General features: G+C 64.4%; 50 protein-coding genes (1 of these 50 running past the window's edge). 25 read left to right on the top strand and 25 right to left on the bottom strand.

The window, feature by feature from the left end:
- The 8 genes from J5M58_RS02805 to J5M58_RS02770 all read left to right on the top strand — a co-directional run.
- Nucleotides 1-3636: the 3' portion of a bifunctional nitrate reductase/sulfite reductase flavoprotein subunit alpha gene (locus J5M58_RS02805; protein ID WP_207877099.1), read on the top strand. The gene continues 390 nt to the left of window position 1, outside the view; the window shows 3636 of its 4026 coding nt (coding positions 391-4026); the start codon falls outside the window, past its left edge; the stop codon is at nucleotides 3634-3636.
- A gap of 304 nt (nucleotides 3637-3940) precedes the next feature.
- Nucleotides 3941-6493, top strand: a complete 2553-nt coding sequence (gene nirB / locus J5M58_RS02800) for a nitrite reductase large subunit NirB (protein ID WP_207877096.1) — start codon at nucleotides 3941-3943, stop codon at nucleotides 6491-6493.
- Nucleotides 6493-6855, top strand: coding sequence for a nitrite reductase small subunit NirD (gene nirD, locus J5M58_RS02795; RefSeq protein WP_112249355.1), 363 nt, complete (start codon nucleotides 6493-6495; stop codon nucleotides 6853-6855). Before nirB ends, nirD begins: the two co-directional genes overlap by 1 nt.
- A 149-nt stretch (nucleotides 6856-7004) precedes the next feature.
- Complete coding sequence (gene pcaQ, locus J5M58_RS02790) at nucleotides 7005-7937, top strand: pca operon transcription factor PcaQ (protein WP_112249354.1); 933 nt, start codon at nucleotides 7005-7007, stop codon at nucleotides 7935-7937.
- 333 nt (nucleotides 7938-8270) lie between these two features.
- Nucleotides 8271-9035: an FKBP-type peptidyl-prolyl cis-trans isomerase gene (locus J5M58_RS02785; RefSeq protein WP_112249353.1), complete on the top strand. Its 765-nt coding sequence runs from the start codon at nucleotides 8271-8273 to the stop codon at nucleotides 9033-9035.
- Nucleotides 9036-9328: 293 nt separating this feature from the next.
- Nucleotides 9329-9769: a YkvA family protein gene (locus tag J5M58_RS02780; RefSeq protein WP_112249352.1), complete on the top strand. Its 441-nt coding sequence runs from the start codon at nucleotides 9329-9331 to the stop codon at nucleotides 9767-9769.
- Between the two features lie 112 nt (nucleotides 9770-9881).
- Nucleotides 9882-10220, top strand: a complete 339-nt coding sequence (locus J5M58_RS02775) for a helix-turn-helix transcriptional regulator (protein ID WP_112249351.1) — start codon at nucleotides 9882-9884, stop codon at nucleotides 10218-10220.
- A complete protein-coding gene (locus tag J5M58_RS02770; RefSeq protein ID WP_013971408.1) occupies nucleotides 10217-10585 on the top strand; it encodes a hypothetical protein in 369 nt (122 codons plus the stop codon). Before J5M58_RS02775 ends, J5M58_RS02770 begins: the two co-directional genes overlap by 4 nt.
- Nucleotides 10586-10632: 47 nt before the next feature.
- Here J5M58_RS02770 and J5M58_RS02765 read toward each other — a convergent pair whose 3' ends face one another.
- Both J5M58_RS02765 and J5M58_RS02760 read right to left on the bottom strand, forming a co-directional pair.
- Complete coding sequence (locus J5M58_RS02765) at nucleotides 10633-11613, bottom strand: EAL domain-containing protein (RefSeq protein WP_207877094.1); 981 nt, start codon at nucleotides 11611-11613, stop codon at nucleotides 10633-10635.
- A gap of 118 nt (nucleotides 11614-11731) precedes the next feature.
- Nucleotides 11732-13813 (bottom strand): carboxy terminal-processing peptidase, encoded by a 2082-nt coding sequence (locus J5M58_RS02760; RefSeq protein WP_181457283.1) that lies wholly within the window; start codon nucleotides 13811-13813, stop codon nucleotides 11732-11734.
- Between the two features lie 144 nt (nucleotides 13814-13957).
- On the opposite strand from J5M58_RS02760, the gene J5M58_RS02755 reads away from it, so the two are divergent.
- Nucleotides 13958-14920 carry an NAD(P)H-quinone oxidoreductase gene (locus J5M58_RS02755; RefSeq protein WP_112249348.1) on the top strand — a complete coding sequence of 321 codons (963 nt, stop codon included), beginning with the start codon at nucleotides 13958-13960 and terminating at the stop codon, nucleotides 14918-14920.
- A gap of 123 nt (nucleotides 14921-15043) precedes the next feature.
- On the opposite strand, the gene J5M58_RS02750 is transcribed toward J5M58_RS02755, so the two are convergent.
- The 6 genes from J5M58_RS02750 to J5M58_RS02725 all read right to left on the bottom strand — a co-directional run bounded on the left by J5M58_RS02750 (nucleotide 15044) and on the right by J5M58_RS02725 (nucleotide 20353).
- Nucleotides 15044-15697 (bottom strand): HAD family phosphatase, encoded by a 654-nt coding sequence (locus J5M58_RS02750; protein WP_207877092.1) that lies wholly within the window; start codon nucleotides 15695-15697, stop codon nucleotides 15044-15046.
- A 14-nt stretch (nucleotides 15698-15711) separates the two neighbouring features.
- Nucleotides 15712-16701, bottom strand: coding sequence for an ABC transporter ATP-binding protein (locus tag J5M58_RS02745; protein WP_207877090.1), 990 nt, complete (start codon nucleotides 16699-16701; stop codon nucleotides 15712-15714).
- A gap of 1 nt (nucleotide 16702) precedes the next feature.
- Complete coding sequence (locus J5M58_RS02740; protein WP_013971414.1) at nucleotides 16703-17497, bottom strand: ABC transporter permease; 795 nt, start codon at nucleotides 17495-17497, stop codon at nucleotides 16703-16705.
- On the bottom strand, nucleotides 17487-18338 hold the full coding sequence (locus J5M58_RS02735; protein WP_112249343.1) for an ABC transporter permease subunit: 852 nt from the start codon (nucleotides 18336-18338) through the stop codon (nucleotides 17487-17489). The genes J5M58_RS02740 and J5M58_RS02735 overlap by 11 nt, the downstream gene beginning before the upstream one ends.
- Entirely contained in the window at nucleotides 18335-19141 is an 807-nt protein-coding gene (locus J5M58_RS02730; RefSeq protein WP_207877088.1) for an alkaline phosphatase family protein, read from the bottom strand. Before J5M58_RS02730 ends, J5M58_RS02735 begins: the two co-directional genes overlap by 4 nt.
- 147 nt (nucleotides 19142-19288) lie before the next feature.
- Nucleotides 19289-20353: an ABC transporter substrate-binding protein gene (locus J5M58_RS02725; RefSeq protein WP_207877086.1), complete on the bottom strand. Its 1065-nt coding sequence runs from the start codon at nucleotides 20351-20353 to the stop codon at nucleotides 19289-19291.
- Nucleotides 20354-20670: 317 nt separating this feature from the next.
- On the opposite strand from J5M58_RS02725, the gene J5M58_RS02720 reads away from it, so the two are divergent.
- Complete coding sequence (locus tag J5M58_RS02720; protein ID WP_112249341.1) at nucleotides 20671-21384, top strand: UTRA domain-containing protein; 714 nt, start codon at nucleotides 20671-20673, stop codon at nucleotides 21382-21384.
- 98 nt (nucleotides 21385-21482) lie between these two features.
- Here J5M58_RS02720 and J5M58_RS02715 read toward each other — a convergent pair whose 3' ends face one another.
- From J5M58_RS02715 to minC, 7 genes are all read right to left on the bottom strand, one after another.
- Nucleotides 21483-23612 (bottom strand): mechanosensitive ion channel family protein, encoded by a 2130-nt coding sequence (locus J5M58_RS02715; protein ID WP_112249340.1) that lies wholly within the window; start codon nucleotides 23610-23612, stop codon nucleotides 21483-21485.
- 44 nt (nucleotides 23613-23656) lie between these two features.
- Nucleotides 23657-23824 carry a hypothetical protein gene (locus J5M58_RS02710; protein WP_166674223.1) on the bottom strand — a complete coding sequence of 56 codons (168 nt, stop codon included), beginning with the start codon at nucleotides 23822-23824 and terminating at the stop codon, nucleotides 23657-23659.
- 194 nt (nucleotides 23825-24018) lie between these two features.
- Nucleotides 24019-25308, bottom strand: a complete 1290-nt coding sequence (locus tag J5M58_RS02705) for a M18 family aminopeptidase (RefSeq protein WP_207877084.1) — start codon at nucleotides 25306-25308, stop codon at nucleotides 24019-24021.
- Between the two features lie 169 nt (nucleotides 25309-25477).
- Nucleotides 25478-26113, bottom strand: a complete 636-nt coding sequence (locus J5M58_RS02700; protein WP_112249338.1) for an RluA family pseudouridine synthase — start codon at nucleotides 26111-26113, stop codon at nucleotides 25478-25480.
- Between the two features lie 75 nt (nucleotides 26114-26188).
- Entirely contained in the window at nucleotides 26189-26443 is a 255-nt protein-coding gene (minE, locus tag J5M58_RS02695; RefSeq protein WP_003252572.1) for a cell division topological specificity factor MinE, read from the bottom strand.
- A 3-nt stretch (nucleotides 26444-26446) separates the two neighbouring features.
- The gene (gene minD / locus J5M58_RS02690) at nucleotides 26447-27259 is read right to left on the bottom strand and encodes a septum site-determining protein MinD (RefSeq protein ID WP_133970635.1); all 813 of its coding nucleotides are present in this window, start codon (nucleotides 27257-27259) and stop codon (nucleotides 26447-26449) included.
- A 99-nt stretch (nucleotides 27260-27358) separates the two neighbouring features.
- Entirely contained in the window at nucleotides 27359-28117 is a 759-nt protein-coding gene (minC, locus tag J5M58_RS02685; RefSeq protein ID WP_112249336.1) for a septum site-determining protein MinC, read from the bottom strand.
- Nucleotides 28118-28228: 111 nt separating this feature from the next.
- Between minC and J5M58_RS02680 the strand changes: the two genes are divergently transcribed.
- Nucleotides 28229-29164 (top strand): lipid A biosynthesis lauroyl acyltransferase, encoded by a 936-nt coding sequence (locus J5M58_RS02680; protein ID WP_133970636.1) that lies wholly within the window; start codon nucleotides 28229-28231, stop codon nucleotides 29162-29164.
- Nucleotides 29165-29313: 149 nt separating this feature from the next.
- On the top strand, nucleotides 29314-30462 hold the full coding sequence (locus tag J5M58_RS02675) for a patatin-like phospholipase family protein (RefSeq protein ID WP_112249334.1): 1149 nt from the start codon (nucleotides 29314-29316) through the stop codon (nucleotides 30460-30462).
- A gap of 115 nt (nucleotides 30463-30577) precedes the next feature.
- Here J5M58_RS02675 and J5M58_RS02670 read toward each other — a convergent pair whose 3' ends face one another.
- Together J5M58_RS02670 and J5M58_RS02665 are read right to left on the bottom strand one after the other, a co-directional pair.
- On the bottom strand, nucleotides 30578-31402 hold the full coding sequence (locus tag J5M58_RS02670; RefSeq protein WP_112249333.1) for a VacJ family lipoprotein: 825 nt from the start codon (nucleotides 31400-31402) through the stop codon (nucleotides 30578-30580).
- Nucleotides 31395-32693: a serine/threonine protein kinase gene (locus J5M58_RS02665; protein WP_112249332.1), complete on the bottom strand. Its 1299-nt coding sequence runs from the start codon at nucleotides 32691-32693 to the stop codon at nucleotides 31395-31397. Before J5M58_RS02665 ends, J5M58_RS02670 begins: the two co-directional genes overlap by 8 nt.
- A gap of 190 nt (nucleotides 32694-32883) precedes the next feature.
- Here J5M58_RS02665 and J5M58_RS02660 point away from each other — a divergent pair, with 190 nt between their 5' ends.
- On the top strand, nucleotides 32884-33249 hold the full coding sequence (locus J5M58_RS02660) for a hypothetical protein (RefSeq protein ID WP_207877082.1): 366 nt from the start codon (nucleotides 32884-32886) through the stop codon (nucleotides 33247-33249).
- Nucleotides 33250-33309: 60 nt separating this feature from the next.
- Here J5M58_RS02660 and J5M58_RS02655 read toward each other — a convergent pair whose 3' ends face one another.
- Nucleotides 33310-34875 carry a beta (1-6) glucans synthase gene (locus J5M58_RS02655; protein WP_207877080.1) on the bottom strand — a complete coding sequence of 522 codons (1566 nt, stop codon included), beginning with the start codon at nucleotides 34873-34875 and terminating at the stop codon, nucleotides 33310-33312.
- 197 nt (nucleotides 34876-35072) lie between these two features.
- On the opposite strand from J5M58_RS02655, the gene J5M58_RS02650 reads away from it, so the two are divergent.
- The 3 genes from J5M58_RS02650 to J5M58_RS02640 all read left to right on the top strand — a co-directional run bounded on the left by J5M58_RS02650 (nucleotide 35073) and on the right by J5M58_RS02640 (nucleotide 38150).
- The gene (locus J5M58_RS02650) at nucleotides 35073-35933 is read left to right on the top strand and encodes a glycine betaine ABC transporter substrate-binding protein (RefSeq protein ID WP_112249330.1); all 861 of its coding nucleotides are present in this window, start codon (nucleotides 35073-35075) and stop codon (nucleotides 35931-35933) included.
- Nucleotides 35934-36177: 244 nt separating this feature from the next.
- A complete protein-coding gene (locus tag J5M58_RS02645) occupies nucleotides 36178-36489 on the top strand; it encodes a DUF485 domain-containing protein (protein ID WP_112249329.1) in 312 nt (103 codons plus the stop codon).
- Nucleotides 36486-38150 carry a cation acetate symporter gene (locus J5M58_RS02640; RefSeq protein ID WP_112249328.1) on the top strand — a complete coding sequence of 555 codons (1665 nt, stop codon included), beginning with the start codon at nucleotides 36486-36488 and terminating at the stop codon, nucleotides 38148-38150. The genes J5M58_RS02645 and J5M58_RS02640 overlap by 4 nt, the downstream gene beginning before the upstream one ends.
- Before the next feature lie 55 nt (nucleotides 38151-38205).
- Here J5M58_RS02640 and J5M58_RS02635 read toward each other — a convergent pair whose 3' ends face one another.
- Nucleotides 38206-38358 carry a DUF3309 family protein gene (locus tag J5M58_RS02635; protein ID WP_003252624.1) on the bottom strand — a complete coding sequence of 51 codons (153 nt, stop codon included), beginning with the start codon at nucleotides 38356-38358 and terminating at the stop codon, nucleotides 38206-38208.
- A gap of 314 nt (nucleotides 38359-38672) precedes the next feature.
- Here J5M58_RS02635 and J5M58_RS02630 point away from each other — a divergent pair, with 314 nt between their 5' ends.
- Both J5M58_RS02630 and csrA read left to right on the top strand, forming a co-directional pair.
- Nucleotides 38673-39482, top strand: coding sequence for an SDR family oxidoreductase (locus tag J5M58_RS02630; protein ID WP_112249327.1), 810 nt, complete (start codon nucleotides 38673-38675; stop codon nucleotides 39480-39482).
- 120 nt (nucleotides 39483-39602) lie between these two features.
- The gene (gene csrA / locus J5M58_RS02625) at nucleotides 39603-39791 is read left to right on the top strand and encodes a carbon storage regulator CsrA (protein WP_085589970.1); all 189 of its coding nucleotides are present in this window, start codon (nucleotides 39603-39605) and stop codon (nucleotides 39789-39791) included.
- 114 nt (nucleotides 39792-39905) lie between these two features.
- On the opposite strand, the gene J5M58_RS02620 is transcribed toward csrA, so the two are convergent.
- The 5 genes from J5M58_RS02620 to mnmC all read right to left on the bottom strand — a co-directional run bounded on the left by J5M58_RS02620 (nucleotide 39906) and on the right by mnmC (nucleotide 47475).
- Nucleotides 39906-40133: a YheU family protein gene (locus tag J5M58_RS02620; RefSeq protein WP_004575803.1), complete on the bottom strand. Its 228-nt coding sequence runs from the start codon at nucleotides 40131-40133 to the stop codon at nucleotides 39906-39908.
- Nucleotides 40134-40216: 83 nt separating this feature from the next.
- On the bottom strand, nucleotides 40217-41401 hold the full coding sequence (locus J5M58_RS02615; RefSeq protein ID WP_025338084.1) for an osmoprotectant NAGGN system M42 family peptidase: 1185 nt from the start codon (nucleotides 41399-41401) through the stop codon (nucleotides 40217-40219).
- A gap of 130 nt (nucleotides 41402-41531) precedes the next feature.
- A complete protein-coding gene (ngg, locus tag J5M58_RS02610) occupies nucleotides 41532-43277 on the bottom strand; it encodes an N-acetylglutaminylglutamine synthetase (RefSeq protein ID WP_207877078.1) in 1746 nt (581 codons plus the stop codon).
- 3 nt (nucleotides 43278-43280) lie between these two features.
- A complete protein-coding gene (locus J5M58_RS02605; protein WP_112249325.1) occupies nucleotides 43281-45068 on the bottom strand; it encodes an N-acetylglutaminylglutamine amidotransferase in 1788 nt (595 codons plus the stop codon).
- Nucleotides 45069-45510: 442 nt separating this feature from the next.
- On the bottom strand, nucleotides 45511-47475 hold the full coding sequence (mnmC, locus tag J5M58_RS02600) for a bifunctional tRNA (5-methylaminomethyl-2-thiouridine)(34)-methyltransferase MnmD/FAD-dependent 5-carboxymethylaminomethyl-2-thiouridine(34) oxidoreductase MnmC (RefSeq protein WP_207877076.1): 1965 nt from the start codon (nucleotides 47473-47475) through the stop codon (nucleotides 45511-45513).
- A gap of 153 nt (nucleotides 47476-47628) precedes the next feature.
- Here mnmC and pap point away from each other — a divergent pair, with 153 nt between their 5' ends.
- Nucleotides 47629-49122: a polyphosphate:AMP phosphotransferase gene (gene pap, locus J5M58_RS02595; protein ID WP_207877073.1), complete on the top strand. Its 1494-nt coding sequence runs from the start codon at nucleotides 47629-47631 to the stop codon at nucleotides 49120-49122.
- A gap of 255 nt (nucleotides 49123-49377) precedes the next feature.
- Nucleotides 49378-50340 (top strand): DMT family transporter, encoded by a 963-nt coding sequence (locus J5M58_RS02590; RefSeq protein WP_112249322.1) that lies wholly within the window; start codon nucleotides 49378-49380, stop codon nucleotides 50338-50340.
- A 123-nt stretch (nucleotides 50341-50463) separates the two neighbouring features.
- On the opposite strand, the gene J5M58_RS02585 is transcribed toward J5M58_RS02590, so the two are convergent.
- Nucleotides 50464-51858: a class II fumarate hydratase gene (locus tag J5M58_RS02585; protein WP_112249321.1), complete on the bottom strand. Its 1395-nt coding sequence runs from the start codon at nucleotides 51856-51858 to the stop codon at nucleotides 50464-50466.
- A gap of 155 nt (nucleotides 51859-52013) precedes the next feature.
- Between J5M58_RS02585 and J5M58_RS02580 the strand changes: the two genes are divergently transcribed.
- The 5 genes from J5M58_RS02580 to J5M58_RS02560 all read left to right on the top strand — a co-directional run bounded on the left by J5M58_RS02580 (nucleotide 52014) and on the right by J5M58_RS02560 (nucleotide 56468).
- Nucleotides 52014-52538, top strand: a complete 525-nt coding sequence (locus J5M58_RS02580; RefSeq protein WP_087501528.1) for a DUF2059 domain-containing protein — start codon at nucleotides 52014-52016, stop codon at nucleotides 52536-52538.
- 10 nt (nucleotides 52539-52548) lie between these two features.
- The gene (locus J5M58_RS02575; protein ID WP_003252644.1) at nucleotides 52549-52845 is read left to right on the top strand and encodes a BolA family transcriptional regulator; all 297 of its coding nucleotides are present in this window, start codon (nucleotides 52549-52551) and stop codon (nucleotides 52843-52845) included.
- Between the two features lie 229 nt (nucleotides 52846-53074).
- A complete protein-coding gene (locus tag J5M58_RS02570; RefSeq protein WP_112249320.1) occupies nucleotides 53075-54007 on the top strand; it encodes a rhodanese-related sulfurtransferase in 933 nt (310 codons plus the stop codon).
- 3 nt (nucleotides 54008-54010) lie between these two features.
- A complete protein-coding gene (locus J5M58_RS02565) occupies nucleotides 54011-54643 on the top strand; it encodes a DsbA family protein (RefSeq protein WP_112249319.1) in 633 nt (210 codons plus the stop codon).
- Complete coding sequence (locus J5M58_RS02560; protein ID WP_112249318.1) at nucleotides 54636-56468, top strand: ABC transporter ATP-binding protein; 1833 nt, start codon at nucleotides 54636-54638, stop codon at nucleotides 56466-56468. The genes J5M58_RS02565 and J5M58_RS02560 overlap by 8 nt, the downstream gene beginning before the upstream one ends.
- Nucleotides 56469-56519 lie beyond the last annotated feature (51 nt).

Raw genomic sequence — 56519 nt, 5'->3', positions numbered from 1 at the left:
ATCGAGTCCAACTCGCGCCTGTGCATGGCCAGTGCCGGCAGCGGCTACAAGCTGTCGCTCGGTGCCGATGGCCCGCCCGGCAGCTATCAGGACTTCGAGCATGCCGACGTATTCCTGGTCATCGGCGCCAACATGGCCGACTGTCACCCGATCCTGTTCCTGCGCCTGCTCGACCGGGTCAAGGCGGGTGCCAAGCTGATCGTCGTCGATCCGCGGCGCAGCGCTACCGCCGACAAGGCCGACCTGTTCCTGCAGGTGCGCCCCGGCAGCGACATGGCCTTGCTCAACGGCCTGCTGCACCTGCTGCTGCGTAACGGCCACACCGACCCCGGCTTCATCGCCCGCCACACCGAAGGCTGGGACGAACTGCCGGCCTTTCTCGATGACTACACCCCTGACCGCGTGGCCGCCATTACCGGGTTGGCCGAGGCCGACATCGTCAAGGCCGCCGAATGGATCGGCAGCGCCAGCAACTGGATGAGCTGCTGGACCATGGGGCTGAACCAGAGCATCCACGGCACCTGGCACACCAATGCGGTCTGCAACCTGCATCTGGCCACGGGTGCCATCTGCCGCCCCGGCAGCGGGCCGTTCTCGCTGACTGGCCAACCCAATGCCATGGGCGGCCGCGAGATGGGCTACATGGGCCCCGGTCTGCCAGGCCAGCGCTCGGCGCTGGTAGCGCAAGACCGGGCCTTCGTCGAGCAGCAATGGCAACTGGCCCCAGGCAGCCTGCGCAGCGAAGGCGGCGAGGGCACGGTGGCGCTGTTCGAGCAGATGAAAAGCGGCGTGGTCAAAGCCTGTTGGGTCATCTGCAGCAACCCGGTGGCCAGTGTCGCCAACCGCCAGCAGGTGATCGACGGCCTGCGCCAGGCTGAGCTGGTGATTACCCAGGATGCCTTCCTCGACACCGAGACCAACCGCTACGCCGACATCCTGCTACCGGCTGCGCTGTGGGCCGAAGGCGAGGGCGTGATGATCAACAGCGAGCGCAACCTCACCCTCATGCCACGCGCCGTCGAACCGCCCGGGCAGAGCCTGCCAGACTGGCAGATCATCGCCCGGGTCGCTTGTGCCATGGGCTACGCCGACGCCTTCGACTACCCCGATGCCGAAGCGGTGTACGAAGAAATCCGCCGCTTCCACAACCCAACCACCGGCTACGACCTGCGGGGCATCGGCTATGCCGAACTGCGCGAGCAGCCGCACCAGTGGCCCTGCGCCCCGGGCCGCGACAACCCGCGCAGCCCATTGCGCTATCGCAACGACGGCAGCAGCCAGACGCAGCTGCGCGATGCCCAGGGCGAGTGCCCGACGTTGGCTTTCCCGACCGCCAGCGGCAAGGCTCGCTTCTTCGCCCGCCCCTGGTTGCCGGCAGCGGAGCTGCCAGATGCCGATTACCCCATGGTGCTGAATACCGGCCGCGTACAGCACCAGTGGCACACCCTGACCAAGACCGCCAAGGTACCGGCGCTGAACAAGCTGGAGCCCGGCCCCTACGTGGAAATCCATCGCGACGATGCTGCCCGGCTGGGCATCGCCGAAAAGGACCAGGTGGCCATTCGCTCGCGCCGTGGGCAGGCCGTGCTGCCCGTGCGAATCAGCGACCGGGTGATGCCGGGCAACTGCTTTGCCCCGTTCCACTGGAACGACCTGATCGGCGAGCAGCTGGCGATCAACGCCGTGACCTGCGATGCGGTCGACCCGCTGTCGCTGCAGCCAGCGTTCAAGCATTGTGCCGTGACCCTGGAGCGGGTTGCCGGTGAGCGCATCGAAGCCCTTGATCTGAACACTGCCAATCCGGAGCCTGCCCGCATGCCGACCGCCACCCTGTCCCGACTGCTTGGCCTGGACGCCCTGCCAGCCCCGGTGCTGGCCGAGGAAGAGCGCCATTACCTGCAAGGCTTCCTGCTGGGCCTGGACCAGGCCCGCGCCGAGGGCGTGCCCTGCCTGCCGGCCAGTGCGCCGCTGGCCGCCAACCGCCGGCTGTTCGTCGATGGTTTGCTGGCCGGGCTGTTCGCCCAGCCTGCGGCGCTGCCCGATGTGACGTTGAAAGCACCACGGCACCAGGTGCTGTGGGCTTCGCAAACCGGCAACGGCGAGCTGTTGGCCGAACGCTGTGCCGAGCGCCTGCGCGCTGCCGGCCTCGATGTGCAGCTCAGTTGCATGGAAGCGGTCAGCCCGCGCCAGCTGCAGGGCGCCGCCAGCGTGGTGCTGATCGCCAGCACCTTTGGCGATGGCGAAGCGCCCGACAGCGCAGCAGCATTCTGGCACGCCTTGCAGGGCGAGGAGGGCGCCCACTGCGCCGAACTGCCTTTTGCCGTGCTGGCCCTGGGCGACTCCAGTTACGACCAGTTCTGCGGCTTTGGCCGCCAGCTCGACCAGCGCCTGGCCGAGCTGGGGGGGCGGCGCCTGCTGCAGCGGGTGGACTGCGAGCCGGACTTCGACGACGCCTTCGCCGCCTGGCTGGATGCGCTGCTGCCCACGCTAGGCCGCGCCGCTGGACCGCAACCGGTCACCGAGCCTGCGCCCGTGTCGGCCTACGGCAAGCAGCAACCTTGGGCCGCCACCCTGCTGGAAAACCGCTTGCTCAACGGCCCGGGTGCCACCAAGGAAACCCGTCAACTGGTGTTCGACCTGAGCGGCAGCGGCTTCACCTATGCCGCTGGTGATGCCCTGGGCGTTTGGCCGCGCAACTGTCCGGCCCTGGTCGACGAGTTGCTGGCGCTGATGCAGCTCGATGGCCAGACCATGGTCGAGCTGAAAGGCCAGCCCGCCATGCCGTTGACCGAAGCCCTGCAAGCGCACCTGGAGATCGCCAAGGTCACCCCGCAGCAGCTGCAGGCTTTCGCTGGCAATGCCCCGGACCTGCAGCGCCTGCTGCAGCCCGAGTGCAAGGCCGAGCTGCAGGACTGGTTGTGGGGGCGGCAACTGGTCGATGTGCTGCGCGCCTTCCCCCAGCAGCTGCCGTTGGCCAGCTGGCTGGAGCTGCTCAAGCCGTTGCAGCCGCGCCTGTATTCGATCAGCTCCAGCCCGCTGGCGCACCCGCAGCAGGTGCACCTGACCGTTTCCACGGTGCGCTATGGCGCGCGCAAAGGCGTGTGCTCAAGCTTCCTTGCCGACCGTGCGCAGGCGCTGAAGGTAGCCATCTTCCCGCAAGTGTCGAAGCACTTTCGCCTGCCCGAGGACGGCAGCGTGCCGGTGATCATGGTTGGGCCTGGTACCGGCATTGCGCCGTTCAGGGCCTTCCTCGAAGAGCGAGAGGCACGTGGGGCGAAAGGGGCCAACTGGCTGTTCTTCGGCGAGCAGTACGCGGCCACCGATTTCTATTACCAGGAGCAGCTGCAGGCCTGGCAGGCTACAGGGCACTTGCGTCTGGACACGGCGTTTTCGCGTGACCATGCCGAGAAGGTCTACGTGCAGCAGCGCATGCTCGAACAGGGCGCGCAGCTGTGGCAGTGGCTGGAGGCGGGGGCGTACTTCTATGTGTGTGGCGACGCGCAGCGCATGGCCAGGGATGTGGATGCGGCGTTGCGGGCGATCGTGGCCGAGCATGGCGGCATGGATGCAGTGGCGGCTGCGGCTTATGTCGAGAATCTGAGCAAGGCCAAACGCTATCGGCGGGATGTGTACTGACGTGCCCCAGGATGGGGTGTAGTGCACTGTGAATGTGCATGAAGTGTGCCGGCCTCTTCGCGGGTAAACCCGCTCCCACAGGTACTGCACAGGTCTGAAAAATGTGGCGATCCCTGTGGGAGCGGGTTTACCCGCGAAGAGGCCGGTACAGGAAACAGGGTTGGCACACTCCCTGCTTTACCCTGGTTACAACAAAGCCCCCTGATCAACGGCGATCAACCCGGGCCCCCAACCGTGATGAATACAGGCAAAGGCGCCTGGAGCTTCGGCTCCAGGCGCTTTTTTTTTGATCGAGGATCGGCTTATGAAGGCAACAGCGAGCAGCGGGCAACGAGAGCGACTGGTCATCGTCGGCAACGGCATGGTCGGCCATCATTGCGTCGAACAACTGGTCAGCCGCGGCGCCCTGCAGCGCTTCGAAGTGCATGTGTTCGGCGAAGAGCGCCAACGTGCGTACGACCGCGTGCACTTGTCCGAGTACTTCGGCGGCAGCTGTGCCGAAACCCTGGCCCTGTGCGGGCAGGACTTCTACGGCGTCAGCGGTGTGCACCTGCACCTCGGCGAAGCGGTGCTGGAAATCGACCGTGAGCGCTTTGAGGTGGTCACCGCCGAGGGCCGCTATGGCTACGACCAGCTGGTGCTGGCCACAGGTTCCTACCCCTTCGTGCCGCCGATCGAAGGTTCCAGCGGCAATGCCCGCCTGGTCTACCGCACCCTCGACGACCTCGATGCCATCCGCGCTGCCGCAGCCAGTGCCCGCCGTGGCGTGGTAGTGGGTGGTGGCCTGCTTGGCCTGGAAGCAGCCAACGCCCTCAAGTCGCTGGGCCTGGAAGCCCACGTGGTGGAATTCGCCCCACGGCTGATGCCGGTACAGCTGGACGGCGAGGGCGGTGCCGCGCTCAAGGCGCAGATCGAAGCGCTGGGTGTTGGTGTGCACCTGTCGCGTGCCACCCAGTCGATCGGTGCGGGTGAAGACTACCGCTACCGCATGAACTTCGAGGGCGGCGAGCACCTGGAAACCGACCTGATCGTGTTCTCTGCGGGTATCCGCCCGCAGGATGCCCTGGCCCGTGCCTGTGGCCTGGACATTGCCGCGCGTGGTGGCGTGGTCATCGACAACCACTGCCGCAGCAGCGACCCATGCATTTTCGCCATTGGCGAGTGTGCTTCGTGGAACGGCAGCGTGTTCGGCCTGGTTGCCCCGGGCTACAGCATGGCGCGCAACCTGGCAGCATTGCTGATGGGTGAAGCCGCTGGCGAGTTCACCGGTGCCGACATGTCGACCAAGCTCAAGTTGCTGGGCGTGGATGTCGGCTCCATCGGCGATGCCCATGGCGCCACCCCGGGCGCACGCAGCTACCGCTTCATCGACGAAGCCAACAGCGCCTACCGCCGGCTGGTGGTGGATGCCAGCGGCAAGCACGTGCTCGGTGCGGTGCTGGTCGGCGACAACAGTTACTACGACACCCTGCTGCAATACGCCCAGAACGGCATCGCCCTGCCGGCCGACCCGGCGGCACTGATCCTGCCGCAAGGCGACGGTGCACCGGCCCTGGGTGCTGATGCGCTGCCCGACAGCGCGACCATCTGCTCCTGCCACAACGTCAGCAAGGGCGCAGTCTGCGCCGCCATCGACAGCGGCTGCGGCGACCTTGCCGCAGTCAAGGGCTGCACCAAGGCCGCTACCGGTTGCGGTGGTTGCGCGGCACTGCTCAAGCAGGTGTTCGAGCACGAACTGACCGCCCGTGGCGTGGCGGTGGACAAGAGCCTGTGCGAGCACTTCGCCTACACCCGTCAGGAGCTGTACGGGCTGGTGCGGGTAGAGGGTATCCGTACTTTCAACGAACTGCTCGAGCGCCACGGCAAGGGCCACGTTGGCTGCGACATCTGCAAGCCGGCGGTGGGCAGTATCCTCGCCTCGTGCTGGAACCAGCCGATCATGGACCCGGCGCTGGTGCCGCTGCAGGACACCAACGACACCTTCATGGCCAACATGCAGAAGAACGGCACCTACTCGGTGGTGCCGCGCATCCCCGGCGGTGAAATCACCCCCGACAAGCTCATCGTGATCGGCCAGGTAGCGAAAAAGTACGACCTGTACACCAAGATCACCGGCGGCCAGCGCATCGACCTGTTCGGCGCCCAGTTGCACGAGCTGCCGCTGATCTGGGGCGAGCTGATCGAGGCCGGCTTCGAAACCGGCCATGCCTACGGCAAGTCGACCCGCACGGTGAAATCGTGTGTTGGCAGCACCTGGTGCCGTTACGGCGTGCAGGACAGCGTCGGCATGGCCCTGCGCCTGGAAGACCGCTACAAAGGCCTGCGCAGCCCGCACAAGCTCAAGTTCGCGGTGTCTGGCTGCACCCGCGAATGCGCCGAGGCACAGAGCAAAGACATCGGCGTGATCGCCACCGACAAGGGCTGGAACCTGTACGTGTGCGGCAACGGCGGCATGCGCCCGCGGCATGCCGAACTGTTTGCCACCGACCTCGACGACGAGACCCTCGTACGCCTGATCGACCGCGTGCTGATGTTCTACATCCGCACCGCCGACAAACTGCAGCGCACCTCGGTGTGGCGCGAGAACCTGGAAGGCGGGCTGGACTACCTGAAGCAGGTGATCATCGACGACAGCCTGGGCCTGGCCAGCGAGCTGGAAGCGCAGATGCAGCATGTGGTCGACCAGTATGAGTGCGAGTGGGCCAACGCCCTTGGCGACCCCGAGAAGCTCAAGCGCTTCCGTACTTTCGTCAACGACCGCCGCGCCGACCCGGACGTGCACTTCGTGCGCGAACGCGAACAGCGCCGGCCTGCTGTGCCACTGCACCTGATCCCAACCGTCGAGGAGGCTGTCTGATGAACCTGTCCAATGCTGCTGTGAAAACCCACGAGAACTGGCAGGCCGTGTGCCAGGCGGATGACCTGGTGGCCGATTCCGGGGTGGTGGTCTGGCTCGACGGGGCCCAGGTGGCGCTGTTCTACCTGCCGGGGCAGGCGCAGCCGCTGTATGCGGTGGACAACCGCGACCCGCGGTCCGGTGCCAACATCATCGGCCGCGGGCTGGTGGGCAGTGTGCAGGGCGAGCTGGTGGTGGCGGCGCCGTTGTACAAGCAGCACTTCAGCCTGCAGAGCGGGGAATGCCTGGAGGATAGCGGGCAGCGACTTCGCGTGTGGCCGGTGCGGTTGAATGGGGAGGCGGTGGAGTTGGCTGTGGCTTGATGCTGATTTGTCTCTACCGGCCCCTTCGCGGGTGAACCCGCTCCCACAGGTATCGCGTTAACCTGTAAGGGTGTGGGGCCCCCCTGTGGGAGCGGGTTCACCCGCGAAAGGGCCGGTACAGGTTATCTGCATGCGTTAAGCTTGAGCCCATGAACCTCGACACCCGCATCAAGTACCGCCACCTGCTGTGCTTCCTGGAGATTGCCCGGCAGGGCAGCCTGGCCAGGGCTGCCGACATCCTGGCAATCAGCCAGCCAGCCATCTCCAAGACCCTCAAGGAGCTCGAGGACCTGCTGGAAGCGCGGCTGTTCGCGCGCAGCCGCCAGGGCGTCGAGCTGACCCCGGCCGGCACGCGTTTCATGCGTTACGCCGGGCCCAGCGTGCAGGCCCTGCGCGATGGTGTCAGCAGCCTGCGTGGCGAGGCGCGGGCGCCGTCGCAAGTACGCATCGGAGTGCTGTCCACGGTCGAAGGCCTGCTCATGCCCGAAGTGCTGTGCCGCCTGCACCAGCGGCATGAGGCGCTGGTGATCAGCGTGGTCACCGGGGTCAGCGCGCAGTTGCTCGGCCAGTTGCGCCTGGGTGAACTGGAGCTGGTGGTCGGGCGCATGACCGACAGCCCGCAGATCCAGGGCCTGTCGTTCGAGCACCTGTACAGCGAGTCGATGAGCCTGGTGGTGCGACCGCGTCACCCGCTGCTGGCAACCACGCCAGTAGAGCGGGGGCAGGTGGAGCGTTACCCGCTGGTGCTGCCGCCAGCCGGCACCACCATCCGTCAGCATGCCGACAGCCTGTTCGTGCAATGTGGCATCCAGATGCCGGCACAGCGCCTGGAAACCCTGTCGCTGGCGCTGAGCCGGCGCTATCTGCTGGGCAGCGATGCCGTGTGGGTGGCGCCGCGCGATGCGGTGCTGCTCGACCTGCGCCGGGGCGAACTGGCCGAGCTCGACCTGGGGGTGCGCGAGCCGGGCGGCTCGGTCGGCATCTGTCGCAATGCCGCCTTGCCGCAGAGCCTGCCGGGGCAGTGGGTGTGCGAGGTGTTGCGCGAGGTGGCAGGGCAGTATCGAGAGGGCAGCTATCCCTGAACGCAGGTTCGGCCCTATCGCTGGCAAGCCAGCTCCCACAGGTTGACCACAGGCCCGAAGCAGGTGCCATCCCTTTGGGAGCTGGCTTGCCGGCGATAGGGCCAATGCAGGCTTCTCAGCATTCAGCTAAATAAATCCCCCGCAAAACCGGGCAAAGGCGTCGCAACCGATCAATACTGGCCACTGGCTGCACATCCTTTGATGAATAAGCGTTTAACTACTGAACTTCCTTACCAAAACCCGCTCCTATGCCGGTAGCCATTGGTCATGGCCGCCTGCTAAGCTCGCGGCTTTACCCTGATTGCCCTTTTGGCGCATGAACAAGGAAATAGCATGAAACAGCATCGTTTGGCGGCTGCGGTTGCCCTGGTAGGCCTGGTACTGGCTGGCTGTGATCAACAGACCAGCAGCCCCGAGCTGAAGACTCCGGCACAGAAAGCCTCCTACGGTATCGGCCTGAACATGGGCAAGAGCCTGGCTCAGGAAGGCATGGAAGACCTTGATTCCAAAGCAGTCGCCCTCGGTATCGAAGACGCCGTTGGCAAGAAAGAACAGCGCATCAAGGACGAAGAGCTGGTAGAGGCCTTCACCGCGCTGCAGAAGCGTGCCGAAGAGCGCCTGGCCAAGGCCAGCGAAGAAGCCGCTTCCGCCGGCAAGAAATTCCTCGAGGAAAACGCCAAGAAACCAGGCGTGGTCACCACTACCTCGGGCCTGCAGTACGAAGTGGTCAAGAAGGCCGACGGCCCGCAGCCCAAGGCGACCGACGTGGTCACCGTCCACTACGAAGGCAAGCTGATCGATGGCAAGGTGTTCGACAGCTCCGTCGAGCGTGGCAGCCCGATCGACCTGCCGGTCAGCGGCGTGATCCCGGGTTGGGTCGAAGGCCTGCAGCTGATGCACGTCGGCGAGAAGTACAAACTGTTCATCCCGGCTGAACTGGCCTACGGCGCGCAGAGCCCGAGCCCGCTGATCCCGGCCAACTCGGTACTGGTGTTCGACCTGGAACTGATCGCCATCAAGGATCCGGCCCAGCTGCAAGGTGCCGAGCCGGAAGCGGAAGCTCCTGCTGAGGCCCCGGCCGAAGCGCCTGCCAAGTAACACTGGCTGGCCCACGCAAAACGCCCCGTCCTGACGGGGCGTTTTCGTTTGTGCCGGGTGGTTGGACGAACCTGCAACTGCTGATACTGTCCGAGGAAATGCAGCGTGAAGAAGCAGGAGGCTTCTGACGCAAACTGTTTGCGGCGTACGCACCCACGGTGTGAAACGGCTGTGTAAAAAACGCCCGATCTGACCGGGGCCCTTGCCTGGCAGGCACCTGGGGTCGGAAACGTCGCCCTGTTCACAAGGTTATCCACAATAAATGTGGATAACCTTTCCCTCTTGGAGGCTCCATGAGCGCACCCTGGAATTTCGCCCGTTTCCTGCCCTTGGCCGAGCGCCTGCTCAGCCGTGGCCGGTTGCCGGCCTTGCTGTTTGCGGTAGCCCGCAAAGGCCCGCGCATCGGCCAGTTGCGTGAAGATGTGAAGCTGCTGCAGTCGTTGTGCCTGGCCTGGTGGCGCGGCGAGTACCGCGCCATCAGCCCCAGGGCGCTGGTCACCATCGTTGCCGGGCTGCTGTATTTCGTCAGCCCCATCGACGCCATCCCCGACTGGCTGCTGGGCGTGGGCTTTCTGGACGACATCGCGGTGCTGGGCTGGGTGCTGAAGACCGTGGCCGACGAACTGGCGCGCTTCAAGGCCTGGCGTGACAGCCAGGCACCCGAACGGCTGCGCGTGGTCGAGCGCCTGCCGGCCACCCCCGAAGCGCTGCGGTTGGAACGCAACACGCAGTGAAAACTGGCCGCAACCGCAGCGCAACTGCACAGACCCCAGAGTTGGTAATATAATTGGCATAAGGGTTATGCCTACGGATTACATGCTGTAATCCTTTTTAAAGGGGTTTGTAATGGGTATTCAGGTCATCAGCCGGGACGGTCAACCCGAGTACGCCGTCGTTCCCTGGGAGCAGTACCAGGCACTGCTCAAGGCCGCGGGGCAGGCACCTGCCGAGGTGGTTGCCAGTGCAGCGCAGGGCGATGCAGCCAGTGCGCCCTTGCCAGCCTTCAGCGAAGTGGCGCAGATTCGCCAGGCCAAGGGCATTGCGCCTGAGCAACTGGCGCGCAATGTCGGCGTAAGCCCGGCTTACCTGGCCATGATCGAATCGGGCGAGCGCCAGCCGGATGCTGCCATCCGCCGAGCCCTGGCTTGGCATCTGGGGGTGGCTGGCTGGAGCGAGCCATCATGAGCCAGGTCAGGATCAGCCGTCAGCACTGGGATAACCTGCTGGGCGAGCTTGACCTGGCCCGTCGTCAACGTCACCTGCTGACGTATCGAGCGCTGATCGAGCGCTTGCAGTTGCCCAGCCCGGCCATGCAGACGCTGACCGCCGCGCTGGAGTACCTGGCGGTGCTGGATGCCCGCGCCGAGCAGCCATTGCGCAGCTCGCTGGTGATCAGCCAGGGTGCCAGCCGTTTGCCGCGTACCGGCTTCTTTGAATGCGTGGAGCGCCTGGGGCGTTTCTCCGGGCCGGTGGATGGCATGGAGGCGGCGTCGTGGCATGCCTCCGAGGTAGTGCGGGTGTTCGAGTACAGCTACCCCGAAACAGCCTGATTTTTGCCTGTGCCGGCCTCTTCGCGGGTAAACCCGCTCCCACAGGTTCACCACAGGGGTTGAGCCTTGTGTTGTACCTGTGGGAGCTGGCTTGCCGGCGATAGGGCCGGAACAGGCAGTGCATCCCTGTGAATCAATCCACAAGCCCTGCCATCGGCATCTACCACCTCCAATGCATCCAGTTGCTGGTGCCGGCCAAACAACTCCAGCAACTGCCCAGTCGTCGCATTGAGCCGCACTGTCGGCTGTTCTACCCGCGGAGCATTCACCAGCGCCGGTAGCGGCCAGCTTGCGCGCGCCCCCAGCTCCTGCGGCCGTCCCAGCAGGTAGCCCTGCACCAGGTCCACACCCATCTCCACCAGCACCGCCAGCTCTTCCGCCAGCTCGATGCCTTCGGCAATTACCTGAGCCTTCGACGCCCTGGCAATCTGCAAGATCGAACCGACGAACTCGCGCTTGAGCGGGTCGCGGTGGATGCCGTCGATGAAATGGCGGTCGATCTTCACGTATTCGGGGCGCAGCTCCGACCACAGGCGCAGGCTCGAATAACCCGCCCCCAGATCGTCGATGGCAATCGAGAAGCCCATGTCGCGGTAGTGGTGCAGGGCGTTGGACAGCAACTGGAAGTCGTCGGTCGGGGTGTGTTCGGTCAGCTCGATCACCACCCGGCTGGGCGGCAGCCCGACCTGTTCGAGCAGCTTCAGGGTCTGACCGGAGGGATAGTGCGGCTCTAGCAGCGACTCCGGTGAGATGTTGAGAAACAGCTTGCCCTGCAACTGCTGTTCGCTGAAACGCCGGCAGGCGCTTTCCCGGCAAGTTGCCTCCAGCTCGGTCAGGCGGCCGGCCTGGCGGGCGATGGTGAAGAGGTTAAGTGGTGCGTGCAGCGGGCTGTTGGACGGCCCGCGGCTCAACGCCTCGTGGCCGAAGACCCGCTGCTCGCTCAGGCACATGATCGGCTGGAACAGACTGTGAATGTTGCGTTGAGCCAGGATGGCACTCAAGGCACTGAGCTGTTCGGCGACGGTCATGACGTTTTCCTGAAAATGAAAGGGCCGGGCGTTTTCACGCCCGGCCCCTCTATTTCACGACAGCGCCATGACTGTTTGATGACAGGTGAAGCTAATTTGCCATCATTGCCGCAGTGCCTTACTTCTTGGCTACCTTGGTGCTCGCACTCAGGTAATCGATCAGAATGCGACCGGTTTCCGACAGGTAGGCATCGTCTTCGGGCTTGGTGTTTTCATCTTCGGTCGGCAGCGCGTCCTCGTCCTCTTTCTTCAGCTCCTTCAGCGGCTCTTCACCCTTGGCCTTGCGGCGGATGTTCTCCAGTGCCAGCTGCTTGGCCTCGATTTCGTCGTGGCGTGCACGGCGGTCCTGCTCGTTGAGGCTGACGGTCTTCTCGTTCATCAGCTTCTGGGTCAGGGCCAGGCGATCACGGATGTAGGTGAACTCCGCGTCCTTGTCGCTGCGCGCTTCATGCTGCGCCTTGAGCTGGGCCAGGAACGGCTTGAACGGGTCGGCCGCCGGCTTGACCACCGGGCGAATGGTGTCCCATGGCATGGCCTCGGGCAGGGCGCTCTCGCCGATTTCCTTGGTGTCGATGATCGACGGGTAGTCGATGTCCGGCAGCACGCCCTGATGCTGGGTGCTCTGCCCGGAAACCCGATAGAACTTGGCCAGGGTAAGCTTCAGCTCGCCATGGTTGAGTGGCTGGATGGTCTGCACGGTGCCCTTGCCGAAGGTCTGGCCACCGATGATCAGCGCACGGTGGTAGTCCTGCATGGCACCGGCGAAGATCTCCGACGCCGAGGCCGACAGGCGGTTGACCAGCAGCGCCAGCGGGCCCTTGTAGAAGGCACCGGGGTTTTCGTCTTCCAGCACATCGACACGGCCGTCGCTGTTGCGCACCAGCACGGTCGGGCCTTTCTCGATGAACAGGCTGGTCAGCTCGGTGGCTTCCTGCAGCGAGCCGCCGCCGTTGTTGCGCAGGTCGATGACCACGCCGTCGACTTTTTCTTTCTGCAACTCGGTGAGCAGCTTCTTCACGTCACGCGTGGTGCTCTTGTACTCCGGGTCACCGGCGCGGTAGGCCTTGAAATCGAGGTAGAAGGCCGGGATCTCGATGATGCCCAGCTTGTAGTCACGCCCGTCCTGCTTGAGCTTGAGCACCGACTTCTTCGCAGCCTGCTCTTCGAGCTTCACCGCCTCGCGGGTGATCGACACGATCTTGCTGGTCTGGTCGCTGGGCGCGTTGCTGGCCGGGATGATCTCCAGGCGCACCACCGAGCCTTTCGGGCCGCGGATCAGCTTGACCACTTCGTCCAGGCGCCAGCCGACCACGTCGACCATTTCCTTGTTGCCCTGGGCCACACCGATGATCTTGTCGGCCGGTGCCACCTGCTTGGTCTTGGCCGCCGGGCCTGCCGGCACCAGGCGCACGATCTTGACCTGGTCGTTGTCGCTTTGCAGCACTGCGCCGATGCCTTCGAGCGACAGGCTCATGTTGATGTCGAAGTTTTCCGCGTTGTCCGGCGACAGGTAGTTGGTGTGTGGGTCGTAGGACTGGGCGAAGGTGTTGATGTAGGCCTGGAAGATGTCCTCGGCACGGGTCTGGTCCAGGCGCGACAGCTGGTTCTTGTAGCGCTTGGTCAGGGTTTCCTGGATCTGCTTGGGTTCCTTGCCGGCGATCTTCTGGCGCAGTACTTCGTCCTTGACGCGTTTGCGCCACAGGTCGTCGAGCTCGGCCTGGTTCTTCAGCCACGGGGCGTCCTTGCGGTCGATCAGCAAGGTTTCCTTGGCGTTGAAGTCGATCTTGTCCACGCCCTTGTTCAGCTCGGCCAGGGCGAAGTCCAGGCGTTGCTTGACGCGGTCCAGGTAGCGTTTGTAGATGGTGAAGCCAGGGTCCAGGTTACCGCTCTTGAGGAAATCGTCGAATTGCGTTTTCCATTTGTCGAATTCGGCGATGTCGGCGGCGGTGAAGTAGCTGCGTGCCGGGTCCAGCAGCTTGATGTAGCTGTCATAGATGATGACCGAGCGGGCGTCGTCCAGCGGCGGCTTGCTGTAGTGGTGGCGCTTGAGCAATTCCACCACGTTGAGGCTGGCGACGATCTCGTCGCGGTCCGGCTGCAGGCTGTCCCACTTGTTGGCGGCCGCCGCATTGCCGCCGAGCGTGAGGCTGCCCAGGCCGATCATCAGCGCCAGGGCGGTGCTTGGGAGGAAATGCTTCATGCTGATTCGACGTGGAGACAATTGATCACGCATAGTAGGCCGTCTTTTCTGTTCACCGGTTGCAAATAACCGGATGCATACTGCAAAAAGCCTGGGGACTTGGCGTTCCCAGGCTCGGTCATATGATTCAACTATGGAGGCACTGTGAAGGCATTGCAAGGCGTTGACGGACATGTGGCCTGGGTCGAGGCCGAACGCCCGACCTGCGACGCAGGCCAAGTGCGCATTCGCGTGGCTGCTGCGGGGCTGAACCGCGCCGATCTGCTGCAGATGAAAGGTTTGTACCCACCACCGCCAGGCGCCAGCCCATACATGGGCCTGGAGTGTTCCGGCGTGATCGAAGAAGTGGGTGCCGGTGCTGACTGGCGGGTAGGTGATCGGGTATGCGCACTGCTGGCCAGCGGTGCCATGGCCGAGGAAGTGGTGGTGGATGCCCGTCACGTGCTGCCGGTGCCCGAGGGCCTGAGCCTGCACGAGGCGGCGGCGTTGCCGGAAGTGTATGCCACTGCCTGGCTGAACATCTTCCAGCTGGGTGGCGTGAAAGCTGGCGAGAAGGTGCTGGTGCACGCTGGCGCCAGCGGCGTTGGCTCGGCTGCCATCCAGTTGTGCAAGGCGTTCGGCAGCCCGGTGTGGGTCAGCGTCGGTTCGCAGGACCGCCTGGCCTACTGCGAGGCGCTGGGCGCCGCCGGTGGTGTGGTACGTAACGAGAACCTGGACGCGCTGGAAGGTTTCGGCCCGTTCGATGTGATTCTTGACCCGGTGGGCGCCAGCTACGGTGAGCTCAACCTCAAGTTGCTGGCGCGTGACGGGCGCTGGGTGATCATCGGCCTGATGGGCGGGCGCAAGTTCGAGCTGGACCTGGCGCAGGTACTGGGCAAGCGCCTGGAGATTACCGGTTCCACACTGCGCAACCGCGATGACGGCTTCAAGGCCGAGTTGTTGCGCGAATTGCAGCAGCAGGTGTGGCCGCTGTTTGCCGAAGGGCGCCTGTCGCCGCAGCTGGTGGATACCTACCCGGTGGAGTTTGCCCAGGCGGCGTATGCCGAGCTTGAGACCAACCAGGTGTCGGGCAAGCTGGTGATGGTGATCGACCCTAGCCTGATGTAAACAGGCCAGGCCTCTTCGCGGGTGAACCCGCTCCCACAGGGATTACCACAGGCTTGAAAACTGTGTGTTCCCTGTGGGAGCGGGTTTACCCGCGAAAGGGCCGGTGCAGGCAATGCGATTACCTCAGACCCAGCTCAGGATCGGCCACTTGTTGATCTCGGCATGCTCGCGCAACACCGCATCCGGGTTCACCACATGCGGATGATCCACCTTCAGCAACAACGGCAAATCGTTGCGCGAGTCGGAATAGAAACTTGCCCCCTCCAGGTTCTCCTGCTCCTGGTCCAGCCACTCCAGCAACCGCGTGATCTTCCCTTCGCGATAGGTCAGTACCCCATGGGTCTTGCCGGTATAAACCCCATTCACCGCCTCCAGTTCGATCGCCAGGTACTCGTCCACGCCCAGCCGCGCCGCAATCGGCCCGACCAGGTGCGTACCCGACGCCGAAATGATCAGGATGCGATCCCCGCGCTTGCGGTGTTCGGCGATGCAGCGGCAGGCGTCGCCGTAGATGATCGGCTCGATCACCTCTTCGACCCACGGCTCCACCAGGTGCTCGACCTCTTCCAGGGTGCGCCCGGCGATCGGCTCCAGGCTGAAGGCCATGTAATCCTCCATCTGCAGGTGGCCCTTGCCATAGGCCTCCATCAACTCATGGTCGCGGCGCAGAAATTCCTTGCCGTCGACCCAGCCCAGCCGGGCCATCTGCTCGCTCCACAGCGATGCGCAGTCGCCGTGGATCAGGGTTTCGTCCAGATCGAAAATTGCCAGTGCCATGGTGTTTATTCTCCTTAGGCCACTTCCCGTAGCGCCGTGGGGTCGATCGACAAGCTTACCCGTTGCCCGTCCGCATGCAGGTCGGACGGTGAGCGGTTGAGCACATCGACCACCAGTTCCACCTCGCGCACCCGCACCTTGTAGCGGATCACATTGCCCAGCAGGCTGTGGCTGCGCACTTCGGCGTCCAGTTCGCCGTTGACGCCCAGGGTGATCGACTCGGGGCGGATCGCCAGGCGGCTGGCCACCGGGCGCTGCAGCAGGCGGCTGGCGCTGTCGGCGTCGAGCAGGTTGTAGTTGCCGATGAAGCCGGCGGCAAACAGGTCCACCGGCGCGGTGTAGAGGGTTTCGGCGTCGCCGCTCTGGACGATGCGCCCCTGGTTCATCAGGAAGATGCGGTCGGACATGGTCAGCGCCTCTTCCTGGTCGTGGGTGACGAAGATGGTGGTCAGCCCCAGCTCGCGCTGAATGGCGCGGATCTGCTCGCGCAGGTGCTTGCGGATGCGCGCATCCAGCGCCGACAGTGGCTCGTCGAGCAGCAGCAAACGCGGGCGGGTGACCAGCGAGCGGGCCAGGGCCACGCGCTGGCACTGGCCGCCGGACAACTGGTGCGGGTAGCGCCCGGCGAAGTTGCCCAGTTCCACCAGCTCCAGCGCCTCGCGCACCCGGGCCTGGCTCTCGTCGGCCTTGACCTTCTGCATGCGCAGGCCAAAGGCCACGTTCTGCTCCACAGTCATGTTGGGAAACAGCGCATAGCTCTGGAACACCATGCCGATGCCACGCTTTTGCGGGCTCAGCGGCACGATGTCATGGCCGTCGAGCAGGATCTGCCCTCTGTCCACCGGGGTCAGCCCGGCGATGCAGCGCAGCAGCGTGGACTTGCCGCAACCGGAAGGGCCGAGCAGGGTAACGAACTCGCCGCGTTCGATACGGCAGTCGATGTTTTCGAACACCGGGCTGCCGGCGTAGCTTTTTTGCAGTTTCTGTACGCTGACGAAGCTCATGTCAGGTCTTGTCCTTGTTCAGGCGGTTGGCGACCCAGGTCAGTACCAGCACGAAGGCGAAGTACGAGATCACCAGCGCGCTGTTGAAGTGGCCGCTGCTGTTGCGCATGTTGTTCAGGTACACCTGCAGGGTCTCGTAGCGGGTGCCGACCAGCAGGTTGGCGAACACGAACTCGCCGAACAGGAACGAGAACGACAGCAGCAACGCCACCATCAGGCCCTTGCGCAGGTTCGGCAGTACCACCAGCAGCGCTGCCTGCCAGGTGCTGGCGCCCAGCAGTTGGGCGGCGTCCATCAGGTCGCGCAGGTTGATCGCCTGCAGGTTGTTGGTAATGGCCCGGTACATGAACGGCAAGGCGATGGTGAAGTAGCAGCCGATCAGGATCCACGGTGTACCGACCATGGCCATGGGCCCGCTGCCATACAGCTGCAACAGCCCCACCGACGACACCACCGGCGGCACCGCGAACGGCAGCAGGATGAGGATGTTCATCAGCGCGTCGAGCCTCGGGAAGTGGTAGTGCACCACGAACAGCAGCGGCAGGATCAGCACCACCGACAGCAGCAGCGCGCCCACGCACACCAGAAGCGACTGGCCGAAGGCCGCCAGGAAGCGCGGCTCGCTCCACAGCGCGATGTACCATTTGAAGGTGAGGCCGCTGGGCAGCAGGCTGGCCGACCAGCTGGTGGCCAGCGAGTAGAGCAGGGTGCCGGCCAGCGGCAGCAGCAGGATGAGGAACAGCAGGTAGACCACGGCGCGGTGGTACCAGCCGCCGGAACGGGCGTCAGCGCGCATGGTAGCTCCTTTTCAGCAGCCATTGATGCACCACCGTGACCAGCGTCATCAGCCCCACCAGGACCATCGCCAGGGCGCTGGCCAGGTTGGGGTCGAGGCTGATGTCACCAGCCACCAGGCCGGCGATGCGGATCGGCAGTACGTTGAAGTTGCCGGTGGTCAGCGCGTACACGGTGGCATAGGCACCGAGGGCGTTGGCCAACAGGATGACGAAGGTGCCCAACAGTGCCGGAGCCAGCACCGGCAAGCCGATATGCCGCCAGAATTGCCAGTGGCTGGCGCCCAGCAGCGCGGCCGACTCGCGCCAGTCTTCGCGCAGGGCGTCGAACGCGGGGTACAGCAGCAACACGCCAAGCGGGATCTGGAAGTAGGTGTACACCAGGATCAGCCCGCTCTTGGAATAGATGCTGAAGTCTTCCAGCAGGCCGACCTGCTTCAGCAGCAGGGTCAGCGCGCCATTGAAACCGAGCAGGATGATGAAGGCGAAGGCCAGCGGCACCCCGGCGAAGTTGCTGGTCATGTTGGCGAAGGCGCTGACGAAGTCGCGCAGCTTCGAGTCCACCTGGCGCAGCGAGTAGGCGCCGAGGGTGGCGATGACGATGCCGAACAGGCTCGACCAGAAGCTGATCTCCAGGCTGCGTTGCAGAGCCTGCAAGTAGAACTTCGAGGCGAATACCTTGCTGAAGTTGTCCACGCCCCAGCCCGCTTCCGATTGCAGGCTGTTGATCGCCACCCAGGCCAGCGGGGCAATCTGGAAGATGACGAAGAACACGGCGAACGGTAGCAGGCACAGCAAGGCCAGGTAGCGGCTACGGGCGCTGCCGCGCTTGGGTGTGGTCACTTCAGCAGCTCCCGGCAGACGCTCTTGTCATGCGGCGCGCCAAGCAGCTCGCAGATGGTTCCGCACAGCTCGGTCTGCAGCGGTTTGGCCGCAGGGTCGAGGCTGAAGGCATCGCCGAAGACGAACAGTGGCACTTCGCGTTCCTCGGTCAGCAGGCCATTGTGCGAGCGGTCGTTGTTCATGCCGTGGTCGGCGGTAACCAGTACCTGGTAGCCCTCTTCGAGCCAGGCTGGCAGGTAGTCGGCCAGCAGGATGTCGGCGCTGCGCGCGGCGTTGCGATACTGGCTGCTGTCCAGGCCATGGTGGTGGCCGACATCGTCGATGCTCATCGGGTGCACCAGCAGGAAGTTGGGGGCGTGGCGGCGGCGCAGGTACTCGCCGTCGGCCAGCAGGTGCGAATCGGGGTAACGGTCGTCCCAGTAGAACAGCCCGTGCTGGATCGGCAGTTTCGGTGCGTGGGTATGGCGGTCGCGCTGCGGGTCGAAGGGCGAGCGGTTGTACAGTTCGCTCATCCAGTGATAGGCCGCTGCCGCGGTGCCGAGGTTGGCCTCGCGGGCGTAGTGGAACACGCTGCGCTGGTTGGACAGGCGGTTGACGTTGTTGTGCACGATGCCGCTGTCGATCGGAGGCACGCCGGTGAGGATGCACTCGTACAGCGGCCGCGACAGCGACGGCAATTCGCATTCCACGCGGTACAGCGCGGCACGGTCGGCCTCGACGTAGGCGTGCAGGTGGCCCATGGCGTGGTGGGCGACCTGGTAGTTGAGGCCGTCGAGCAGGACCAGGATGACGTTGTGTTGCATGGTGGCTCCAGTCATGAATCGCGTTGCCTTCTTCGCGGGTAAACCCGCTCCCACAGGGTTGTGCGCCAGCATTGAGGTGCACGCTGTCCCTGTGGGAGCGGGTTCACCCGCGAAAGGGCCGGATCAGGCACTACAAAAGCTAGCCCCTTACTCCATCTCGATGATCACTTGCTCCTGCCACATCTGCGGCAGTGCCTTGGAGGTCTTTTCCCAGGCCTCGGCATTCTTGATCGGCTGCGCCGCCTTGTACTGCTCATTCGGCAGCAGCTTGGCCTGCACGTCTGCCGGCAGCTTCAGGTGCTCGGCACGGATCGGCCGCGCATGCCCCTTGGCCAGGTTGATCTGCCCGGCGTCGCTGAAGATGTACTCACGCGTCAGCTTGGCCGCATTCGGGTGCTTGGCGTACTTGTTGATAACGGTGGTATAGCCGGAGATCACCGAGCCATCCGACGGGATCAGCACTTCGAAACGCTTGGGGTCGATCTGCTCGCGGTAGCTCAGGCCGTTGAAGTCCCACACCACGCCCACTTCCACCTCGCCCTTCTCCAGGGTCTGGATGGTCGGGTTGGCCAGCGACAGGCGCTTCTGCTGGGCCAGCTTGGTGAACAGCTGCAGGCCCGGTGCCAGGTTGGTCTCGTCACCCTTGTAGGCGATCGCCGCAGCCAGCACGCCGTTGGCGGCCTGGGCTGCGGTGCCGACGTCACCAATGGCGACCTTGTACTTGCCTTTTTCCAGGTCGTGCCAGGAGGTTGGCCGCTCGCCTTCCTTGACCAGGTCCTTGTTGATGATGAAGGCGATGGTGCCGGTATAGGCCAGTGCCCAGTGGCCGTCCTTGTCCTTGGCCCAGCTCGGCACCTGGTCCCAGGTGCTCGGTTTGTACGGTTGGCTCACGCCCCTGCTCACGGCAATCGGGCCGAAGGCAGCACCCACGTCGCCGATGTCGGCGCTGGCGTTGTCCTTCTCGGCTTCGAACTTGGCAATTTCCTGGGCCGAGCTCATGTCGGTGTCGCTGTGCTTGAGGCCGTACTTGCTGGCCAGGTCTTCCCAGGTGCCTTTCCAGTTGGCCCAGGCATCGGGCATGCCCACACTGTTGACGTTGCCTTCCTTGCGGGCGGCGTCTTCCAGGGCCTTGAGGTCGGTATCGGCGGCCATGGCCGTGGTACACAGGGCGATGGCCGAACCGAGCAGTGACGCCATGAACAACTTTTTCATCCGAAGCTCCTTGGGTGGGTGCCTTTAGCGATGGTTGTTATGAGTGAAGCCGTTGTCTGGTGACCGTTGGTCTAGGTCAGCAAACCTTGAGCCAAGGTAGGCTGCTTGCGTGACAGTTTGATGTAGGGAAGGGCCGATGACGGCCCTGAAGCTACAGCGTAGACCACGCAGCCGCCCCGGTTCTGCTGGCTTGGCGCGTTTCTGGCAGTGTCTGGCCAAAGCCTTTGTCACGGGATGTTCATCAGCCCTGCCTAGGCTTGCACTATTCTCCAAGTGCCCTGTTCTGGGGCTGGACTAGTCCAGATAGGTAACCTTTGATGCAGTCGATGCCACCGCGTGCGGTAACAGCCATCTGCCACGCCCTGCAGGAACAGATCGAGCACGGCCTGCTGGCGCCGGGCGGCAAGCTGCCGGCCGAGCGCAAGCTCAGCGAGGTGTTCGACACCACGCGCATTACCCTGCGTGAGGCGCTGGTGCAGCTGGAAGCCCAAGGGTTGATCTACCGCGAAGAGCGTCGCGGCTGGTTCGTCGCGCCCGAACGGCTGACCTACGACCTGATCGAGCGCAGCCACTTTCATGCGATGGTCCGCGACCAGGGGCGGGTGCCCAGTACCGGGCTGTTGTCGGCGCGGCTGCAGCCGGCTTCGGCGGCCATCTGTGCGCGCTTGCAGCTGCCGGCGTTGTCCAGCGTGGTGCGTATCTGCCGGTTGCGGCGGATCGATGGGCGAGCGGTGCTGTATGCCGAGCACTACCTCAACCCCCGGTACTTCCCGGAGATTCTCGAACAGGACCTGGCCCAGTCGCTGACCGAGATTTATGGGCGGGTGTATGGCATCCAGTATGGGCAGGTGTGCTTCGAGATCTTGCCGACGGCATTGCCAGTGGAGGCGGCCAGCGCCTTGAAGGTGTCGGCGGGAAGCCCCGGGTTGCATATCACCCGGGTCAACAGTGACCAGCATGGGCACCTGATCGACTGTGACCTGGAGTATTGGCGGCATGATGCCATCCGCATTCGAGCCCAGGCGGGATGAAGTGTTGGCTTCTTCGCGGGTAAACCCGCTCCCACAGGGACCGCACAGGTTTCAGCCTGCACAGTACTTGTGGGAGCGGGTTCACCCGCGAAGAGGCCCTAACTGGAGGAACCGGCAGTCACTACCTGCACTGACAACCTTGGCGTCGCCAAATCCAGCCCCGCCTCGTCCAGCTGCCGCTTCAACGCCAGGTTGAACGCCCGCGAAACCTCCCACTGCTTGATCGGCGCAGTCTTGAACCGCGCCCGCAGGATCGCCGACCCCGACTCGAAGCTCTCCACCCCCTGCAGCTCCAGCGGCGACCAGATGTTGCGGCGCATCAGCGGGTCGTTGCGCAGCTTCTGCCCCACTTCGCGAATCAGCGTGATTGCCTGGTCGATGTTCATGCTGTGCGGGATCGCCACGCGGAAGATCGCGTAGCCGAACTCGCGCGAGTAGTTCTTGATGCTCTTGATCTCGCTGAACGGGATGGTATGCACGATGCCGTCGATGTCGCGCAGGCGCACGGTACGGATGGTCAGCCCCTCCACCGTGCCCAGGTGCCCACCCACATCCACGTAGTCGTCTATTGCCAGCGAGTCCTCGATGATGATGAACAACCCGGTGATCAGGTCAGCCACCAGCGACTGCGCACCAAAGCCGATGGCCAGGCCGATCACACCGGCACCCGCCAGCAGCGGGGTGACGTTCATGCCCATGTTGGCCAGGGCGACGATTACCGCAATGATGAAAATGACCACGAACATCACGTTGCGGATCAACGGCATCATGGTTTGCGCGCGGGCGTTGGCCAGGCCCCGGCGCGAACGCACCAGGGCGTGGTGCACGGCGGTGTCGGCAAGGATCCACACCAGCCAGGCGACGATCAGCGTGCCGGCCAGGCCCAGCAGGCGCACGCTTATGTCGTGGCCGTCGCCTTCGGCGAAGCTGATCATCGACAGGCCCCACACGCGCAGCCCCAGCTCGATGAACACCAGCCAGATGAACAGGTGCACCAGCAGGTAGCCGAAGTTGCGCAGGCGCTCGGCGTACACCGCCTGGCGCTTGTTGGCGCGCTTGGGGTTGGCAGCGTGGCGGCGTACCAGGCCGTTGAGCACCATGCACACCACCACCAGCACCGTGCACATCAGTGACTGGCGCAAGGCAGTGCTGGTGTCACCGGCCGAGATGAACGTAGCGAACAGCGAAATCGCCACCAGGATCAGTGCCGGCACGAACCAGAAGCTGCCGAGGATTTCGATGGTGTCGCTGAGCGTGCGCCGGGTCAGGCGCCGTGACAGTGGCTGGTTGCGGATCAGGTGGGCGATCGGGCGGCGGAAACGCAGGATGAACAGCCCCGTGCACAGCGCCGCAATCACGTTGGCCAAGGTGGCCAGCGCGTGGGCCAGGTGGGTGCCGAGGGCGACCGTCAGGCGCGGGTCGCTCATCGCTTCGCCAAACGCGGCGAAGCTGCCGATCAGCCACAGCGGGCGAAACGCCTGGTGGCGCAGGATGTGCAGGGCGCGGTGGCGATGGGGGCCGTCGAGCAGCGAGAAGGCGATCACGCAGATGGCCGAGAAGCAGGTGCCGACCACCAGTGCGTAGGCCAGCACCATGGCCAGCGACTTGCCCAGCGACGGCGGCAGCACGAAGCTCAGGTACACGGTGAACACCAGCGCAACCAGCCATGGGCCCAGCTTGCGCAGGGCAAAGCGCACCAGGTCCCAGGTGCGCGGGTGCTGCGGCAGTTCCTCGCTCAGGCCAAAACGCAGGCGTACCCGGTGCCCGACCCAGTTGAAGGCATAGGCCAGCACGCTCCAGACGGCGATGACGGCGGCAAAGCCGAACAGGATGGCCGGCCACTGGTGCACCGGCACCACCAGCTCGGTCAGCTCGACCTGGGCCTGTTCGATTTCCGCTGCCCAGCGACGGAACGGGCTGGCATCGCCGCTGAACTGTTTTTCGAAGTCATGCAGGGCGCCGCCGATCAGGCCGAGCACGCCCTGTTCGACGGTAGGTTGCGATTGCCTGGTGGCGTCGCGCAGCTTTTTCAGGTCGGCCAGCAGCTTGGCCCGCTGCTGGTCGTTTTCCAGGTTCCTGATCACCTCGTCCAGCGACTTGCCCAGCGGTTCGCTGGCCTCAGGCTGCGCGGGCGTGCTGCCACCAAGCAGGCCGGGCAGGCCCGCAGCCTGTAGCGGGGTGACAAACAGGAACAGCAGCAGGAACAGGCAACGCAGAAGGGCAGGCACTGGCAAAACTACCTCAGGTCAAACGATTGGCCGAGTGTAGAGGTTCACGACGGCAGTTGCTCCAGGATTTTCCAGCAGGTGAGGCCGAAGATACCCAGGGTGCCGACCCACATCATCAGCACACCGATGTTGCGCTCGCGCAGGCTGAAGCCGATGGTCAGCAGCATGAGGAACAGGAACACCGGCACGAACAGGGAAAGGAACGGGGACATGGACAGCAATCCTTTTGCAGTAGGGCCATGTAACAAGCATAGCGGGTAGCAGGCGAAGCGGGATTGACCTTGGGCAGGTCTGGCCTCTTCGCGGGTAAACCCGCTCCCACAGGCATGGCACAACTGCTGAAAGTTGTGCGGTCGCTGTGGGAGCGGGTTTACCCGCGAAGAGGCCGAGCCTGCCTACATCAACATCAAGGCAACTCGCGGCAACGGTAGAAGGCGCTCAGCACCTTCACCAGGTGCGCCAGGTCATGGCTGCCGCACAGCTCGCGAATCGAATGCATGGCAAAGGTCGGCAAGCCGATATCCACCGTACGCACGCCCAGGTGGCTGGCAGCAATCGGCCCGATGGTCGAGCCACAGCCCATGTCGCTGCGTACCACGAAGCTCTGCACCGGCACTTCCTCGGCCATGCACAGGTGGCGGAAGAACCCGGCGGTTTCGCTGTTGGTAGCGTAGCGCTGGTTGTTGTTCACCTTGATGACCGGCCCGGCGTTGAGCTTGGGCCCGTGGTTGCCGTCGTGCTTGTCGGCGTAGTTGGGGTGCACGCCGTGGGCATTGTCGGCCGACACCATCAGCGAGCGCTGGATGGTACGCACATAGGCGTCGCCATCCGGCAGCAGGCGCTGCAGGGTCTGCTCCAGCATCGGGCCGTCGGCCCCGCAGGCCGAGCAGCTGCCCACTTCTTCGTGGTCATTGCACACCAACACACAGGTTTCATCGCTGTCGGCGGCCAGCAGGGCCTGCAGGCCGGCATAGCACGACAACAGGTTGTCCAGGCGCGCACCGGCGATGAAGTCGCCGTTCAGGCCCACCAGCGCGGCGTCCTGGGTGTCGTAGAAGCTCAGCTCGTAATCCAGCACCACATCGGCGATCAGCTCGTGCTCGCGGGCCAGTTGCTCGGTGAGCAGGGCGCGGAAGTCGATGCGCTCGTCACCCGCCACCTGGGCCAGGATTGGCGGCAGCTCGTTCTGCGGGTTGATCGCCCAGCCTTCGTTGGCGGTGCGGTTGAGATGGATTGCCAGGTTGGGGATGACTGCGATTGGCAGCTTGAAGTCGATCAGCTGGCTCTCGACCTTGCCGTCACGGCGGTAGGTGACCCGGCCGGCCAGCGACAGGTCGCGGTCGAACCATGGCGCCAGCAGGGCGCCGCCATACACTTCGACGCCCAGCTGCAGGAAGCCCTGGCGCTGCAGCTCGGGCTGCGGCTTGACCCGCAGGCACGGGCTGTCGGTGTGGGCGCCGACCATGCGGATGCCGTTCAGCAACGGTGCCTGCTTGCCCAGCTTGATGGCGATGATCGACGAGTCGTTACGGGTGACGTAGTAGCGGCCGCCAGGCGCTGTGGCCCAGCTGTCGCGCTCGTCCAGGCGTTGGTAGCCGGCAGCTTCCAGGCGCTGGGCCAGGCTGGCGGTGGCGTGGAAGGGCGTGGGGGAGGCCTTGAGGAAATCGACAAGGCCAGAATTCAGTGCGTCGCGCATGGCTCACTCCAGACAGCAGTGGCGCGAGTTTAGCGTATTGGGTCAGTAAATTGTGTCTGCCTCTTTGCGGCTAAAGCCGCTCCCACAGGGACCGCACCGCTCTTGAGGGCTGTGCAGTCCCTGTGGGAGCGGCTTTAGCCGCGAAGAGGCCAGTACAGGCAATACGAATTCAGAAAGGCGCAGGGCACTCGAACTTCAACCGCTCCCCGGTCACCGGGTGGGTAAAGCTCAGCATCGAGGCATGCAGGCACAGCCGCTCATGGGCCGCCAGCGCCTCGGGGTTGGCATACAACCGGTCGCCCAGCAGCGGGTGCCCGATCGACAGCATGTGCACGCGCAACTGGTGCGAACGCCCGGTAATCGGTGTCAGCTCTACCCGGCAGTAATCACCGCAGCGCTCGACGATGCGCCAGAAGGTCAGCGCATGCTTGCCCTGCTCGTGATCCACCACATGCCGTGGCTTGGTCGGCGGGTCGTAGCGCAGCGGCAGGTCGATGCTGCCGCTGTCCAGCGCCGGCTGGCCCCAGCACAACGCGGTGTAGGCCTTTTCGGTTTCGCGGTCGTGGAACTGGCGCGACAGCTCACGGTGGCTGTCGGCATCCCGGGCCAGCAGGATGATGCCGGAGGTTTCCCAGTCCAGGCGGTGCACGATCAACGCGTCGGGGTAGCCGTTTTCCTGCAGGCGGGTGATCAGGCAGTCCTTGTTGTCCTCGGCGCGGCCGGGTACCGACAGCAGCAGGGTCGGTTTGTTGATCACCAGGATAGCGGCGTCTTCGTGCAGGATCTGGATGTTGGACAGCGGCATTGCAGTATCTCTGTGATATCGGGGAAACCATTGGGGCCGCTTTGCAGCCCCAATGATCCAGGCCAGGTCGCGAAATCAGCGATCCGGCAAGGTGATGTTCAGTTCCAGAATCGAGCAGCTACCCTGGTTTTCCAGCTCGATATGCACGTCATCGTTGCCGATGTTCACATACTTGCGGATCACTTCCAGCAGTTCTTTCTGCAGCGCTGGCAGGTAGTCCGGTTCGCTGCGTTGGCCGCGCTCGTGCGCCACGATGATCTGTAGACGCTCTTTCGCTACCGACGCGCTGGTCTGTTTCTGTCTGCCACGAAAGAAGTCAAAAAGGTTCATGGTTTACTTGCCTCCAAACAGGCGCGCGAAGAATCCTTGCTTCGGCACTTCGATGAACCGCAGGGGCTTTTCTTTGCCCAGCAGACGGTCGACGGTATCGCTATAGGCCTGGCCGGCATCGCTCTGGTCGTCGAGGATCACCGGGATACCCTGGTTGGAAGCCTTGAGCACTGCCTGGCTCTCGGGGATCACACCCTTGAGCTTGATCGCCAGGATCTCTTCGACGTCGGCGATGCTCAGCATTTCGCCCTTTTCCACGCGCTCCGGGTGGTAGCGGGTGATCAGCAGGTGTTCCTTGATCGGCTCTTCGCCGTTCTCGGAGCGGCGCGACTTGCTCGACAGGATGCCCAGCATGCGGTCGGAGTCGCGTACCGAGGAAACCTCGGGGTTGGTCACCACGACGGCTTCGTCGGCGAAGTACATCGCCAGGTGCGCGCCTTTCTCGATACCGGCCGGCGAGTCGCAGATGACGTAATCGAAGGTTTCCTTCAACTCCATCAGCACCTTTTCCACGCCTTCCTGGGTCAGCGCGTCCTTGTCACGGGTCTGGCTGGCGGCCAGCACGAACAGGTTCTCGAGGCGCTTGTCCTTGATCAGGGCCTGTTGCAGGTTGGCCTCGCCGTTGACCACGTTGACGAAGTCGTACACCACGCGGCGTTCGCAGCCCATGATCAGGTCGAGGTTACGCAGGCCCACGTCGAAGTCGACGATGACGGTCTTGTGGCCGCGCAGTGCGAGGCCGGTACCAATGGCGGCGCTGGTGGTGGTCTTGCCCACACCCCCCTTGCCGGAAGTAACCACGATAATCTTGGCCAAGGTGTTTCACCCCTAAAATAATCGGGACACAAGTCCCTGCAAAAATACAAATAAATGGCAACGATAAAAAGTTGCACTAAAAATGCTGGCAAGTATCCGTTAAAGACGGGTGATGTTCAACACGTCGCCAGACAGGCTGATTTGCACGCCGGTGCCCCACAGCGGGTCGCGGCGCAAGTCTTCGCAGACCTTGTACTGGCCGGCGATGGAGACCATTTCGGCGGTCATCTGCTGGCAGAAGATACGCGCCTTGGTATTGCCTTTGATGCCGGCCAGGGCACGGCCGCGCATGGCGCCGTACACATGGATGTTGCCATCGGCCAGAAGTTCCGCCCCCGGGCTGACCGAACTGGTCACCACCAGGTCGCCACCCTGGGCGTAGATCTGCTGGCCGCCCCGTACTGGCGCAGTGATGATGCGGGTCGGGCGCACCTCGGGCTCGAGGATTGGCGGCGGGACGGGGGCCGGCTCGGGCTTCTTCACTTCGGGTTCAGGCTCCAGCGGCCGTTCGCGTGCTCCTGATGGCGGCAGCACCGGCAGGTCGATGGCGATGGCAGCGGCGATGTCCTCGATGCGGTTGGCACGGATGGCCAGGGTACGCAGGCCGTGGTGGCGGCAGATGCGCATCAAGCCGGGCAGGTCGATTGCCCCCTCGTCGGCCGGCAGCTTGTCCAGCGCCAGCACCAGCGGCGTGTTGCTGAAGAAGTTCGGTGCCTGGGCGACTTTGGCCGCCAGTTGGCGGTCGAGGGCTTCAAGGTCATTGCGCGCCAGTTCCAGCACTGTAATGGCGAGCATGCTGCCCTTGAGCTGGAACACGGAGGCGGTGTCGGGTGTGTGGTTTGGGCTCATGGTCTGCATAGACGGCTTGTTGCGAAAAAAGTGCCCTGACTTATAACGATAAGACCGGTTGCCCGCAACATGCGCTGATCCGTTGTAGAATGCGCGGCCTTTGTCTTTCCGGAAGCTTCAATGGAACGCCCGCGTTTTCGTCCCTATTTCCTTCACCCACGTTTCTGGGGCCTGTGGCTGGGCCTGGGCCTGCTGTGGCTGGTGGTCCAGTTGCCGTACCGGGTCCTGTTGAAAGTCGGTGCCGCGCTGGGAGCGGTGATGTACCGCTTTGCCGGTGAGCGGCGGCGCATTGCCGCGCGCAACCTGGAGCTGTGTTTCCCGGAGCTGTCGGTCGACGAACGGCAGCGCCTGCTCAAGGCCAACTTCGCCTCTACCGGTATCGCCTTCTTCGAAATGGCCATGAGCTGGTGGTGGCCCAAGGCCCGGCTGGCGCGCCTTGCCCATGTCGAGGGGCTGGAGCACCTGCAGGCCGCTCAGCAGGCGGGGCAGGGGGCCATCCTGATGGCCGTGCATTTCACCACCCTGGAAATCGGCGCCGCATTGCTGGGCCAGCAACACACCATCGACGGCATGTACCGCGAACACGGCAACCCGCTGTTCGACTTCATCCAGCGCAGCGGCCGCGAGCGGCATAACCTCGACTCGCTGGCGGTGGAGCGCGAGGACGTGCGCGGCATGCTCAAGCTGCTGCGTTCGGGCCGGGCGATCTGGTACGCACCCGACCAGGACTATGGCGCCAAGCAGAGCCTGTTTGTGCCGCTGTTCGGCATCCCGGCGGCGACGGTGACTGCCACCACCAAGTTTGCCCGGTTGGGCAAGGCGCAGGTGATTCCGTTCACCCAGAAGCGCCTGGAGGATGGCAGCGGCTATCGGCTGGTGATCCACCCGCCGCTGGCGGACTTCCCCGGGGAGAGCGAAGAGGCTGACTGCCTGCGCATCAACCAGTGGGTGGAAAGCGTGTTGCGCGAATGCCCCGAGCAGTACCTGTGGGCGCATCGCCGGTTCAAGTCGCGGCCCGAAGGGGCGCCGCGGCTGTATGAGAAGAAAAAGCGCTGAGCCGTGCTTTGCCTGTGCCGGCCTATTCGCGGGTGAACCCGCTCCCACAGGTATTGCATAGCCTTCAAGGCCTGTGGAGAACTTGTGGGAGCGGGTTCACCCGCGAATAGGTCGGCACTGACAGCACACCAACCCCAGGAAGGACTCCTATGGCCCCACCCCCGGTAACCGGTCTTATCCTTTCTGGCGGCGGCGCCCGCGCTGCCTACCAGGTCGGCGTGCTGGCCGGCATTGCCGAGCTGCTGCCGCCTGGCGCACACAACCCCTTCCCGGTCATCGTCGGCACCTCCGCCGGCGCCATCAACGCCGTCACCCTGGCCAGCGGCGCCACCCATTTCAGCGACGCCGTACAGCGGCTCACCGCCTTCTGGCAGAACTTTCGCAGCCATCTGGTGATCCGCAGCGACTGGCCCGGGGTGGTCCGCCAGGCCAGCCGCTTCGTCGCCCACAACCTGCTGGGCGTGGGTGGCCCGGCGCCAGTGGCGCTGCTGGACAGCAGCCCATTGCGCGGCTTGCTGCAGGCGCACTTGAACCTGGACGGTATCGCCCACTCCCTGGCTGCCGAACAACTGCGCGCCGTTGCGGTAACCGCCTTTGGCTACGAGTCCGGCCAGGCGGTGACCTTCTACCAGGGCCGCGACACCATCGAAGCCTGGTTGCGCCACCGCCGCATCGGCATGCCCACGCCGTTGACCATCGACCACCTGCTGGCCAGCGCGGCCATCCCGTTGCTGTTCGCCCCGGTGCGGCTGGGCGACGAATATTTCGGTGATGGCGCGGTACGCCAATCGGCGCCGATCAGCCCGGCCCTGCATCTGGGGGCCAGCCGAGTACTGGTAGTCGGGGTCAGCGGCAACCCGCAGCGGCCGGCGCCACCATTGCCGACCCAGCGGGTGTTCAGCGGGCAGCAGCCGAGCCTGGCGCAGATCGGCGGGCACATGCTCAACAGTACGTTCATTGACAGCCTGGAAGACGACATCGAGCTGCTTCAGCGCCTCAACCACTTGAGCCACCTGTTGCCGGCGCACCTCGACGCCCGGCGTCTGGGCCTGGCGCCAATCGATGTGCTGGTGGTAGCGCCCAGCCAGCCGCTGGACGAGATTGCCGCGCGGCACCGGCGCGAGTTGCCGGCGGCGTTGCGCATGTTCCTGCGCGGGCCGGGGGCGACGCGTACCAGCGGGGCGGGGGTGTTGAGCTATTTGCTGTTCGAGGCCAGTTATTGCAGCGAGCTGATCGAACTGGGGCGAAAGGATGCCTTGGCCAAGAAGCGCGAGCTTTGCCAGTTCCTGGGGATTTGATGTTGCCTGTGCCGGCCTCTTCGCGGGTAAACCCGCTCCCACAGGGATCGCACGATACCTGTGGGTGGTGCAGTCCCTGTGGGAGCGGGTTTACCCGCGAAGAGGCCTGGCCTGCTTACTCGGCTATCTGCAGTTTGCGCGCCTGGGTATACACATACCGCACCTTCTCGTACTCGAACGGCGAGTTGAGCTGGCCATAGCGGAATTTGGTGCTGTAGCGCTTGTCCACCACGCGCAGCACGGAGATTTCCGGGTGGTCGCTGCTGGCTTCGGCCACGTTCAGGTAGTTGATCGCCTGTTCGCCCGCATAGTCCACCACCAGCCCGGTGGCATCGCGCAGGTTCGACGGCCCCAGTACCGGCAGCATCAGGTACGGCCCGTCCGGTACGCCGTAGAAGCCCAAGGTCTGGCCAAAGTCTTCGCTTTGCCGCGGCAGGCCCATCTTGGTCGCCGGGTCCCACAGCCCACCCACGCCGATGATGGTGTTGAACATCAGCCGTGCGGTGATCTCTGCCGAGCGCTTGGCCTTCAACTGTAACACGCTGTTGAACAGGTTTGGCACGTCGCCCAGGTTGTTGAAGAAGTTGGTCACCCCGGTGCGCACGAAGCGCGGGGTGACGTACTGGTAACCGCTTACCATCGGCAGCAGCACCCATTGGTCCAGGCGGTAGTTGAAGTGGTAGACGCGCCGGTTGAGCGATTCCAGCGGGTCGTACACATTCAGTGCTTGCAGGGTGGAGCGCTCGAACTCGCGCTGGTCCAGCCCCGGGTTGAATTTCAGCTCGCGCAGCGGGTCGACGAAACCATCGGCCTCGGGCGTCAACGGTGCTTCGGTGACTTGCGGGTCGGCCTCGACCACGCTGGCCCGAGGGGCGGTTTCGGCGGCCATGGCCTGGCCGGCGGCGAACAGGGCAGTGGCAAAGAGGAGTTTGTTAACCACGGAAGAACTCCAGCATGGCGTCACTGTTGACGCGGTAGTTGAGGTTGCCGCAATGGCCGCCATGGGGATAAAGGGTCAGGCGGTCCCCAAACACCTTGCGCAGGAAGCCGATGTCACCAGGGCCGAGGATGACGTCGTCGGCGTTGTGCATCACGGCGATCTTGTCGCTGCTGCTCAGGTAGTCTTCCAGCGCATACAGGCTTACCTGGTTGACCAGTTGCAGGATGCTGTTGCCGTCGGTGCGGGCGCGCCACATGGGGATGACCTGCTCGGTCATGTAGCAGTCGAAGTCGCACTGCAGGGCGCGCTTGAAGAACGGCGTGAGGCTGCTGCCTTCGGTGATCGGGAACTTCGGCGGAATGATCAGGCCGCGGCGGTTGATCAGGTCGGAGGTGAAGGCAATGTCGGCCGCCGAGAAGCGGAACGAGGTGCCGATCAGCATGGCCATCTGCTCGTTGGACAGGTGCTGGCGCGACTGCTGGAAGTCGTACAGCAGGGCTTCATTGAGGTCGATGTAGCCTTTTTCCTGGAAGTAGCGGGTCAGCTTGGTCAGCATCAGCTCGTAGAAGGTGGTGCTGCGGTCGATGCCCTTGACCTGGGTTTGCACCAGCTTATCCAGGTTGTTGATCGAGGTGTACAGGTTGACCGGCGGGTTCAGCAGCAGCACGCGCTTGAAATTGAAGCTGCGGCGGGTTTCGTCCAGGTGGCTGACGAAGGCAGCGTCGAGTGCGCCCAGGCTGTAGCCGGTGAGGTAGAACTCGCTGATCGGCAGGCGTGGGTGCTGGGCGCGCACGGCCTGCATCACCCGGTACATGTCTTCGGCATCCTCCTGGCTGACGCCTGGGGTGGCGAAGCGCGAGGCGGCGCTCATGAAGTCATAGCTGGTGGGCGAGGACAGCTGCACTACGTGGAAGCCGGCCTGGTAGAACAGCTTTTTCAGGTATTCGTTGATGCTGCTGGTGTAGGGCGCACCGGTGCCGGCGATGATGAAGATCAGCGGCGCCTCGTGGTCCTGGCGGGCCAGGCGGTACTTGAGCTTCTTCACTGCCCAGAAATTGTCGGGCAGGGTGAACTCACGGTCCGGGCGCAGGTTGAGGCTGTAGTCGGACTGGCTGATTTCGTCGTCGCCGGGCAGGGTGGGGCGCTGGTCCGGCGGCGTGGTGGCGATGGTTGCCTCGAACGGGTTGGTCAAGGGGTAGCCATAGCTCGCGGCGTCGATATCCCGCGCCGAAGCGGCCACAGCCATGAGCAGGCCGCCGAGCAAGGCAGCGAGGCGCAAAGATCGAAGCATGTAATCCCCCAAAAGAACGCAAGGTCGAGCAGTGTGCAGGCTAGGACCACAACGGGCCGGGCAAAGTTGCCAGCTGCGGTGGTCTTTGGTGTGCTTGTTATCTGCAACATAGCTGCAGGAATGTGATTTTGCCTTACAACTGGGCATCGGCGATCATGGATGCTTTCGATTACCGCTATTGGAGAACTGGATGTCTCGTTCGCTGCCGGCTGCGCTGCTTGTGCTGTTTCTGGGGCTTTGGCTTGCTGCCAGTTATGGCGTGCGCTACGGGCTGATGGAGGACGGGCAGTGGGTGGGGCTGTGCACGGCCCCGGCGGCGTACTGGCAATGCGAGGTGCGGTCGTTGCTGGGGTTGGGCATTCATCACCAGGTGATGGCCTGGGGCGGGCTGGGGCTGGCGCTTCTGGCGCAGGTGGTTGCCGGCCGCGGAGGCTGGTGGCTGGCGGTGGTGGCGTTGGTCTTCGCGGTGCCGGCGCTGGTGCTGTATACCGCCAGCATTGCCGTGTTCGCGCTGGTGCTGGCGGGGTTGCGGCTGGTGAGGCAAACCACAGGGTAAGCTGGCACGCACTCACTCTTTGTGGGAGCGGGCATGCCCGCGAAGAATCCAGCCCGGCAATCAAGCCGGGCGCAGCCGCAAGCTCCGCCACAAGGCCGCGGTCATCAGCACACTCACCCCGGCCCACCCCCAGGCCTGTTGGTTCTCCAACCCCTCAACAAACAATTGCGGCGCCACCCCGGCACCGACGATGAACGCCAGCAACGCCACCTCCGCCCGCCGCGCCCGCACCGGCCACAGTGCAAACACCAGCGCCGGCAACGCCAACGCCGCGCTCGGGAAGCTGCGATAGCGTGGGTCGAACACCATCGCCAGCATGCTCACCGCTGCGGCAATACCCGCCGCCAGCAACAGCCAGCCGGCCCGCGCCCGCAGCCAGGCGTACAGGCGCTCGCGCCAGCCCGTGCGCCGCGCCAGGGCCAGCACGGCATGGGCCAGCACCAGCAGGTTCAGCCCGGCCAGCAACACCGCCCACAGCCACTCCCCGGCAAAGCGCGCATGGGTACGCATCAGCTCGCCCCAAAGCCCCAGGCAGCCTGCCCCAAACGCCGCCAACAACGGCAGCAGCATGGTAGCCGTCGGGGTGGCGGGGCGCCCGGCAAGCATCAGCATCAATACCATCAGCACGGCACTGGCCAGCAACCACTGCGGCCAGTAGGGCAGGTTGCTCACCGGCCCTTCGAGCACGCCCTTGTCCTGCCGGTCGGCATCGTACAGCCCCCAGTAACCACCGACCGCCCCCTCATTGGCGCGTTTCCATGGCTGGTCGAACGCCTCGATCAGGTTGTAGTGCCAGCCGTTGCTTTCGGCCATGGCCACGAACCCGCGAATGAAGCGCGCCTCGTTGACCCGGCTGGGCTGCGCGGTCTCGCGCTGGCGGCCTTCGCTGGGCCAGCCGGTTTCGCCGATCAGGATGTCCTTGGGCGCGAAGCGCGTGCCAAACACCCGGCGCACATCGGCGACATGGGCCAAGGCTTCGTCGATGCCACGCGGGTCGTCTTCCCAGTAAGGCAGCAGGTGGATAGTCAGAAAGTCCACCGCCGGCGCCACCTGCGGGTGTTGCAACCAGAACTCCCACACATCGGCGTAGGTCACCGGCACCTTGACCTGGCTTTTCACCCGGGCGATCAGCGTGGCCAGGTGTGCGCCGGTCACCTCCTTGCGCAGCAGCGTCTCGTTGCCGACGATCACCGCGCTGACCACATCGGGGTTGGCGTTGGCGGCGGCGATCAGCAGCTCGATTTCTTTTTCTGTGTCGGCCGGGTGGGCGTTGACCCAGGCGCCCAGCATCACCTTCAGGCCATGCTTGCGCGCCAGTGCCGGGATTGCCTCAAGACCGGTCTGGGAATAGGTACGGATGCACTGGAAACGCTCAGCCAGCAACGCCAGGTCGGCATCCATGCGGGCCGGGCGCAGACGGAACGGCTGGTCATAGGGCGACTGGTCCTTGTCGAACGGGGTGTACGAAGCGCATTGCAGCTTGTGCGTCGGGCTGGCCGCGTCCGGTAGTTGCACCGGCTTGCCAAGCCCGTACCAGAGCCCTCCGAGCCCGAGCAGGGCGAGCAGGCAGGCAAGCAGGTACAACGGCAGCAGCAGGCGGGTAGAACTGGGCATCGGGCGGTCCATCGTCAGGCGCAAAAGGGTAGATAGTAGCCCGGCGCCAAACCTTTGGCATGCAAGGATCGCGCAGGTCGCCGCAGGCCGATGGCGCTAATGGCATAGTGCTGTCGCATATGGCGCGCATACAGGTCGCAGCTGGAGCAGGTCGACTATTGTTGCAGGACGATGATGCAAATTCCGAGACCTGACGAGGGGATGCTTTGATGGCTGCTAATACAAGAATGCGACGTTTCCTGGGTGTGGGCACTGCCATGGTACTGGCCATGGGGGCGGCACAGGCGATGGCCAAAGAAGTAAGCATTGGTTACGTGGATGGTTGGGCTGACAGCGTGGCTACCACCAACGTGGCCGCCGAAGTGATCAAGCAGAAGCTCGGCTACGACGTGAAGTTGCAGGCCGTGGCCACCGGGATCATGTGGCAGGGCGTGGCAACCGGCAAGCTGGATGCCATGTTGTCGGCCTGGTTGCCGGTGACCCATGGCGAGTACTGGGCCAAGAACAAGGACAACGTGGTCGACTACGGCCCGAACTTCAAGGACGCCAAGATTGGCCTGATCGTCCCCGAGTACGTCAAGGCGGTGAGCATCGCCGACCTCAAGACCGACGACACCTTCAAGCAGAAGATTGTCGGCATCGATGCCGGCTCCGGGGTGATGCTGAAAACCGAGCAGGCCATCAAGGACTACGACCTGACCGGTTACAAGCTGCAGGCCAGCTCCGGTGCGGCGATGACGGCGGAACTGGGCCGAGCCTATAACAAGCAGCAGTCGATTGCGGTGACCGGCTGGGTACCGCACTGGATGTTCGCCAAGTGGAAACTGAAGTTCCTCGAAGACCCGAAAGGCGTATATGGCGCCGCGGAAACCGTGAACAGCATCGGCAGCAAGGAACTGGCGACCAAGGCCCCGGAAGTGGCGGAGTTCCTGAAGAAATTCAACTGGCAGTCGAAGGACGAGATTGGCGAAGTGATGCTGGCTATCCAGGAAGGCGCCAAGCCTGAAGCGGCGGCCAAGGACTGGGTGGCCAAGCACCCTGATCGCGTGAAGGAGTGGACTGGCAAGTAACAACCCGTCAGGGCCAGTTTTGCTGTTTCGCGGGTGAACCCGCTCCCACAGGGATTTGCGCAGTCTTCGGGCTTGCGCAAATCCCCTGTGGGAGCGGGTTCACCCGCGAAAGGGCCATAACTTTGTTACGCAACTGGTAAAACACCGTTGCATCTAAGACTAAGGTCGTCTGGTTGGCGTTCCATAGCCGCATAAAGTAAGGGTCGTGGGTTCCACCCCTATCTGTGCTGCTAGGACAAAAACAATGAACGACAGCATTTACCTCTCGATACAAAACAGCCCCCGCTTCAAGGAGCTGGTTACCAAACGCGAACGGTTCGCCTGGATTCTATCGGCGATCATGCTCGGCCTGTATTGCGCCTTCATCCTTCTGATCGCCTACGGTCCTCAGATACTGGGCACCAAGCTCAGCCCTGAGTCATCGATTACCTGGGGCATTCCCCTGGGCGTCGGCCTGATCATCTCGGCATTCGTCCTGACCGCCATCTACGTGCGCCGCGCCAACGGCGAATTCGATGAGCTGAACAAGGCCATCCTGAAGGAGGCGCAACAATGATTCGCCACGCCAAAACCTTGGCCGTACTGGCCTGCGGAGCCTTCGCACCCGCCGTGTGGGCCGCCGATGCCCTGACCGGCGAGGTGCAGAAGCAACCGCTGAACGTTTCTGCGATCGCCATGTTCGTGGCCTTCGTCGCCTTCACCCTCGGCATCACCTACTGGGCCTCCAAGCGCAACAAGTCGGCGTCTGACTACTACGCCGCCGGTGGCAAGATCACCGGCTTCCAGAACGGCCTGGCGATTGCCGGCGACTACATGTCGGCGGCCTCGTTCCTGGGTATTTCCGCACTGGTGTTCACCTCCGGCTACGACGGCCTGATCTACTCGATCGGCTTCCTGGTCGGCTGGCCGATCATCCTCTTCCTGATCGCCGAACGCCTGCGCAACCTGGGCAAGTACACCTTCGCCGACGTGGCCTCGTACCGCCTCGGGCAGAAGGAAATCCGCACCCTGTCGGCCTCCGGTTCGCTGGTGGTTGTGGCCTTCTACCTGATCGCGCAGATGGTCGGTGCCGGCAAGCTGATCGAGCTGCTGTTCGGCCTGGACTACCACGTGGCGGTGATCCTGGTGGGTATCCTGATGTGCCTGTACGTGCTGTTCGGCGGCATGCTGGCCACTACCTGGGTACAGATCATCAAGGCCGTGCTGCTGCTGTCCGGTGCCAGCTTCATGGCGCTGATGGTGATGAAGCACGTGGGCTTCGACTTCAACACCCTGTTCTCCGAAGCGATCAAGGTGCACGCCAAGGGCGAGGCGATCATGAGCCCGGGTGGCCTGGTCAAGGACCCGATCTCCGCGTTCTCGCTGGGCCTGGCGCTGATGTTCGGTACCGCCGGCCTGCCGCACATCCTGATGCGCTTCTTCACCGTCAGTGACGCCAAGGAAGCGCGCAAGAGCGTGCTGTACGCCACCGGCTTCATCGGCTACTTCTACATCCTCACCTTCATCATCGGCTTTGGCGCCATCCTGCTGGTCAGCACCAACCCGGACTTCAAGGACGCCGCTGGTGCCCTGCTGGGTGGTAACAACATGGCAGCGGTGCACCTGGCCAACGCGGTGGGTGGCAGCGTGTTCCTCGGCTTCATCTCGGCTGTTGCCTTCGCCACCATCCTGGCAGTGGTCGCCGGCCTGACCCTGGCCGGTGCTTCGGCAGTGTCCCACGACCTGTATGCCAGCGTATGGCGCAAGGGCAAGGCCAACGACAAGGACGAGATCCGCGTATCGAAGATCACCACCGTCGCCCTGGGCGTACTGGCGATCGGCCTGGGCATCCTGTTCGAGAAGCAGAACATCGCCTTCATGGTCGGCCTGGCGTTCTCCATTGCGGCAAGCTGCAACTTCCCGGTACTGCTGCTCTCGATGTACTGGAAGAAGCTGACCACCCGCGGCGCCATGATCGGCGGCTGGTTGGGCCTGGTGAGCGCGGTGACGCTGATGGTTCTCGGCCCTACCATCTGGGTACAGATCCTCGGCCACGAGAAGCCGATCTACCCGTACGAGTATCCGGCACTGTTCTCCATGGCCATTGCCTTCGTCAGCATCTGGTTCTTCTCGGTCACCGACAAGTCCAAGGCTGCCGAAGACGAACGTGCGCTGTTCTTCCCGCAGTTCGTGCGTTCGCAGACTGGCCTGGGTGCTTCGGGTGCTGTTTCGCACTGATCCTTCAGGCAATAAAAAAACCGCGCTTCGGCGCGGTTTTTTTGTGTTTTTGCCGCTAGATCATGCCTAGTAGCAACAACACCAGCAGAATTACCAGCACCACGCCGATGATGCCGGACGGGCCATAGCCCCAGCTGCGCGAGTGCGGGAAGACCGGTAAGCCACCAATCAGCAGAAGGATCAGGATGATGATGAGAATCGTGGTCATGACGGAGTCCTTGCGTGGTTGAGGGTCAAGGGCCTCGGACTGCTGGCCTCTTGTAAATAAGGACTGCCGGAGTTTGTGAAAGATTCCATTTGTGTAGCGCCGTGCCGGCCTCTTCGCGGGTAAACCCGCTCCCACAAGAACAGCGCAACCTTCAGGCCTGTGGTGATCTTGTGGGAGCGGGTTTACCCGCGAAGAGGCCGGCACAGGCCAACCACGCAGTCATGCCCGTCCATTCACTACCCTGATGAACCCTGCCAGCCCCCCAAGCCTTGATTAGACTCGCTGCACAACCCATCAGAACAAGGCCAGCCACCATGCAAAACCGCATCATGATCACCGGCGCCGGGTCCGGCCTCGGTCGCGAGATCGCCCTGCGCTGGGCACGTGAGGGTTGGCGCCTGGCGCTGGCCGATGTCAACGAAGCCGGCCTGCGCGAAACCCTGGAGCTGGCCCGCGCAGCCGGTGGCGAGGGCTTTGTCCAGCGTTGCGACGTGCGCGACTACAGCCAGCTCACCGCCCTGGCGCAGGCCTGCACCGAGCAGTTCGGTGGCATCGACGTGATCGTCAACAATGCTGGCGTCGCCTCGGGCGGCTTCTTTGCCGAGCTGTCGCTTGAAGACTGGGACTGGCAGATCGCGGTCAACCTGATGGGCGTGGTCAAGGGCTGCAAGGCCTTCCTGCCGCTGCTGGAGCGCAGCAAGGGGCGAATCATCAACATCGCCTCGATGGCCGCGCTGATGCAGGGCCCGGGCATGAGCAACTACAACGTGGCCAAGGCCGGCGTGCTGGCCCTGTCGGAAAGCCTGCTGGTCGAGCTACGCCAACTGGAGGTGGCGGTGCACGTGGTGTGCCCGTCGTTCTTCCAGACCAACCTGCTGGACTCTTTCCGTGGGCCGAACCCGGCGATGAAAGCCCAGGTTGGCAAACTGCTTGAAGGCTCGCCAATCAATGCGGCGGACATCGCCGAGCACATCCACCACCAGGTCGCGGCTGGCGAGTTCCTGATCCTGCCCCATGAGGCTGGGCGCCAGGCCTGGCAACTGAAGCGTCAGGCCCCTGAGCGGCTGTATGACGAAATGGCCGAAATGGCGGTAAAAATGCGGGCCAAGGCCCAGTCGCGATGATTCGTCTGTAAGTAAAGTTACCTGGAAATGTAGGGTCTTTCTGAATCGCGGCAGAACTATTGAGTAGCCGTATGCCATCAGGGCAGGCTCCGGTTTTCCCTCACGCTGGAGGATTGGAGCATGCTGGTAATAGGGCGCGAAGTAGGAGAGATCATCGTGATTGGCGATGACATTCGGATCATGGTCGTGGAGACGCGGGACGGGGTGGTGCGCTTTGGCGTGGATGCACCACGGCAGGTGCCGGTGCATCGGGCCGAGGTGTACAAGCGCATCAAGGAGGGGCAGAAAGATAAAGCCCGTGGAATCTGATGTTGCCTGTGCCGGCCTCTTCGCGGGCTCGCCCGCTCCCACAGGGGCCGCGCAAGGATCAGGCCTGCGGTATTCCTGTGGGAGCCCGGCTTGCCGGCGATGAGGCCAGACCTGCTATTCGAGCAACTCCCGGGGCACGTCATGCTTGGCCAGCAACTGGCACTGCTGGCTTTCGAGATCGAACAGGATGAACGCCTGGCCCTTGGCCAGTGCCTGGCGCACCCGCAGCACACGGGTTTCCAGCGGGGTGTCGTCGCCGTTGTCGGTACCGTCGCGGGTGACGAAGTCCTCGATCAGGCGGGTCAGGGTTTCGGCTTGCAGTTGGTCGTAGGGGATCAGCATGGTGGGCGTTGCCTAGGGTGTCGGTGGGGGCATGCTACGCGAAACATTCGGGATTTTGGGGCCGCGTTGCGGCCCCCAGGGCCTCAGCCCTTGTTGCCAACCAGGCTATCCACCGCCGGCACCCGCGTATCGCTCTCCATCTGCGCATCATGCTCCAGCTGGTGGCTGAAGCGCTCCAACGACGCATTGGCCGGCTGCGAATCACTGGCAAACACCGGTGGGCTCAGCAGGTATGCCGACAACAACCGGCTTAATGCCGCCAGGCTGTCGATGTGTGTTCGCTCGTAGCCATGGGTGGCATCGCAACCAAAGGCCACCAGCGCGGTACGAATATCGTGCCCCGCCGTCACTGCCGAATGGGCATCGCTGAAGTAGTAGCGGAACAGATCGCGCCGCACCGGCAGGTCGTGGTCGCCGGCCAGTTTCAGCAGGTGCCGGGACAGGTGGTAGTCGTAAGGCCCCGACGAGTCCTGCATGGCCACGCTCACAGCATGCTCGCTGGAAGCCTGCCCGGGCGCCACCGGGGCAATGTCGATGCCGACGAACTCGCTGACATCCCAGGGCAAGGCACCAGCCGCCCCCGAGCCGGTCTCTTCGGTGATGGTGAACAGTGGGTGGCAGTCGATCAACGGTTGGCGGCCGCTTTCCACCACGGCTTTCAGCGCCGCCAGCAGCGCTGCCACACCTGCCTTGTCGTCCAGGTGGCGGGCGCTGATGTGGCCGCTTTCGGTGAATTCGGGCAACGGGTCGAAGGCAACGAAATCACCAATGCTCACACCCAGCGCCTCGCAGTCGGCGCGGGTGGCGCAGTAGGCGTCCAGGCGTACCTCGACGTGCTCCCAGCTGATCGGCATCTGGTCGATGGCGGTGTTGAAGGCATGCCCGCTGGCCATCAGCGGCAGCACGCTACCCCGGTATACGCCAGTGTCGGTGAACACGCTTACCCGGCTGCCTTCGGCGAAGCGGCTGGACCAACAACCGACCGGCGCCAGGGCCAGGCGGCCATTGTCCTGCAACTGGCGCACGCTGGCGCCAATGGTGTCCAGGTGGGCGGACACGGCGCGGTCGGGTGAGGTCTGCCGGCCCTTGAGGGTGGCGCGGATGGTGCCGCGGCGGGTCAGCTCGAAGGGAATGCCCAGCTCGTCCAGGCGTTCGGCCACGTAGCGCACGATGGTGTCGGTGAAACCGGTGGGGCTGGGGATGGCGAGCATCTCCAGCAGTACGCGCTTGAGGTAGTCGAGATCGGGTTCGGGATGTCGGTCGGACATGGTTGGGGGACTCCTTTACTCCTATGCCGGCTTCTTCGCGGGTAAACCCGCTCCCACAGGTCCACCACAGCCCTCGATACTTGTGGGGTCTCTGTGGGAGCGGGTTTACCCGCGAAGAGGCCAGCAGCGGTTATGCCAAAGGCCGGCTATGCGGAAACAGCAGGTCGATAAAACGCTCGGCGGTCGGCTGCGGTTCATGGTTGGCCAACCCGGCACGCTCGTTGGCCTCGATGATCACGTACTCCGGTTGCCCGGCATCACGCACCATGAAGTCCAGCCCCACCACCGGGATCTCCAGCGCCCGTGCAGCGCGCACGGCGGCGTCGGCCAGCACCGGGTGCAGGCGCTCGGTCACGTCCTCCAGAGTGCCGCCGGTATGCAGGTTGGCGGTGCGCCGCACGGCCAGGCGCTGGCCGGCGGGCAACACATCCTCATAACCAAAGCCCGCCGCGCGCAGGGTGCGCTCGGTTTCGTCGTCCAGCGGAATGCGGCTTTCGCCACCGGTTGCCGCCTGGCGACGACGGCTTTGGGCATCGATCAGCTGGCGGATACTGTGCTTGCCATCGCCCAGCACCTGCGCCGGGTGACGAATGGCTGCCGCGACCACTTCGTAGCCGATTACCACGATGCGCAGGTCATGCCCGGCATGGAAGCTTTCCAGCAACACGCGGCTGTCGAACTGGCGGGCATGCGCCACGGCGCGGGTAATGTCGTCGATGCAGGTGAGGTTCACCGCCACGCCCTGGCCTTGCTCACCATCGACCGGCTTGACCACCACCGCGCCATGCTCGTCGAGAAACGCCAGGTTGTCGTCGGCATTGCCGGCCAGCTGCTGCGCCGGCACCAGCAGCCCGGCGTTGTGCAGGGCATGCTGGGTCAGGCGCTTGTCCTGGCACAGGGTCATGGTCACGGCGCTGGTCAGGTCGCTGAGCGACTCACGGCAGCGAATGCGGCGCCCGCCCAGGCTGAGGGTGAAAAGGCCGCCGGCGGCATCGTCCACCTGTACCTCGATGCCTCGGCGCAGCGCTTCGTCGACGATGATGCGTGCATACGGGTTGAGGTCGGCTTGAGGCCCAGGCCCCAGGAACAATTGTTCGTTGATGCCGTTCTTGCGCTTGACCGCGAAGGTCGGCAGGTTGCGAAAACCCAGCTTCTGGTACAGGCGCTTGGCCTGGCGGTTATCGTGCAGCACCGACAGGTCCAGGTAGGCCAGGCCACGGCTCATGAAGTGTTCGATCAGGTGGCGCACCAGCACTTCACCCACGCCGGGACGGGTGCATTGCGGGTCTACCGCCAGGCACCACAGGCTGCTGCCGTGTTCGGGGTCGTCGAATGCCTTGGCGTGGTTCAGGCCCATGACGCTGCCGATCACCGCGCCGGTGTCTTCGTCCTCGGCCAGCCAGTACACCGGGCCGCCCAGGTGCAGAGGCGTGAGCAGCTCGGCGTCGACCGGCAGCATGCCGCGCGCCTGGTACAGGGTGTTGATTGCCTGCCAGTCGCCCGGGTTCTGCGCCCGGCGCACGCGGAAGCCGCGGAACACCCGCTGCGCCGGGCGGTAGTCGGTGAACCACAGGCGCAGGGTGTCGGAGGGGTCGAGGAACAGTTGCTGCGGGGCCTGGGCCAGCAGCTGCTGCGGCGCGGCCACGTACAGGGCGATATCGCGCTCGCCGGGGCGCTCTTCCAGCAGGTCGGCGGCCAGGTCGGCCGGGTTGGGGTAGGTGTGGCCGATCAGCAACCGGCCCCAGCCGCAATGCACGGCGCGTGGCTGGTCGTGGGGCTGGCTGCCATCGCCGGCCAGGCGCGCCTGCAGGCGCTCGTAGGACGGCGCCTGGCCGCGCAGCAGGCGCTGACCGTAAGCGATTTCGTGGGCTTTCATCGGTCAGATTCCTTGTTCGCTCAGCCACAGGTTCAGTGCCGCCAGCTGCCACAGCTTGGAACCACGTAGCGGCGTCAGCTGGCCGTGCGGGTTGCTCAGCAGGCGGTCGAGCATGGCCGGGTTGAACAGCCCGCGGTCCTGGCTGGGGTCGGTCAGCAGCTCACGTACCCAGCCGAGGGTGGCGCCTTCCAGGTGCTTCAGGCCCGGCACCGGGAAGTAGCCCTTCTTGCGGTCGATCACCTCGTGCGGGATCACCCGCCGCGCCGCCTGCTTGAGCACCTGCTTGCCGCCGTCGGGCAGCTTGAAGCGTGCCGGAATGCGCGCCGACAGCTCCACCAGCCGGTAGTCGAGGAATGGCGTGCGCGCCTCCAGGCCCCAGGCCATGGTCATGTTGTCGACCCGTTTGACCGGGTCGTCGACCAGCATTACCGTGCTGTCCAGGCGCAGCGCCTTGTCTACCGCATCGGGGGCACCGGGGCGGGCGAAATGTTCACGGACGAAGTCGCCGGCCGCGTCGCTTTCCAGCAGCCAAGGTGCCTGCACGGTGTCGCGGTACTCGGCGTGGCTGCGATCGAAGAAGGCATCGCGGTAGGCGGCAAAGGCATCTTCGGCGCCGTTTACCTGCGGGTACCAGTGGTAGCCGGCGAACAGCTCGTCGGCGCCCTGGCCGCTTTGCACGCCCTTGCAGTGCTTGGCCACTTCCCGCGACAGCAGGTAGAAGGCGATGCAGTCGTGGCTGACCATCGGCTCGCTCATGGCGCGGAAGGCCGCTGGCAACTGCTCGATGATCTCGTGCTCGGCGATGCGCAGCTGGTGGTGACGGGTGCCGTAGTGCCTGGCGATCAGGTCGGAGTACTGGAACTCGTCGCCGCGTTCGCCGCCGGCATCCTCGAAACCGATGGAGAAGGTCGACAGGTCGTCCACGCCCACTTCGCGCAGCAGGCCGACCAGCAGGCTGGAATCGACCCCGCCAGACAGCAGCACACCCACGTCCACCGCTGCCCGTTGGCGAATGGCCACGGCGTCGCGGGTGGCGTCGAGCACGCGGGTGGTCCAGCCTTCCAGGTCCAGTTCCCGTTCGTCGGGGTTGGCGCCGTAGTGCAGCTGCCACCAGGTCTGGCGTTCCACTTCGCCATGGCGGTCGATGCGCATCCAGGTACCGGGTTCCAGCTTTTGCACGTTGGCCAGCAGGGTGCGTGGTGCCGGCACCACGGCGTGGAAATTCAGGTAGTGGTTGAGTGCCACGGGGTCGAGCATCGGGTCGATGTCACCACCCTTGAGCAGCGCTGGCAGGGTCGAGGCGAAGCGCAGGCGCTCGCCGTTGCGCGACAGGTACAAGGGTTTGACGCCCAGGCGGTCGCGGGCGAGGAACAGGCGCTGGTTGTCGCGCTCCCAGATGGCCAGGGCGAACATGCCATTGAGCTTGGGCAGCAAGGCCGCGCCCCAGGCGTGGTAACCCTTGAGCAGCACCTCGGTGTCGCCGTCGGACCAGAAGCTGTAGCCCAGGGCTTGCAGCTCCTGGCGCAGTTCGGGGAAGTTGTAGATGGCGCCGTTGAAAGCCAGCGACAGGCCCAGGGTGTTGTCGACCATCGGCTGGGCAGAGCCGTCGGACAGGTCCATGATTTTCAGGCGCCGGTGGCCGAGGGCGATCGGGCCTTGGCTATGGAAGCCCCAGGCATCCGGGCCGCGGGGCGCCAGGTGATGGGTTATGCGCTCTACCGCAGCCAGGTCGGCTGGGCGAGGGGCTTGGTCGATGGGGGTGAAACGCAACTCTCCTGCTAATCCGCACATAGGTCCTTACCGGTTTTTCCGTTGGGGAGGGGGTGCCCCGGATTAGGGCACCTTAAGGAACTGACCCATGTGCTTTGCGAGAGTTTTAGACCGATCTGTTATATGGGGTGGGGCCGGCAGGTGCCTGTCTTGGGTATTGTGGTGTTGCGGACATCGAGCGCCGCCCGCGCGGCGCTTCGCGGGACAAGCCCGCTCCCACATTTGTTGCAACGTGCCGAACCTGTCAGGCCATGGTTGTCAGTCTTGTTGCCTTGACGCGATTTCCCGGCTGGCGCTACCGCCGCCTTGCCAGTCTCAAACTCTCCACCAAAGCGGGCAACGCCTCTCTCACAGGCATGGCCACGTTGCAACAAATGTGGGAGCGGGCTTGTCCCGCGAAGCGCCGCGCGGGCGGCGCTCGGTCTCAAGCCACAACAAATCCAACGCCATGCCCCCGGCCCGATCACTTGCCTCGAATCAACCTGCGCAAGGCAAACCGGTTCGGATGACAGGCCTCCGCCACCGCCCGTGGCACCGGCAGCGGCTCCCCGCACACCCACGCCGCCACCAGCTCGCCACTCAATGGCGCGGTGATCAACCCGCGCGAGCCATGCCCACTGTTCACATACAACCCATCCAGCCAGGGGCAGGCCACATCCGGCACCTGCCGCGCATCCCGGCCCAGCACTGCATAGGCCTGGGCGAACGCCTGCGCATCCGCCATCGGCCCGACGATCGGCAGGTAGTCCGGGCTGGTGCAACGGAACGCCGCACGCCCCTGCAATTGCCCGGGGTCCAGCTCGGCGGTGCCCAGGCGCCGGGCCAGGTCGAGCGAAATCTCGTCCAGCAATGCCAGGTTGCCCTGGTGCTCGGCCACTGTCGGCGCAAGGTCTGTGGCGTGGAAGTCGAAGCTCGCCCCCAAGGTATGTTCATCCCCACGCGGCGGCGCCACATAGCCTTCCGCACACACCACGGTGCGCAGCGCGCGGCTGCTGGCGGTGGCCGGCAGGCGGGTGATCTGCCCGCGGATGCGCTTGAGCGGCAGCTGCGCGCATGGCTCGAAGCGCAGTACGTCGGCGGCGCCGGCCAGCACCACCACCCGCGCGCTGGCCAGCAGCTGTTCGCCAGCCCAGGCTTGCCACTGCCCGTCTACCTTGCGCAGCTCGAGCACTTCCTGGTGCGTCAGCAGGTTGATACCCGGGTGCTGCAACTGCTGCTGGCACAGCGCTGGTGGGTGTACCCAGCCACCTTCGGGATAGAACAGCCCACCAGCCGGCAAGGCCACCCCGGCGATGGCTTCGGCCTCAGCACGTTCCAGCGAGTGCAGAAGACCGGGTTCGAAGGCGCCAGCCAGTTTGCCCTGGCGTTCGGCTTCCTTGCTGTCGAAGGCCAGTTGCAGCACGCCGCAGGCATCCCAGTCGCGGCCACGTTGCAGGCGCTGCAGCTGGCGCCGGGTGTAGCCGAAACCGGCCAGGATCATCTGCGACAGCGCCGTGCCGTGGGCAGACAGCTTCAGGTACAGCACCCCTTGCGGGTTACCCGAAGCTTCCTGAGCCGGGGTGTGGTGACGTTCCAGCACGGTAACCTGCCAGCCACGCCGGGCCAGGCTGGCGGCGGTTGTGCTGCCGGCGAGCCCGGCGCCAATCACCAGTGCTTCACGCGGCCCCGCTGCGGCAGCAGGGCGCGCGTACCATGGCGCGCCGGGGCTGGGCACAGGGCCGACGTAGGCGCCGCTCATCACTTCCCATTTCTTGCCGATGCCCGGCACCTTCTTCATGGCGAAGCCGGCGTCGACCAGGCTGCGGCGTACCCAGCCGGTGGTGGTGAAGGTGCCTAGCACCGTGCCCGGGTGTGACAGCCGTGCAAGCTGCGCGAACAGCTCCGGGGTCCACATGTCGGGGTTCTTGGCCGGGGCGAAGCCGTCGAGGAACCACACGTCGATCTGCGCATCGAGTTGCGGCAACTGTTCCAGTGCGTCGCCTATCAGCAGGGTGAGGGTGACCCTGCCGTTGTCGAAGGTGAACTGCTGGAAGCCCGGGTGCACTGCCACGTACTGCTCCAGCAGGGGCTGGCTGTAGGCCGCCAGTTCCGGCCACAGGCGCATGGCGCGGGCCATGTCGTCGCGACCGAGGGGGTACTTTTCGACGCTGACGAAGTGCAGGCGGGCCTCGGCGTGGGCGTGTTGCTCGAACAGTTGCCAGGCGCAGTAGAAGTTCATGCCGGTGCCGAACCCGGTTTCGCCGATCACCAGGCAGGCGTGCGGGGCGAGGTTGGCAAGGCGCTCGGCCAGGCGGGTTTGCCCAAGAAACACGTGCTTGGTTTCTTCGATGCCTTCGTTGACCGCGAAATAGACGTCGTCGTATTGCCGCGAATGGGGGCGGCCCTGGTCGTCCCAGTCGATCTGGGCGTGCTGGAGGAGGGTGGACATGGTTGGCTCGGTTGCAGCGGATGGGCGGATTTTATGCCATCCGGGAGGTTTGCGCAGGCTGTGCCGGCCGCTTCGCGGGCACGCCCGCTCCCACAGGTACTGCACAAGCCTTCAAATCCGCTAGTCTTGCTTATCCATTGAAGGAGCCAGTGCATGTTCGAATCCGCAGAAATCGGCCACAGCATCGACAAGGAGGCTTACGACGCCGAGGTACCCGCTTTGCGCGAGGCCCTGCTCGAAGCCCAGTACGAACTCAAGCAGCAGGCGCGCTTCCCGGTGATCGTGCTGATCAACGGCATCGAGGGCGCCGGCAAGGGCGAGACGGTCAAGCTGCTTAACGAGTGGATGGACCCGCGCATGATCGATGTGCTCACCTTCGACCAGCAGACCGACGAAGAGCTGGCCCGCCCGCCGGCGTGGCGCTACTGGCGGGCCCTGCCACCGAAGGGGCGGATGGGCGTGTTCTTCGGCAACTGGTACAGCCAGATGCTGCAGGGGCGGGTGCATGGGGTGTTCAAGGATGCCGTGCTCGACCAGGCCATCACCGGCGCCGAACGGCTGGAGGAGATGCTGTGCGATGAAGGTGCGCTGATCATCAAGTTCTGGTTCCACCTGTCCAAGAAGCAGATGAAGGCGCGGCTGAAGTCGCTCAAGGACGACCCGCTGCACAGTTGGAAGATCAGCCCGCTGGACTGGCAGCAGTCGGAAACCTACGACCGTTTCGTGCGCTTTGGTGAGCGAGTGCTGCGCCGCACCAGCCGCGACTACGCGCCGTGGCATGTCATCGAGGGCGTCGACCCGAACTACCGCAGCCTGGCGGTAGGGCGCATCCTGCTGGAAAGCCTGCTGGCAGCACTGGATAACAGCCCCAAGGGCAAACACCGGGGCAACGTCGCCCCGCTGGGCCGCAGCATCGACCAGCTCAGCCTGCTTGGCGCGCTGGACATGACCTTGCGCCTGGACAAGTCCGACTACCAGGAGCAACTGGTCACCGAGCAAGCCCGCCTGGCCGGCCTGCTGCGCGACAAGCGCATGCGTCGGCATGCCCTGGTGGCGGTGTTCGAAGGCAATGACGCTGCCGGCAAGGGCGGTGCCATCCGCCGCGTGGCCGCCGCGCTGGACCCCCGCCAGTACCGTATCGTGCCGATTGCCGCACCCACGGAAGAAGAACGCGCGCAGCCATACCTGTGGCGGTTCTGGCGGCACATTCCGGCGCGTGGCAAGTTCACCATCTTCGACCGTTCCTGGTATGGACGGGTGCTGGTGGAGCGGGTGGAAGGTTTCTGCAGCCCGGCCGACTGGATGCGCGCCTACAGCGAGATCAACGATTTCGAGGAACAGCTGGTGAACGCCGGCACGGTGGTGGTCAAGTTCTGGCTGGCGATCGACCAGCAGACCCAGCTGGAGCGTTTCGAAGAGCGCGAGCAGATTCCGTTCAAGCGCTACAAGATCACCGAGGATGACTGGCGCAACCGCGACAAGTGGGACGACTATGTCCAGGCGGTGGGTGACATGGTCGACCGCACCAGCACCGAGATTGCGCCGTGGACGCTGGTGGAGGCCAACGACAAGCGCTGGGCGCGGGTGAAGGTGTTGCGCACCATCAACCAGGCGCTTGAGGCGGCGTTTGCCAAGGACAAGAAATAATCGAAGTTCCTGGTTGCCTGTGCCGGCCTCTTCGCGGGTAAACCCGCTCCCACAGGATTCACATGCACTCTGAATCTTGTGGGGTCCCTGTGGGAGCGGGTTTACCCGCGAAGAGGCCAGAACAGCCAACCCACCCACCAAGCCATGCCCCAGAAGAATGACCTGATGAATTCTTTTCTCGGCACTCTCCACCGTCCCCGCCCTCCAAGCCCGTAGAATTCAACCACCCCCACCACGGGCTTGATCGAGGATTTTATGCACACCATTACCGGCCGCTGGGGCTATGGCCTGTTCCTGGCACTTCTGACTGCGCTGCTCTGGGGCATCCTGCCGATCAAGCTCAAGCAGGTGCTGCAAGTGGTCGACCCGGTCACCGTCACGTGGTACCGCCTGCTGGTCTCCGGCGGGCTGCTGTTTGCCTGGCTGGCCGCCAAGCGCAGGTTGCCTTCCTTCGGCAAACTGGCGCCCAGGGGCAAGGGCCTGGTGGCTGTGGCCGTGCTCGGCCTGATGGGCAACTACGTGCTGTACCTGATCGGCCTGAACCTGCTTAGCCCGGGCACCGCGCAACTGGTCGTGCAGATCGGCCCGGTGCTGTTGCTGGTGGCCAGCGTGTTCGTGTTCCGCGAGCGTTTCAGCCTGGGGCAGGGCGTGGGCCTGCTGATCCTGCTGGCGGGGTTCGGGCTGTTTTTCAACCAGCGTCTGGAAGAGCTGCTGACCTCGCTCGGCACCTATACCACCGGCGTGCTGACCATTCTGCTGGCCACCAGCATCTGGGTGTTTTATGCGCTCAGCCAGAAGCAGCTGCTGACCGTGTGGAATTCGCAGCAGGTAATGATGGTGATCTACCTCAGCTGCGCCGCGCTGCTGACGCCCTGGGTGCACCCGTTGGAGGCGTTGCAGCTGAGCCCGGTGCAAGGTTGGCTGTTGCTGGCCTGTTGCCTGAATACCCTGGTGGCCTACGGCGCGTTCGCCGAGGCGCTGGCGCACTGGGAAGCATCGCGGGTGAGTGCCACGCTGGCGCTGACCCCGCTGGTGACCTTCGTCGCGGTGGCGCTGGCGGCATTGGTGTGGCCTGAGTATGTGCAGGCCGAGGACATCAATGCGCTGGGCTATGTGGGGGCGGTAACCGTGGTGCTGGGCTCGGCGGTGGTGGCGCTGGGGCCTTCGCTGGTGGCCGGGTGGCGGGCGCGCAGGGCGCGGCTGGCCCAGGTTCATTGATCGCCTGTACCGGCCTCTTCGCGGGTGAACCCGCTCCCACAGGGATCCCACAATATTCAGCCTGGTGGTAATCCTGTGGGAGCGGGTTCACCCGCGAAAGGGCCGGTAAAGGCAGTGCACGACTCAGCTCTTGCCACCCGGCGCCAGCATGTTCTCCGGCCTCACCCACTGGTCGAACTGCTCATTGGTCAGGTACTTCAACTCCAGTGCCGCCTCGCGCAAGGTCTTGCCTTCGCCATAGGCCTTCTTGGCAATTTCCGCCGCCTTGTCATAGCCAATATGCGGGTTCAGCGCCGTTACCAGCATCAGCCCCCGCTCCAGGTGCGCCGCCATCTGCTCGGCATCCGGCTCGATGCCCGCCACGCAGTGCTGCTGGAAGTTGCGGCAGCCGTCAGCCAGCAATTCGATCGACTGCAGCAGGTTGTGGATGATCACCGGCTTGAACACGTTCAGCTGCAAATGCCCCTGGCTGGCGGCAAAGCCGATTGCCGCGTCGTTGCCCAGCACCTGGCAGGCCAGCATCGACAGCGCTTCGCACTGGGTCGGGTTGACCTTGCCGGGCATGATCGAGCTACCCGGCTCGTTGGCCGGCAGGCGTACCTCGGCCAGCCCGGCGCGCGGGCCGGAACCCAGCAGGCGCAGGTCGTTGGCGATTTTCATCAGGGCCACGGCCAGGGTCTTCAGCGCGCCGGCCAGGCTGGTCAGGGGCTCGTGGCCGGCAAGGGCAGCGAACTTGTTCGGCGCAGTGACGAATGGCAGGCCGGACAGCGCCGCCAGTTCGGCGGCGATGGCTTCGGCAAAACCATGCGGGGCGTTGAGCCCGGTACCCACGGCAGTGCCGCCCTGGGCCAGTTCGCATACCGCCGGCAGGGTGGCGCGGATGGCGCGCTGGGCATAGTCGAGCTGGGCGACGAAGGCCGACACTTCCTGGCCGAAGGTGATCGGCGTGGCGTCCATCATGTGCGTGCGGCCGGTCTTCACCAGCGTGTGGTGGCGTGCCGACAGCTCGGCCAGCCCCGAGGAAAGCTCTGCGATGGCCGGCAGCAACTTGTCGTGCACCGCATGCGCCGCAGCGATGTGCATGGCGGTAGGGAAGCAGTCGTTGGAACTCTGCGAGCGGTTGACGTGGTCGTTGGGGTGCACTGGCGCCTTGCCGCCACGGCCCTTGCCGGCCAATTCGTTGGCCCGGCCGGCGATCACTTCGTTGACGTTCATGTTGCTCTGGGTGCCGCTGCCGGTCTGCCAGACCACCAGCGGGAACTGGTCGTCATGCTGGCCGTCCAGCACTTCGTCGGCGGCCTGTTCGATCAGCCGGGCGATGTCGGCTGGCAAGTCACCGTTACGGTCGTTGACGCGTGCCGCGGCCTTCTTGATCAGCGCCAGGGCGTGCAGCACCGCGATGGGCATGCGTTCCTTGCCAATGGCGAAGTTGATCAGCGAACGCTGGGTCTGCGCACCCCAGTAGGCGTCCTCAGGAACTTCGACCGGGCCCAGGCTGTCTGTCTCGATACGGCTCATTCTGTACTCACTCCTGTGTAGTTCGAAATCGCAGTTTAGGCCCTGATTCGACCGAGCGGTTCCATCGCTCGTCGTGCCACTTGAGCACATGGCCACCACGGCGCAGAATGCTCTACTCTGAGGTACCCGCCTCCCTCTCTTCCGAAGGAAATGCAATGACCCGTCTCCGTGTCCTTTGTGCCGCCGTTGCCCTGGCTTGCGCCAGCGGCCAGGTACTCGCTGCCACCGCCAGCCACAACGCTGCTGCCGAGAAATTCCTGACCCTGGCCAACGCCGACAAGCTGGGCACCCCGGTGTACATGCAGGTCCAGCAGATGTTCGCCCAGCGTTTCGCCCAGACCAAGGCCCCGGCCGCCAAGCAGCCGGTGCTGGAAAGCTACCAGGCCAAGGCCAACGCCGCGCTGGACAACGCCATCGGTTGGAACAAGCTGAAGCCGAAGATGGTCGACCTGTACACCCAGACCTTCACCGAGCAGGAGCTCAAGGACCTGGTCAAGTTCTACGAATCGCCGCTGGGCAAGAAAGTGCTGCGCGAAATGCCCAAGGTCACCCAGCAGTCGGCCCAGCTGACCCAGCAGAGCCTGGAGCCAGCGGTACCGGTGGTGAACAAGCTGCTGGACGACATGACCAAGGAACTGGACCCGAACGCTGGCAAGGCCGCTGCCCCGGCAAAGAAGTGAGTACGCCGCGATGACCATGCAACAGCGTATCGAACAGCAGCTGGCTGCCCTGGCGCCGCAACACCTGCAAGTGCTCAACGAAAGCCACATGCACAGTCGTGGTCAGGAGACCCACTACAAGGCAGTGATCGTCAGCGAGCAGTTTGCCGGGTTGAACAGCGTCAAGCGCCACCAGAAGGTGTACGCCACCATGGGTGAGCTGATGGGCGAGATCCATGCCCTGGCCATCCACACCTACACCGCCGAAGAGTGGGCCAAGGTCGGCGTTGCACCGGCCTCGCCTGTGTGCGCGGGCGGCGGGCACTGAAACCTTGCTGTTGTTCTGGTAGAATCCTGCAAGATCCGGGGGCCGCTTTGCGGCCCTTTCGCGACACAAGGCCGCTCCTACAGGGGACCGCAACAGCCATCGGGTTGTGCATTCCCTTGTAGGAGCGGCCTTGTGTCGCGAAAGGGGCGCAAAGCGCCCCCAAGCTTTTTCTACACCTGTCAAACCCGGTCCGCCCCTTACGAGGGCAACCACCTGGAGAACCTGCTTCATGTCCCAACCCATCGTCGTCGCGGCGCTGTACAAGTTCGTCACCCTGGAAGACTACGTCGAGCTGCGCGAACCGCTGCTCAAGGCCATGCTCGACAACAACGTCAAAGGCACCCTGCTGCTGGCCCACGAGGGCATCAACGGCACCGTGTCGGCCACCCGCGAAGGCATCGACGGCCTGCTGGCCTGGCTGCGCAACGACCCGCGCCTGGCCGATGTCGACCACAAGGAATCGTACTGCGACGAACAGCCGTTCTACCGCACCAAGGTCAAGCTCAAGAAAGAGATCGTCACCCTCGGCGTGCCGGGCGTGGACCCGAACCAGGCGGTCGGTACCTACGTCGAGCCCAAGGACTGGAACGCGCTGATCAGCGACCCGGAAGTGCTGCTGATCGACACCCGCAACGACTACGAAGTGGCCATCGGCACCTTCAAGGGCGCCATCGACCCGAAGACCGAAACCTTCCGCGAGTTCCCCGACTACATCAAGGCCAACTTCGACCCGAGCAAGCACAAGAAGGTTGCCATGTTCTGCACCGGCGGCATTCGTTGCGAAAAAGCCTCCAGCTACATGCTCGGTGAAGGCTTCGAGGCGGTCTATCATCTTAAGGGCGGCATCCTGAAGTACTTCGAGGAAGTGCCTCAGGAAGAAAGCCTGTGGGACGGCGACTGCTTCGTCTTCGACAACCGCGTCACGGTGCGCCATGACCTGAGCGAAGGCGAGTACGACCAGTGCCACGCCTGCCGCCACCCGATCAATGCAGAGGAGCGCGCGTCCGAGCACTATTCGCCAGGGGTCAGCTGCCCGCATTGCTGGGACAGCCTGAGCGAGAAGACCCGGCGCAGCGCCATCGACCGGCAGAAGCAGATCGAGCTGGCCAAGGCCCGCAACCTGCCGCACCCGATCGGTTACAACTACAAAGCCGAGGCTTGATGCATGTCTGCACGCCTGATCTATGTGATGGACCCGATGTGCTCCTGGTGCTGGGGTTTCGCACCCGTGGCCGCGGCCCTGATCGCCCAGGCGCGTGATGCAGGCGTGCCTACCCACCTGGTGCCGGGCGGGCTGCGTACCGGCGGCAGCGCCCTGGACAGCTCTACCCGCAAGTACATCCTCGAACACTGGCAGGCAGTGGCCGATGCCACCGGCCAGCCGTTCCGCTTCGAGGGGGCCATGCCCGACGGCTTCGTCTACGACACCGAGCCGGCCTGCCGTGCCCTGGTCACTGCCCGCGAACTGGACACCGAGCGCGTCTGGCCGCTGCTGGCGCTGATCCAGCGTTCGTTCTACGAACAGGGCGTGGACGTGACCGTTGCGCCGCATCTGGTCGACCTGGCCGAACAGGCAGGCTTCGACCGTGCCGTGTTCGCCGAGGCTTTCGCCCGTGCCGACACCCGCGCTGCCACTGCAGCCGATTTCAGCTGGGCCCAGGACCTGGGCATCGCCGGTTTCCCGACCCTGCTGGCCGAACGCAATGGCCAGCTGGCCCTGCTGACCAACGGCTACCAGCCGCTGGAGCGCCTGCAACCCTTGCTCGGCCGCTGGCTGCAGCAGGCCGCCTGTGCTTGATGTGCCTGGGTCACCCGACCCGGTGCCGGGCAAGCCTCACACTGCGGCCGATCGACTGAGCTGGGCGGAAATCCGCCGCCTGGCCCTGCATCACAAGAAAAACCTCTGGTCCGCCAACCTGATCGCCGTATTGGCGGCCTGCTGCAGCGTGCCCATCCCGCTGCTGCTGCCGCTGCTGGTGGACGAAGTACTGCTGGGCCATGGCGATGCCGCGTTGAAGTGGATGAACCACCTGCTGCCGTCCAGCTGGCAGGTGGCGGCGGGCTATATCGGCCTGATGTTGCTGCTGACCCTGTGCCTGCGCCTGGCCGCGCTGGCGTTCAACGTGATCCAGGCCAAGCTGTTCGCCGGCCTGGCCAAGGACATCGTCTACCGCCTGCGCATTCGCCTGATCGAGCGGCTCAAGCGCATTTCGCTGAAGGAATACGAAAGCCTGGGCAGCGGCACGGTGACCACCCATCTGGTCACCGACCTGGACACCCTCGACAAGTTCGTCGGCGAAACCCTGAGCCGCTTCCTGGTGGCCATGCTGACCCTGACCGGCACGGCGGCCATCCTGGTCTGGATGCACTGGCAGCTGGCCTTGCTGATATTGCTGTTCAACCCGCTGGTGATCTACTTCACCGTGCAGTTGGGCAAGCGCGTCAAGCACCTGAAAAAGCTCGAGAACGACAGCACCGCGCGGTTTACCCAAGCGCTGGCGGAAACCCTCGATGCCATTCAGGAAATCCGCGCCGGCAACCGCCAGGGCTACTTCCTCGGCCGCCTTGGCCTGCGCGCCCGCGAAGTGCGCGACTACGCCGTGGACTCGCAGTGGAAAAGCGATGCCAGCGGCCGCGCCAGTGGCCTGCTGTTCCAGTTCGGCATCGATATCTTCCGCGCCGCGGCCATGCTCACCGTGCTGTTCTCCGACCTTTCGATCGGGCAGATGCTGGCGGTGTTCAGCTACCTGTGGTTCATGATCGGCCCGGTGGAGCAACTGCTCAACCTGCAATATGCCTACTACGCCGCCGGTGGTGCGCTGAGCCGCCTGAACGAGCTGCTGGCACGCGCCGACGAGCCGCAGTACCCGGCTGCCAGCGACCCGTTCGCCGGCCGCGATACGGTGGGCATCGAAGTGCGCGACCTGCGCTTTGCCTATGCCGACGAGCCGGTGCTCGAACACCTCGACCTGTCCATCGCCCCGGGCGAGAAAGTGGCGATCGTCGGCGCCAGCGGTGGTGGCAAGAGCACGCTGGTGCAACTGTTGCTGGGCCTCTATAGCGCCCAGGCCGGCACCATTCGCTTTGGCGGTGCCAGCCTGCAGGAAATCGGCCTGGAGACCCTGCGCGAAAACGTTGCGGTTGTGTTGCAGCACCCCTCGTTGTTCAACGACACCGTGCGCGCCAACCTGACCATGGGCCGTGACTGCAGCGACGAGGCCTGCTGGCAGGCGCTGCGTATCGCCCAGCTGGATGCCACCATCGCCGCCTTGCCGCAGGGTCTGGATAGTGTGGTGGGGCGCTCCGGCGTGCGCTTGTCCGGTGGCCAGCGCCAGCGCCTGGCCATTGCCCGCATGGTGCTGGCCGAACCCAAGGTGGTGATCCTCGACGAAGCCACCTCGGCGCTGGATGCTGCCACCGAATACAACCTGCACCAGGCCCTGGCGCGCTTCCTCAGTGGCCGCACCACACTGATCATCGCCCACCGCCTGTCGGCGGTGAAGCAGGCCGACCGGGTGCTGGTGTTCGACGGCGGGCACGTGGCCGAGGATGGCGACCATCAGCAGCTGATTGCCGAGGGTGGGTTGTATGCCAAGTTGTATGGGCACCTGCAGCAGAGCTGAATTTTTGGCAGCCTGTGCGGGCCCTATCGCCGGCAAGCCAGCTCCCACAGG

The sequence above is a fragment of the Pseudomonas sp. 32_A genome, from assembly GCF_017490905.1.
GTDB classification, from domain to species: Bacteria; Pseudomonadota; Gammaproteobacteria; order Pseudomonadales; family Pseudomonadaceae; genus Aquipseudomonas; species Aquipseudomonas inefficax.
Note: the sequence above shows the minus strand (reverse complement) of the source record. Positions and strands in the feature narration are given on the sequence as shown.

Excerpts from the sequence above, each read along its gene's own strand:
- nirB (WP_207877096.1), top strand. The coding sequence starts at position 3,941 with ATGAAGGCAACAGCGAGCAGCGGGCAACGAGAGCGACTGGTCATCGTC.
- nirD (WP_112249355.1), top strand. The coding sequence starts at position 6,493 with ATGAACCTGTCCAATGCTGCTGTGAAAACCCACGAGAACTGGCAGGCC.
- pcaQ (WP_112249354.1), top strand. The coding sequence starts at position 7,005 with ATGAACCTCGACACCCGCATCAAGTACCGCCACCTGCTGTGCTTCCTG.
- J5M58_RS02785 (WP_112249353.1), top strand. The coding sequence starts at position 8,271 with ATGAAACAGCATCGTTTGGCGGCTGCGGTTGCCCTGGTAGGCCTGGTA.
- J5M58_RS02780 (WP_112249352.1), top strand. The coding sequence starts at position 9,329 with ATGAGCGCACCCTGGAATTTCGCCCGTTTCCTGCCCTTGGCCGAGCGC.
- J5M58_RS02775 (WP_112249351.1), top strand. The coding sequence starts at position 9,882 with ATGGGTATTCAGGTCATCAGCCGGGACGGTCAACCCGAGTACGCCGTC.
- J5M58_RS02770 (WP_013971408.1), top strand. The coding sequence starts at position 10,217 with ATGAGCCAGGTCAGGATCAGCCGTCAGCACTGGGATAACCTGCTGGGC.
- J5M58_RS02765 (WP_207877094.1), bottom strand. The coding sequence starts at position 11,613 with ATGACCGTCGCCGAACAGCTCAGTGCCTTGAGTGCCATCCTGGCTCAA.
- J5M58_RS02760 (WP_181457283.1), bottom strand. The coding sequence starts at position 13,813 with ATGAAGCATTTCCTCCCAAGCACCGCCCTGGCGCTGATGATCGGCCTG.
- J5M58_RS02750 (WP_207877092.1), bottom strand. The coding sequence starts at position 15,697 with ATGGCACTGGCAATTTTCGATCTGGACGAAACCCTGATCCACGGCGAC.
- J5M58_RS02745 (WP_207877090.1), bottom strand. The coding sequence starts at position 16,701 with ATGAGCTTCGTCAGCGTACAGAAACTGCAAAAAAGCTACGCCGGCAGC.
- J5M58_RS02740 (WP_013971414.1), bottom strand. The coding sequence starts at position 17,497 with ATGCGCGCTGACGCCCGTTCCGGCGGCTGGTACCACCGCGCCGTGGTC.
- J5M58_RS02730 (WP_207877088.1), bottom strand. The coding sequence starts at position 19,141 with ATGCAACACAACGTCATCCTGGTCCTGCTCGACGGCCTCAACTACCAG.
- J5M58_RS02725 (WP_207877086.1), bottom strand. The coding sequence starts at position 20,353 with ATGAAAAAGTTGTTCATGGCGTCACTGCTCGGTTCGGCCATCGCCCTG.
- J5M58_RS02720 (WP_112249341.1), top strand. The coding sequence starts at position 20,671 with ATGCAGTCGATGCCACCGCGTGCGGTAACAGCCATCTGCCACGCCCTG.
- J5M58_RS02710 (WP_166674223.1), bottom strand. The coding sequence starts at position 23,824 with ATGTCCCCGTTCCTTTCCCTGTTCGTGCCGGTGTTCCTGTTCCTCATG.
- J5M58_RS02705 (WP_207877084.1), bottom strand. The coding sequence starts at position 25,308 with ATGCGCGACGCACTGAATTCTGGCCTTGTCGATTTCCTCAAGGCCTCC.
- J5M58_RS02700 (WP_112249338.1), bottom strand. The coding sequence starts at position 26,113 with ATGCCGCTGTCCAACATCCAGATCCTGCACGAAGACGCCGCTATCCTG.
- minE (WP_003252572.1), bottom strand. The coding sequence starts at position 26,443 with ATGAACCTTTTTGACTTCTTTCGTGGCAGACAGAAACAGACCAGCGCG.
- minC (WP_112249336.1), bottom strand. The coding sequence starts at position 28,117 with ATGCAGACCATGAGCCCAAACCACACACCCGACACCGCCTCCGTGTTC.
- J5M58_RS02680 (WP_133970636.1), top strand. The coding sequence starts at position 28,229 with ATGGAACGCCCGCGTTTTCGTCCCTATTTCCTTCACCCACGTTTCTGG.
- J5M58_RS02675 (WP_112249334.1), top strand. The coding sequence starts at position 29,314 with ATGGCCCCACCCCCGGTAACCGGTCTTATCCTTTCTGGCGGCGGCGCC.
- J5M58_RS02665 (WP_112249332.1), bottom strand. The coding sequence starts at position 32,693 with ATGCTTCGATCTTTGCGCCTCGCTGCCTTGCTCGGCGGCCTGCTCATG.
- J5M58_RS02660 (WP_207877082.1), top strand. The coding sequence starts at position 32,884 with ATGTCTCGTTCGCTGCCGGCTGCGCTGCTTGTGCTGTTTCTGGGGCTT.
- J5M58_RS02655 (WP_207877080.1), bottom strand. The coding sequence starts at position 34,875 with ATGGACCGCCCGATGCCCAGTTCTACCCGCCTGCTGCTGCCGTTGTAC.
- J5M58_RS02650 (WP_112249330.1), top strand. The coding sequence starts at position 35,073 with ATGGCTGCTAATACAAGAATGCGACGTTTCCTGGGTGTGGGCACTGCC.
- J5M58_RS02645 (WP_112249329.1), top strand. The coding sequence starts at position 36,178 with ATGAACGACAGCATTTACCTCTCGATACAAAACAGCCCCCGCTTCAAG.
- J5M58_RS02640 (WP_112249328.1), top strand. The coding sequence starts at position 36,486 with ATGATTCGCCACGCCAAAACCTTGGCCGTACTGGCCTGCGGAGCCTTC.
- J5M58_RS02635 (WP_003252624.1), bottom strand. The coding sequence starts at position 38,358 with ATGACCACGATTCTCATCATCATCCTGATCCTTCTGCTGATTGGTGGC.
- J5M58_RS02630 (WP_112249327.1), top strand. The coding sequence starts at position 38,673 with ATGCAAAACCGCATCATGATCACCGGCGCCGGGTCCGGCCTCGGTCGC.
- csrA (WP_085589970.1), top strand. The coding sequence starts at position 39,603 with ATGCTGGTAATAGGGCGCGAAGTAGGAGAGATCATCGTGATTGGCGAT.
- J5M58_RS02620 (WP_004575803.1), bottom strand. The coding sequence starts at position 40,133 with ATGCTGATCCCCTACGACCAACTGCAAGCCGAAACCCTGACCCGCCTG.
- J5M58_RS02615 (WP_025338084.1), bottom strand. The coding sequence starts at position 41,401 with ATGTCCGACCGACATCCCGAACCCGATCTCGACTACCTCAAGCGCGTA.
- ngg (WP_207877078.1), bottom strand. The coding sequence starts at position 43,277 with ATGAAAGCCCACGAAATCGCTTACGGTCAGCGCCTGCTGCGCGGCCAG.
- J5M58_RS02605 (WP_112249325.1), bottom strand. The coding sequence starts at position 45,068 with ATGTGCGGATTAGCAGGAGAGTTGCGTTTCACCCCCATCGACCAAGCC.
- mnmC (WP_207877076.1), bottom strand. The coding sequence starts at position 47,475 with ATGTCCACCCTCCTCCAGCACGCCCAGATCGACTGGGACGACCAGGGC.
- pap (WP_207877073.1), top strand. The coding sequence starts at position 47,629 with ATGTTCGAATCCGCAGAAATCGGCCACAGCATCGACAAGGAGGCTTAC.
- J5M58_RS02590 (WP_112249322.1), top strand. The coding sequence starts at position 49,378 with ATGCACACCATTACCGGCCGCTGGGGCTATGGCCTGTTCCTGGCACTT.
- J5M58_RS02585 (WP_112249321.1), bottom strand. The coding sequence starts at position 51,858 with ATGAGCCGTATCGAGACAGACAGCCTGGGCCCGGTCGAAGTTCCTGAG.
- J5M58_RS02580 (WP_087501528.1), top strand. The coding sequence starts at position 52,014 with ATGACCCGTCTCCGTGTCCTTTGTGCCGCCGTTGCCCTGGCTTGCGCC.
- J5M58_RS02575 (WP_003252644.1), top strand. The coding sequence starts at position 52,549 with ATGACCATGCAACAGCGTATCGAACAGCAGCTGGCTGCCCTGGCGCCG.
- J5M58_RS02570 (WP_112249320.1), top strand. The coding sequence starts at position 53,075 with ATGTCCCAACCCATCGTCGTCGCGGCGCTGTACAAGTTCGTCACCCTG.
- J5M58_RS02565 (WP_112249319.1), top strand. The coding sequence starts at position 54,011 with ATGTCTGCACGCCTGATCTATGTGATGGACCCGATGTGCTCCTGGTGC.